Source organism: Sporosarcina sp. Y352 (genome assembly GCF_056786535.1).
On the sequence record NZ_JBXCJE010000016.1, the window covers coordinates 1 to 57,671 of the forward strand.

Here is a 57,671-nt window from a genome sequence, read left to right on the forward strand (position 1 = left end):
ACTTGCATGTATTAGGCATGCCGCCAGCGTTCGTCCTGAGCCAGGATCAAACTCTCCATAATAGAAGAAAATGAATAGCTCATTTCTTGCTGACTCGAATCCGAAGATTCTTGTGTGTGTTTCTTTTCGTTCGACCGAAACCGACTTACTTCGAAACGTTTTGCTCAAGTGCGTTCACACTCTCGCTGTATCTCATTGATGTTTTGCTGTTCAGTTTTCAAGGTTCATTTGTTGTGATTCGCTGTCGGTATTTGTCGTTTGCTCCCGACTGCTTAATAAATATAACATCCATATAAACGTATGTCAACAGTTTTATATTCTTTCTGTAAAGTTTGTTGCGTTTTCATTAATATCTATCATTCCAACATTTAAAACCAATTGAAGATATGGGATCCAAAGACGGCGATCTAAGATGAGGTCTTCATGTTACAAAGCCTGATACTGTAGGGCTAGACTACTCTAATTAAACCTCTTAGGCGGCCCATAGTTTATTCATAATATATGTTAGATAGGAATTATCCAAGGTGCTGAATTATATCATTAGAGGGCCTCCTTATTAAACAGGAGGCCCTCTAATTCACTTCAGTTACTTTATGAATATGAAATACAAAACAAAAACAAACCATAAACCATACATGATTGGATGAACTTCTTTTCCTCTTCCACTCACTATCATCGTGATGGGATAAAAAATGAAACCAATCGCAATACCTGTTGCGATACTATAACTAAGTGGCATCGTGATAATTGTAAAGAATGCCGGCACAGCGACTTCAAAGCGTGTCCATTCAATATTACCCAATGATGAGGCCATCAGTACACCTACAATAATTAAAGCTGGCGCAGTTACTTCAGACGTAATAACGAACAGCAACGGCGAAAAGAACAAGGCTAGTAGAAACAGGACGCCCGTTACTATAGAAGCAAACCCAGTTCTCGCTCCCGCTGAAACACCTGCAGACGATTCAATGTAGGAAGTTGTCGTCGATGTCCCTAAAACCGCACCGGTGACTGTAGCCATTGAATCCGCAAGAAGCGCATTACCTGCTCGAGGAAGTTTATCATCTTTCATTAAACCTGCTTGATTCGCAACCGCGACCAGCGTACCTGCAGTATCGAAGAAATCCACGAATAGAAAAGTAATAACAATAACTAGGAATTGAGTTGTAAGTAAAGAAGTCGGATCCTGGAATATCGCATCGAATGCAGCGCCAAATGTCGGTGCTACGCTCGGTATAGCGGAAACGATTTTATTGGGCAAATGGATTAACCCAAAAACCATCCCTACTATAGTAGTAATTATCATTCCGTAAAAGATTGCACCATTCAACTTACGAACCATCATGATCACAGTAATAACAAGACCAAAAATCGCCAATAGGGTCGGACCTTGGGATAAATCACCCAACGCGACTAGTGTATTTGGATCCGCGACGATAATATTGGCATTTTGAAAACCTAGGAAAGTAATAAAAAGACCTATACCCGCAGCAACTGCATATTTAAGTTGCGCAGGGATCGCGTTTATAATCGTTTCTCGTAAACCCGATAGTGATAAAACAATAAATATAAGACCTGAGAACAGTACCCCAGTTAGTGCAGTTTGCCAAGGAATCCCCATCCCCAATACAACACTGAATGCAAAGAATGCGTTTAAGCCCATTCCAGGTGCAAGTCCAATCGGATATCTCGCAATAATCCCCATGAATAGTGAACCGACCGCCGCGGCAATTGCTGTCGCAACGAAGACAGCACCTTTATCCATACGCATTTCGTCCGGGATACCAGTTATACCGTCCAGGGACAGCATTAAAGGATTTACAATCAAAATATAGGCCATTGCTAGAAATGTTGTTAGCCCACCGATAACTTCACGGCGGTAGGTCGTTCCAAGCTTGTCGAACTCAAAATATTTTTTCAAACGTATCTTCCTTTTATGATATATTTTCAATAAAAAGAAGCGTGCAAAATTAGCTTGCACGCTCCTTAAAAACAAATTCTAATGGAAGGGTTATTCCCTTCCACCCGAATCTTAGTCGGAACATTTAAGGTGTTCCGTAGAAACTTCTAGGCCATATTCCCAGTATTATACGATAATCTATATTTTATTCCCACTCAATCGTTGCAGGTGGCTTGCTCGTTATATCATAGAGGACCCGGTTAATCTCAGGTACTTCTGTCGTAATCCGTGCACTGATTTTCTGTAGAATATCCCATGGGATTTTCGCCCAATCAGCAGACATTCCATCAATTGAATTAACAGCGCGGATACCAATTGCATAGTCATACGTACGCTTACCGCTCTTCATACCTACACTTTTGATATCAGGCAAAACAGTGAAGTATTGCCAAATTGCACCTTCAAGACCGGCGTTTTTGATCTCTTCACGTAAAATCCAATCAGATTCACGTACAATTTTTAGTTTTTCTTCCGTTATTTCACCAAGTACCCGTACACCGAGTCCAGGTCCTGGGAATGGCTGGCGCCTAACGATTTCTTCAGGAAGACCTAGCGCAGCACCTAAGGCACGAACCTCATCTTTGAAAAGAGCAGTTAACGGCTCAATCAATTCAAAGTCCATATCTTCCGGTAGCCCACCAACATTATGGTGTGATTTAATGACTTCTGTAGTCGCTGTACCACTTTCGATAATATCAGCGTAAATTGTTCCTTGTGCAAGGAATTCCATTCCGTCAAGCTTAGCCGACTCGTCATCGAATACATAGATGAATTCGTTGCCGATTATTTTCCGCTTCTGTTCTGGATCAGCAATTCCTTTTAATTTAGTTAAGAAACGCTCACGTGCATCGATTTTAATGAAGTTCATATTAAAATCGTTGCTGAAGGTTTCCACTACGCTATCCGCTTCACCTTTTCGTAGAAGACCGTGATCAACGAACATACATGTCAATTGATTTCCGATTGCGCGGTGTATCAATGCAGCTACTACAGATGAATCGACGCCACCACTAAGGGCACAAAGAACTTTTTTGTCTCCGACTGTGCTGCGTATTTTCTCAACTTCTATATCTATAAAACTTTCCATCGTCCAATTAGCTTTTACATCACATACATCGAGGACGAAGTTACGTAGAAATTCATTTCCGTGTGTGGATTGTGTTACTTCAGGATGATATTGAACGCCATAGATGTTGGACTCATCATTTCCAATCGCTACGATTTCATTTCCCGCACCACTTGCAAGTGCTGTTAAACTTTCGGGTAATGTAACGATACGACCGCCACGACTCACGAATACATCTTGTTGCTCCACTTGCGAAGTAAACAGTTTCGATGCACTATTCACAGTGATTGAATTTACACCGTCAATACGATCAGCCACTTTTTCTATTTCACCGCCAAAATGCTTAACGATTAGTTGCGCACCATAGGAAACACCAAGGATCGGGATACCCGCAGCAAAGATTTCAGGATCAATATCAAATGCTTCTTCATCTCCCAGAAAAGCAGGGCCGCCTGATAATATGATTCCTACAGCATTCATCTTCTTGATAGCTTCCGCGGTAGTCGTGTGTGCATGAAGTTCGCTATATACACCGAATTCACGAATTGTACGTGTAATTAGTTGATTGTACTTACTGCCATAATCAAGTACCACGATTTTTTCTTGTTCGACTAATAAAGGAGCTGTTGCCAATCGGTCCACCTCTTCCATTTGCTCCAAGGTCCTATTAAATAGAGAAAGACGCGCAAGAAATTCCTTCTCCACGCGTCCCATCATCTATTTAAAAGCGAAAACAGCTCAAACTTGAGCTGAATCCACCTTCATAGTCAAGTTATTATCGGTAACTTGTAGAAACATCCGAACCATATTATCGGATATATATGAGGGCACCTTGTGCTTATTCTGTTTTTATCTTACTTCTATTTACATCAAAAATCAACTCGAAGTCCTATTGATTAAATCTTCCCATATCTCACGCAAATTCACCCATTCGTGATCAGTTCTATTCCCGCCATACAAACCTTTTTCATACGCATTTGTAAGTTTCCGCATTCTTTCACCGCCAAAGTAATTGTCAACATCCACCGCGTAATCAGACAATGTCATTCCATTTGCACGATGCAAACCACGACGTTCAAGTTGTCTCAATAAACTCGTATAGCTTTTTTCGAATGTTACCCAGTCGCTGCTCCCCGATTTGTATAGTTGAACAAGAACTTTGGGTAACCATTTTGCCCGAACAGCATATAATCGCCAGACAATTAGAACCACGGCGAGTCCAGCCAAGATCACTATCCATTTATGAGTTTGAATCCATGAACCAAAAGATTTGAAAAACGCTATTAATTCATTATCTTTTAAGGTCTTAACAGGTTTCTCAACTCTCTCCGACTTAGGCTTCTCCGGCTCTTTTATTTCTGGCGCTTCAGGATCGTTCAAGTCCAACTCAATATCATAGGAGATGTCCGTCAAGTTGCTAAAACCAATTGTGGGTTCATAAGGCATCCAGCCGATTCCTGGCATATATGCTTCAACCCATGAATGCGCTTCGTTATTCGTTACCTGATAAACCCGTTCACCGGCATCGTTATTTGTATATTCTCCCGGGGCAAAACCTTTTACCCATCTTGCAGGAATATCGATTGCACGCAACATAACAACCATTGCTGTGGAGAAGTTATCACAGTATCCTTTTTTGGTATCGAAAAGAAACTGATCGACATAGTCATCTCCAGCTTTCGGAATAGCTACACCCTGTTGTGAATAGACAAAACCATTTCTGCCAAAATACCTTTCAATTGCTTTCGTTTTTTCATAGACACTTTCTTCGTTAGCAGTAATCGTTTCTGCAAGTTCTTTTACTCTCTCAGGCAATTGATCCGGAAGTTGCAGGTATTGTGCAAAGTCTTCCGTTTCCCCTGTGAAATCTTCCATCATTATAGATCTTAACTTTTTTAAGCTATAATCTGAGTCCTCAAATTCAATTTCGTATGAGTCTAGAGAGCTCTCAGTTCCATTAATTATAGTGCTAAACTTTCCAGAAGCCTCTGAATGTAGAAAAACAACGTCATCAGCCGCGTGGACTATACTTATCCCATATGGATAAACAATGAACGGAAAATCCTCCGTGACTTGCAATTCTGCACGCTGTCGGGATTGCTCCGCTTCTTGTCCTAAGTTATCTATAGCACTCATCTTCATGCCTGGTGTGTAGGTAACCTGGTTAGTATCCTCTGATACCTGCTCCCAACCTTTTGAAGTATAGGTATTTTTCGTTTCGATTTTCCAATATTGTTTACTAGGAACTTTCGCTTCAATAACGAGCGTGTCGTCTTGAACAAATGAACCGCCAAGGGTCGAATCATCCGTATCATATCCGCTTGTAGATACTCCCGAACCGCCGCCTTCACCAGGGCCTTGTACCATCATTTTAAAATAAGGAATTGGATCCGGCCAGGCAGGTTCCTGTTTCGGCAAGAAATTCGCAAAAGTAGCGCTTATTACAACTGCAATTAGGAGCGGGACAGTAATTGAGATGAATGTACCTGTTGATATGGCAGTATTATACTTTTCCGCGAGTCTGAAAATAGCCAGCACACCTAGTAGTAATAATCCCGCCATCATAATTCTAAAAATAGCTCCATCCGCAGAATAAGGTCCAAAAGTATCGATAAATGCAATAAAGATGATAGTCATAATATAAAAAAGTAATATACTCTTTCTCACTTCAATCCAATATCGGATTAAATAACACGTCATCCAAAGCAATGCGTAAAACAGAATAGTCCTTAATGGATTGGTTATACTCTCCCAATCTCCGCTTGCAATAATAGCGAAATTTGAAAATATATCTTTTATTAAATATACGATTGAGTCTTTTGATATAAATACCTTACCGGTAAACACATAATAAATTGCCCACGAGATATATAGAACCTTAAGGGAAACAGCGATCCACCACTTAACTCTGACTAATGCCAGTAAAAAGGCCAAAACAACAAACAAAAGAAATAATGTCAAATGCTCTGAATCTGTTATTTCAATAACTGGAATGAGCCATTCTCTTAACAAAATAAATGCAAGTATATATAGAAGTACGAGAAGTTTTCTGTCTATCCTCGTTCCTATCATGTCCGCGCCACCTCTTTAAAAACTTCCTTAAACTGTTCTCTTCTAACCAAATGCACGATAACCCCTTTTGACCTTGCCAAACGAATATCTTCCTCAATTGTTTTCAACATCTGATTATCTCGTTTTACCACTGCAAAGCAAACGATGGAACCCGTATTTTTCGAACTACGCAATACCGACTGTAGTAAATGCCAATCCGGATTTCCTGTTATCAATACAGTTGTGCCACCATGCTGAGAAACTGTTCCAAAGTCTGCTGCAATTTCAGCCTCTTTACTTACATCCGGCTTAATTTTTGCCAAGTGAATAAGCGCACTATGAAGTTGCTCTTCGGACTGGATAAAGGGAAATAACGCGGGTTCGGAGCCAGTCGTCATCAATGCCAAGCCCGCTTGGTGATTTGAAGCCTCATTCATTATAGATGCAGTAAGTTCCACCAGTTCCTCAAACACAATCGTCTCTCTGCCATCCATTATTAAGGATAATTCTTGCGATCTTTTATCCTCAAACTCCTTTGTCATAAGCGTCTGCGTTCGGGCGAATGATTTCCAATGAATCCACGTCACCCGGTCTCCTGACTGGTAATTCCGGACCCCTGTCGCCATTGTCGTATCTTTGACGATATTCAAAGGTGAAGCGATTGTTCCACGGTCAAACTGTGTATCGAAAGGAACATAATGAATGTCAGTCATTTTGGGATACACAAGAATCGTATTTTTCGATTCAATAAACTTCGTCTTACGTAACCATCCAAAAAAATCAGAGATCTCGACGGTAACCCCTTGAAGAATGTGCTCACCTCTTGGCATATGTTCGATTTCATAGTCCCATTGAATCTCTTTGCGAAACCCAAAGATATGGAGGCGTTTTAATTTAGCGTTTGCCAGTCGGGTTATTTCATGTTCAGTCCATTTTTCTGCCACAACTGTATAGAGTAAGGGAAAGCGACTTTTGCGTTTCACAGTTAATGATACAATTAACTTCTCTCCATTTTGCACATGAGGTGTTCGAATTATCCGTTCAACGGTCATATCTGACATTGGATATATAAATAACAGGATGGAATAAATCACAAAAGGTAATATAAAATAAAATATTGCCCAGCTTACCGTACCGCCCTGAAACATGGCAAATACAAAAGTTCCTACTATAACAGATAGTAGAAACAGGAACCGGCTTGACACATCGAGCAGTCTTCTTATTTTCTTCATTTTACCCGAATCCTATCTACTGGCACATACACTTTCGCTAATATCCTTTCCACAATTTCATCTGTGGAAATCCCCTCGTATTTCGCTTCAGGTCGCAAAATCATACGGTGGCCAAATACAAATGGGGACAAATACTGGACATCATCCGGTGTAACATACGTTCTCCCTTTTAGCATTGCATAAGCCTGACATGCTTTCATAAGTGCAAGTGAACCGCGCGGACTCACCCCTAGATACACATATGGATTATTACGCGTCTGCGATGTACACTCCACGATATATGACTTAATCGTATCGTCGACTTTGACTTCAGTTACTGCACTTTGCAAATTGATTAAATCACCAAGAGAAATGACTGTTTCCAAACTTTCAATTGGGACAGCCTTTTCAGCACGATTTAGCACTTCAATCTCTTCTGCTTTCGTTGGGTAACCCATTTTTAATTTAAAAAGAAAACGGTCCAATTGCGCTTCAGGGAGTGGATACGTTCCTTCATACTCAATTGGATTCTGTGTAGCCATGACAAAAAATGGTTGCGGAATCCGCATGGTTTCTCCATCAATTGTCACTGAGGATTCTTCCATTCCTTCAAGAAGTGAAGATTGGGTTTTTGGTGAAGTTCTATTAATTTCATCAGCAAGAACAATATTCCCCATGATTGGACCTGGCCTAAACTCGAATTCCATCTCTTTTGGGTTATAAATTGAAACACCTAGGACATCAGAAGGCAACAAATCCGGAGTAAACTGAATGCGTTTAAAATCTGCACCTATTGATTTAGCCAATGCTTTTACCATCATTGTTTTCCCAACGCCTGGTACATCTTCAAGCAAGACATGTCCCCTAGCAAGAAGTGCTGTGATACTTAACTCAGCTATATTCCGTTTCCCAATCATCACTTTATCAATATTGGTTAAAACCTTCTCAATTATCTCTTGATGCGTCATTTCATTTCCCCCAATTGTATATAGTGGTCATTTGTCCGAAAATTAACAAAACATACTTCCATAATACAGGATATTCCTTTTTCGAACAACTTAAGCAACGTAGTCATTAGCACAAACTGTCGCTTAATCTAATATGTTAGAGCGTATCCACGATGTCTATTTTTAACGCTTCAAATTGCATAAAAAAAGACCCCTAATAGGAGTCCTCTAATCACTTCCAAAAATCATCAAATATCGTAATCGGCATATGCCGTTTATGTTTTGAACGCAGGTAGTGGTTCTCGATTGCTATGCGCGGTTCATCGGGTAACTCTTTGCCTTCTAGGTAATCATCGATATCATCATACGATACTCCAAGAGCCACTTCGTCAGGTATGGCCGGTTTGTCTTCTTCAAGATCCGCTGTCGGCACTTTCATGTAAAGGTGTTCCGGACAGTTAAGCTCTTTAAGTAATTGTTTACCTTGCCGTTTGTTCAACCTAAATAGCGGCATTAGATCTGCGCCGCCGTCACCAAATTTAGTGTAAAATCCGGTGATTGCTTCTGCTGCATGATCACTCCCAAGAACAATACAATCGTGCATCGCTGCAATTGAGTATTGGACTTTCATGCGTTCCCGGGCTTTTTCATTGCCTTTCGCAAAATCGGATAATGTTACACCCGCCGCTGTCAATGTACGAACACTCGCATCGACTGATTCTTTTATATTTACTGTGTAAATCAGCGATGGTTCAATAAATTCAAGTGCATCCTGACAATCATCTTCGTCAAACTGAGAACCGTACGGAAGTCTGATTGCAATAAACTTGTAACGATCCGTTCCTTCTTTTTCATTCAATTCATCAACTGCCAGTTGAGCAAGTTTCCCAACAAGCGTCGAATCCTGGCCCCCAGAAACTCCTAGGACGAAGCCATTTAAAAATGCATATTTCGTGGCGTATTGTTTCATAAAGTCAATCGATTTCCTGATTTCCGCTTTCGGATCAATAACAGGTTGCACTTTCAACGCGTCAATGATTCTGTCTTGCAGTGTCATGATCGAAATTCCTCCTTATTGATCAACGAAGTCTTCCACCATTTCCTGGACTTCCTGTATATTGCGCATTTTGTTATCCCAACACTTCTGACTTAAGTCAACGGGATATTCTTCGGGATTTAGAGAGCGTTTATATTCAGTCCACAATAAATCTAAGTTTGCTATCGCATAATCCCTCATTTGTTCAAGCTTTGGATTATCGTATATAATAGCGCCGTTTTCCACGACTAACACATGCATATTTCTTGCTTCGAAATTCGTAACAAACTTTGAAATGAACGTGTGGACGGGGTGGAACATTTTGATGCGTTCTTCGGAAGCCGGATCCTCATCATGCATTGTAATATAATCGCCTTCTGCCTTTCCGTTTTCCCGGTCAATAATTCGATAGAGTTTTTTTCTTCCCGGCGTAGTTACTTTTTCCGTTGTAGATGAAATCTTTATTGTATCTTCCATTACACCTGTTTCATTTTCAATAGCAACAATTTTATAGACAGCTCCCAGTGCCGGCTGGTCATAAGCTGTTATCAATTTCGTACCAATCCCCCACACATCTACTTTGGCGCCTTGTGCTTTTAAGTTAAGGATTGTGTATTCATCTAAATCATTGGAGACAACGACTTGCGCTTTAGGGAATCCTGCTTCATCGAGCATACGACGCGCTTCTTTCGACAGGAATGAAATATCTCCACTATCAAGACGAATACCGATGAAATTAATTTTATCACCAAGTTCTTTTGCAACTTGAATTGCCGTCGGGATGCCTATTTTCAACGTATTATACGTATCCACTAGGAAAACACAGTCCTTATGACGCGCCGCATAAGAATGAAATGCTTCATATTCACTTTTATATGCCTGTATCATTGAATGGGCATGGGTTCCCGTAACAGGAATATTAAATCTTTTTCCAGCACGTACATTACTAGTCGCTTCGACGCCTCCAATGAAAGTGGCCCGCGCTCCCCAAATCGCTGCATCCATTTCATGCGCACGGCGTGTTCCAAACTCCATCACAATTTCATCTTTAACGACTTGTTTAATCCGACTTGCCTTTGTTGCAATCAGTGTTTGGTAGTTGACGATATTAAGTAAAGCAGTCTCAACCAACTGCGCTTCGATAAGCGTCGCTTCCACGCGAATAATTGGTTCGTTTGCAAAAACAAGCTCCCCTTCAACCATGGAATAGACATCTCCCGTAAAACGAAGATCTTTTAAATAAGAAATGAAATCGTCCTTATAACCGAGATCATCCCTCAGATATGCCAAATCACTTTCACTGAAATGAAAATCCCTTAAATAGTCGAGAATACGTTCAAGCCCAGCAAAAATTGCATAGCCATTACCGAATGGCAACCTTCTGAAGAATAGTTCAAAAACCGCTTTCCGTTCGTGTATACCATCCGCCCAGTAGGATTCTGCCATATTGATTTGATATAAATCTGTATGTAATGCTAAACTGTCATCTGCATATTTCGAACTCACGTTAATCTCCTTCTTCCACATTCTAATGGTACAAGTATACACTATTTACCCTAAATCTGACTTAATATAACGTGATTTAACAAATCATTTTAATGATTCTTACAGTTTTCGAATCATTTACTATATGATTCATTCATACTTGTGCCATGAAAAAAGGTCCATCTCAACAATCCGAGATGCACCTTTTTGTGTTATTCATCTGTATAAATCTACAACTACGTCTGCTGTTTCTAATAAACCTAATTCGATCAAAGCATCCAGAATTCCATTCTCAGAACATGATGTCGTTACATAATCAGCGATAGCCTTCAACTCCGGAACTGCATTGCCCATCGCGATACCTGTTCCAACAAAGTCAATCATTTCAAAGTCGTTCGTTCCATCTCCAAACGCATAACTATTCTCTTTCTGTATACCAAGTTTCTCAAGCACTTTCTGAACCCCTACTGCCTTGGATGATCCCTTTGGAAGCACGTCGGACGCATAATCCCCCCAATTAATGAAGGTATGATCCGAATAGCGCTCTACATACAATTTTGCATATTTTCGTTCACAATACAGTTGAACTTGATGCACCGGGAAATGCTTATAAAATTCTGGTTCTACAAGCGGATAAACTTGTTTCAAGCTTTCATAACTAGGAATAATATGCGGATGATTATCTTCATTTACTTTACTCATTTGGTTGTTGGAGTAAGCAAGGCCATGACCTTTACTTTTCACTAAACTTGCAAGGTTATGCAACATTTCAGGGTCCATCGGATTCGAATAGATTTCTTCCCCTTCAAACACAACGTGCTGGCCATTCATTGATACATAGGAGTTTATATTAAGTTCATCTAAAAGCCAGTTAAACATTTGAGGCGAACGTCCTGTAGATATCACTGTATAAATGCCTTTTTCCTGCAGCGTATGCACTGCCCTTTTCGTCGACTCCAATACAACCTTATCTTCATTTAAAAGTGTTCCGTCCAAATCAAAAAACACAGCTTTTTTCTCCAAATTAAATTCCTCCGATATGGATATATTTTTTCAATAATAGACAGTTTTTAGATCTATTACTTTACTGCCGCGTCCATTAGGTATCGTTTTTTCAATTGTGTCGATAACAGTTCGAGCCCAATCGCAACAATCAAAATCGCATACGTGATAAAACCGACTTCTCGTAGGTCGAAATAGAAACCGGAAGCCATAAACAATTCAAAACCAATGCCACCCGCCCCAGCAGCCGCCCCCATCGCAACCGCTACAGTGAAATTCGTTTCAAAACGCAAAAACGTCCATGACAATAAGGAAGCTGCAGTTGAAGGGATTACTGCATTTGTTACGATATGCCACCAATTAGCTCCACTTGCCCGTAACGCTTCTAAAATGCCATCGTCTAATTCCTCAAATGACTCTGAGTACGCTTTTACTAAAAACGCGACTGTGTGAAGAGTCATACCGATAATTGCCGCTTCACTTCCGAGTCCCGCAGCAATCGCGAAGATTAATACCCATAATACAGTGGGGACTGCTCTAACAAACGCGACTACAATAATAATGGCGTTTGACACAACCTTCGTCGATAAATTCTTTGCAGCAAATAATGCGATAAATAAAGATAGGACAGCTCCTAATACCGTCGACAATAATGCAAGCCCCATTGTTAGGCCTACTTGATAGACAGCCTCCCAAAAAGTGAAATGACTGAGTACGGGTTCTAAAAACATGACTTTTAAATTATGAAGGGTTGCTGCTCCCGCTTCTATTAAAGAGATTTCTTTATAATCGAACGTTAGAAACCCGTAGATTGTTAAAAAAAGAAGTGCCACGAACGTACCCATCGTTACAACCTGCGATTTGTTCCAAACTTTTAATTTAATTTTCCCCGAACTGCTTCTCTTCACATCATAAGCCATATTGCTTTGAACGATGGTCATTACAAAATAACCCTCCTTACATAGTTGGAAACAAGCTCGATACCGATGACAACAACGACAATACTAATAGTAATTAAGCTGACTACGTTATAGTTCATACTCTTGTAATAGAGATCGAATGCGAAACCAATCCCTGTTCCAGTCAAAATACCAACTAGTGTTGAACTTCTAATATTCGTTTCAATCATGTACAACACCCAACTAATCATTTGCGGAAAACACTCCGGAATGACCGCTTTAGCTACGACTTGAAAATAAGTAGCTCCAGTTGCCCGCAAAGCTTCCACTGAACTGCTACTTGTTTCGTCAATTGTTTCAATAAACGCACGCGTTAAAAATCCGAACGTTGCAAGAAACAATGCAAAGTAACCAGTCAATGCATTTTGTCCAAATGACAACAGCAAGATGAGCGCCCAAGCGACAATCGGGATATTTCTATAAATCGAAGCAATTATTCTGCTTAATGACCCGAAAAAGTTATTAACCTTCGTCGTATGCGATCCCATCAACGCTAATAATAGAGCCAAAACACTGGCCGTGGTTGTAGCTGTAATGGATAGAAAAATGGTCTCTATTAATTTGTCCATAATGGATGGCATCTTTTCCAGTGATTCTGCAGTAATATACAGATTAGAAAACATCCAACTAAAAGCTTTTGGCAGAGTCTGCATTCCATGCAGAAAATTGAAATCCGTAATTTTTGCCGATAGCAATGTAATGCCTATTAGAATGATCCAGAATATCGTCACTCGATTATTCTTTCTCTTGAAAACCTCAATATCCATAGCAGTACCCCCTATTCCATTATGAGATCTCCAGCTTCAGAACCATAGATCGAATGAATGTATTCTGATGTCAGTTTTTTAGAAGTGCCATCGTACACAACCTGACCACTGTTTAATCCAATAATCCGATCGGAGTATCTTTTTGCTACATCGACCTGGTGCAAGTTAACGATACAAGTGATATTCAGTTCTTTGGAAATACGCTGCAAGTGATCCATGATAACTTTAGAAGCGTTAGGGTCCAACGAAGCGATTGGCTCATCGCAAAGTAGTAGTTTCGGCGATTGAATCAATGCACGTGCAATTCCTACACGCTGTTTTTGCCCTCCGCTTAATTGGTCACATCTTTTATAGGCGTGTTCTTCCATCCCAAGCTTTTTGAGAAGACTAAATGCCTGTAATTTCTCTTCCTCCGTGAACCGTCCTAGAATACCTTGAAGCGTTGTTTTATGGCCAAACCTGCCGTGCAATACATTTTCAATAACCGTTAAACGGGATACTAAATTATAATGTTGGAAAATCATCCCGATTTTTGTTCTATGTTTACGCAACTCTTTTTTGGATAACGACATTACGTTGACATCATCAAAAAAAATTTCCCCATCGGTTGTATCAATCATTCGATTGATACAACGTAAAAACGTTGATTTTCCGGCTCCTGATGGTCCAATAATAGAGACAAACTCACCCGTATTCACTTCCATATTAATCTTCGATAGTACCTCTCTGTCTTTTCCATATCGTTTGGAGAGGTTTTTGATATGTAACAAAGCCATTAGAAAAACTCCTTGCACCATTTTTTGAAGTTCTTTGTAAAAAAAGCATGTACCTGAATGAATACATCTTCGGCACATGCTATCTTCAATCAATTACGCCTCGGCGTAATTGCGTCCAGATTTTGAATCGAGCTTGCTCGATTGACTCCTTTCAAAATCTGTGACATCCGCCGGAGGCTTTACCTTTGTTCAGCGCGCCTTTGGACACCCACTGAACAGGAAAACAAAACCGCATTCATCTCATACCTAGTGGAGGTGTGAGTCTTCTGCTGAATAAAGGTAAAAACCAATGTCCGTTCGTAACCGTCTATACCTCTTACTTGGACAATTCACGAATTGGATCAAACCAAGAATCTTCTGCTACAACAAACCTCTCATCTGCTGTTTTCTTGAATAGACCTGCAGCTTCAGAACTTTCCGGAACAAAAATCTTTTCGTTGTTTGAAATTTCATCTGAAGTTAAAATTTCTTGGATCTTCTTGAAATCTTCTTCGCTTAAGCTATCAGTGTTTGCTGCGAAAGGAGCATTTAGCACTGGTGTTACATTTATCAATGTAAATTCTTCACCTGGAACTGTATTGAATGGTTCAGCAGCATCCGCTTTTACTTTATAGACCGTTCCTTTTGTGTTTGCTTCGCCTTCAGCAATTTCAATGTAATTTCCGACGCATGTATCACAAAATGCAGCTACATCTGCGCGACCATTTAGTAGGTTAACTGCGGATCCTTGGTGAGAATCACCGTATAAAACTTCTTTAAAGAACGTACCGCCTTCCATTAAGTCCTCCGGCGTTAAGTCTTTCCATTTATCTTCCTTAGAGAAGTAAGAAACGATATCACTTGATGGAACTTTAAAACCTGAAGTTGAACTGCTTGATACGAACGAGAATTTAGAATCGACGATGTTATCAATCGCAAACTCACCATCTTTTTTGTAGTCTTCTGCATCTGCCTTGTTCACAGCCAACCAACTATAGTAAACTGCATCATCGATTGTCCCTGATTTTCCACTTGGTACAACGAGAGGCTCAATTTTCCCATTTTTGTTTTTCGCTTCGATATACCCTTGTGCACCCATGAATGCAAGCTGAGCATTACCATTAGCGATTGTTTCAATAGCAATGGCGTAATCAGTCGTCAATTTATGCTCCACCTTTTTACCAGTTACATCTTCAATCACTTTTCCAATTTCATCACGCGCTGTTTTTAAATCATTGCCTGATTCGTTCGGATACCAAACCATTGTTAACGTATCACTAGAATTAGCAGCACTTCCTGAAGAACAAGCTGTAAGGATTGATGCAAGCAAAAGAATAGTTAAAAATGATAAAAGATTTTTTTTCATGATTTTCTCCTTTTATTGTTTAGTTTGGTTTGCAATCTTCTTAGTAACTGTGCCTGGTTCAAAAGCCGGATTATCATTTCAACTGCTACCCGTTCCTCCTTTATTTAGTCACTATCATTTCAACACATAAATAGATGTAAATGGTCTTTTTTACAATATCTTCATACAATCTTTATACTAATTGCTTCAAGAATTGCGTTGGGCTCAAAATATCTCCAATTTCAACGGGAGTACCATAATCACCATGAAAATCACTACCACCTGTCTTAAACAGCGAGTACTCAAATGCATAGCGATCTACTCTATATCTGTCTTCCTTTGAATGGTCCAAATGATCTCGTTCAATTCCGTCGAGTCCATTTTTCACAAGCTCCGGAATTAAAGCAAATGAATCCAGCTGTCCAGGGTGTGCCAACACTGCATAGCCATTGTCCGCCTTGATGGCCTTGACTGCTTCCACAGCATCCACGTATTCGATATCCCTGGCACAAATGCCATCGCCTTTAAAAAGAGTTTGATAAAGTTCTTGATAGAGCGGTGTTTCAATATGGTGATCTAGTAAACAATGCATAATATGCTGCTTATAAATAACGCCTGACATCAATGCTTTTTTCGCTACATCTTCAACCCGAATATCATAATTATTCTTTTGCAACTGTTCAATTTGCCACAAGGAGTTTTCATGTCTTCTCTTTAACAAGGGTTTGCAAAGTTCTTGAATGTGTGTTGCTTTCTCATCAAACATGTAACCAAGAATATGTACTTTTCGATTTTCCACAAAATCATATGCTGATATTTCAATACCTGGCAGTACTGAAATGCCATGGTTTTTTCCCGCAATTTTTGCAGACTCAATACCCTTGATTGTATCGTGGTCAACTATGCTAATATGAGTTATCCCTTTTGTTGAAGCCAAATGCATCACTTCCTCCACCGAAGAGGACCCATCTGAGTAATTTGAATGGACATGTAAGTCAGCTTTCATGAGTAGTTCCTCCATTTCAGACCACAGTTTTTTTCTGTAAATCATAAACTTTGTCGCATAAACCATCCATAAATTCTAAGTCATGAAAGATCCCAATCAATGTCGTTCCATCGTTTTTCAATCGTTCAATCACTTCACGCACTTTCAATTTAGAGGCATTATCCAAGCTTGCTGTCGGTTCATCCAGCAGTAGCAATCGTGGTTTTTTCACAATGGCGCATGCAATATTCAATCGTAATTTCTGCCCTCCTGAAAACGTGTTCGGATAACTATCCCAGAGCTCGGGGTCCAGTTCGAAATGAGAGAGAGCTTCCTCTGCCGTCCTCCTGGCTTCCTCTTGCGACTTCCCCATTTCAATTACAGCCTGCTCCACAAGTTCACGTGCAGTCGTTCGCGGCATGACATTTAAAAACTGTGACACATAGCCAATCTCATGCTTTCGCAAATATAATACTTCTCTTTCCGATAGCTGCGACAAATCGACCATTCCGAACTTTTCAGAACTGTATAATACAGCACCTTTTTCTGGGAGATACGTTCGGTAAATACTTTTTAAAATGGTTGATTTACCACTACCACTCTTTCCGACGATGCCAATAAATTGACCTTCTTTAAGGGAAAAATTGATATTATCTACTGCGCTCATCTTTTTATCCAGATGGTGAATCGTAAAGGACTTACTCAATTCTTTTACTTCAATTAACTGCGGCACAAAATCCTACCTCCCATCATATTTTGCAACGAACTTTTCAATATCTATATGAAAATCATCCATTCGCTCTTTGATGGTTTCATAGGACCAATCCCACCATTTGATGCGCTGCAAAGCCGCAATCGTTTCTTCAGAAAATCGATATTTAATAACCTTTGCGGGCACACCAACGACAATTGCGTATGGAGGTACATCCTTCGTTACAATTGCGCCACTTCCAACAATCGCACCATCGCCAACTATTACTCCTGGCTGAATGATGGCTCCGTGACCAATCCACGTGTCATGGCCGACATATGCTGTCCGGCTCACACGTTGTTCAAAAAATGGTTCATCATCTCTATCACCAAAGCCGTACATATGCGGGCGATAGGTAAAATGATGAAGTGACGGCCGTTCATACGGATGATCTGTAGGACCAATCCGAACCATTGCCGCAATGTTGGAGAACTTTCCAATCTGCGCATTTTGGATAAAGCAGAATTGCCCTGTATACGAATAATCATCCAGTACTGTATTTTCGATAAAATTGTACAATCCAACTTCGGTAAATATGCCTAGACGCGTGTTTTTCAGCTCCGAATGGTCATGAATAAATGGCGTTTCTGATAATTGAACCTCAGTTGTCCTCATCGATACATCGTCCTTGTGATCAATTTCCCATCCACAATTGAAGCCGTGACCATCGGAAACCCATCATCCATTTTCTCAATAATGATAATATCCGCTTTTTTCCCTATCTTTATAGACCCAATTTCATCATCGATTCCGACTGCTTTTGCAGGATTCAGTGTAACTAGTTGAAACATTTCATGTAGATTTTGCCCGTATTCATCACTTAATTTGAAAAGCGAGTGAAGTAAAGCCGCTGGGTAATAATCGCTGCACAAAATATCAATCGTTTGTTCTTGAATTGCCTCCGCAGCCGATAAATTTCCAGAATGAGAACCCCCGAGCAAAACATTCGGTGCCCCTGCGATTGTCCACAAGCCGAGTTCTTTTGCTTTTCGCGCAACCTCTATCGTCGTCGGAAACTCACTAATCGTAGTCCCATAGCTTTTTACTAATGAGAGCTTCTCTAGTTCGTCGTCATCATGCGAAGCGATGGCTATATTATTGTCCAAAGCGATTTGAGCAATTTCTTTGATTTGTTCTAGTGTGATTTTCTCTTTGGTGATGCTGTCGGCAATAAGCACGTCCGCCTCTGCATTCGACATATTACGGAATCCTTTTAATGTATCTCGGTAAATTTCTAAGTTTCTATATTGTCCTTGTCCTGGCGTATGATCCATGAAGGATATGAGATGGACTTTCTTTTCTTCAATATTTTGGATGAAGCGATCTACAGCCTCAATATTGTCTATTTCAAAACGTGCATGCATACGATTTCGGATTAAGTGTTGGCTCGTATGTGTATCATTGATGGCATCGATGAGTCGATTCACATTTTGTGGATTGCGAATCGGTTTATGTGAAAATCCGTCATCCTTATAAATTGATAGGGAATGATACATCGTTGTAATTCCGTGACTGACCAGTATTCTTTCCGCTTCCCGGATGCCCAAATTAAAGTCCATTAAACATGTTGGCCGTGGAGAAACAATTCCTTCTATATAGTCGGAATGGATGTCTACAAATCCTGGTGAAATGTAACCACCTTGTGCATCAATTAGTGTGTACTCACTGAACCCCGCAATGTCTTCCTCAGGAATGATTGCTTTGATGAGATCCTTTTCTATAACTACTGCATGGTTTTGAAGGATTTGATTTTCTGTAATTATTTGGCCATTTGTTAGTACGTACACAGAATCACTCCATTTAGATTAATGAATAGACGAGTTGTTGCGTAAAAGCATGTTGTGGATCTTCTAAAACTTGATCGGTTAATCCTTGCTCGATTATTTCCCCATTAAGCATTACGATTGTTCGGTTTGCCAGCATACGAATGACGGCTAAATCGTGAGATACAACAATCATGCTGATACCAAGTTCCCGTTGAATCTTTTTTATCAAGTCGAGAACACTTGCCTGGACTGACAAATCAAGACCTGTCGTGACTTCATCCAATAATAGAATTGGAGGATTGTTGGACAGTGCTTTTGCAATTTGTACACGTTGCTGCATTCCACCTGAAAACTTCTTCGGTTCGTCTTTCATTCGCGCCAGCGGAATATGAACATGTTCTAGCAACTCTTTACTTCTTTGTTCCATTCGATCCACTCTACGATTACCGGCTGCAATTTGCTTTTCAGCAATATTTCCGACTGATGAAAAGTCCATCTTCAGTCCAAGAATCGGATTTTGGTACACCATGCCAAGAATGGTATTTCGGATGTGACGTTGTTGTTGAGAAGATTCTTCAAAAATATTTACCTTTCCCTCCTGATGTAGTGTTATGTAGCCTTCACCATCCGTAACAGCCTCGTCGAAATATAGACATTGCATCAGCGTAGACTTTCCGCTTCCGCTCTCGCCTACGATACCAAGGATTTCACCTTTGTAGAGATCGAACGAGATGTCACGGCACGCATAGACTGTTTTACAATGAGGACAATAGTTTTTTTCCAATACCCCATCGTTGGCGTTTGTACAAACTGGACATCCGTGCCCAAACTGTTTCTGCAGGTTTTTCACTTGTAAAATGGGCTTATCTTGCATGTAGTAATTCCACCTCCGAAACCACTTCGTTTTCGTTTAACACGGAAAGACAAAAACTAGTATCATTGCATTGGTAATGAGTTTCCCCTGTATCTTGGTCAACCAATTCATCCATAAAGACGTTCGTGGAATGACATAAGCGACAATTCTTTCCTTCAAACGATTCCACTTCAAATGGATAATCTTCAAATGCAAGTGAAGCTACATTCGTGTAAGGTGGTACCGCGTGAATTTTCTTTTCTCGTCCAGCACCTAGTAAAATCAGCGCTTCCGACTGGTGCATTTTAGCATTATCAAAACGTGGAATCGGGCTTGGTGCCATAACATAACGGTCATGAACGAGCACAGGATGATCCGCATTCGTAGCAGTTTTTCCGTATTTCATAATTTGTTCAAACAACTGCAACCATGCACCGCTATAATCATTCTCGGCATGCAGTTTTTTCGTTTTAAACTCGCTTGGTTCCACCCACCTCAAAGGTTCAGGTATCGGAACTTGTAAAACCATAATCTGTTTTTCCGTTAATGGTACTTCCGGAATCCTGTGCCGCGATTGAATAATCGTCGCTTCACTCGTTTGTATTGTTGTTTCGACACCTGTCGTTTTGTTGACGAGTTTCTTAATGTTAACGGCATTGACCGACTCGTCAGCGCCTTGGTCAATCACTTTTAGTACATCTTGTTTTCCGATGATCGACAAAGTAATTTGAAGACCGCCCGTTCCCCATCCCCGTGCAATCGGCATCTCTCTTGAAGCGAATGGAACTTGATACCCTGGAATTGCGACTGCTTTCAGAATGGCTCTGCGTATTTCTTTTTTGGAACCTTCATCAAATAAAGCGAAATGTGTTTTTAGCTGCATTATTTTTCAGACTCCTTTTTAATTTTCCGTATGCTATCTAGCTTTGATTGGAACGTAACGTAATGAGGCAGTTTCAAATGGGAGATAAAGCCACTCGACTCTACCGAATCAATGTGCATCAGAACAAATTCTTCATCCTGCGTCGGGTAACCTTGGTTTCCTAATTCTAAGCTCTGATCTAAAATGCTCATGGCAATTGCCTTTGTTTCATTCTGTCCGAAACAAATTCCATAACCTATCTCAAAATCAATTTCTTCCCTATCATTATCTTTTTGGCTTGAAACCGGAACGAACGCTTCTACTTCCGTCACTTTAATTTCACCGATATAAAAATCATTTTCTTCGTCATCTGTCTTATCTGTTGGATACCCAATCGTCAATGGCAACTTACCGACACGCAGTTCTCCAACTGTCGGATGTACTGGACCGTATCCGCGAATTGCTGCATATCCAAGAGAAGTGACAGTTCCCGTTTGTCCTCTCGTTAACACTTGCAATCTTTCACTGCGTGTTGTCGGGAACTGGATACTTTGTTTTGTCACATCAATCGGTTCCGTGTTGTCGTCTTCTACTTCGGAAAGTAATTTTTCCTTTCGAAGGTAATCAACTACCTTTGGCAACGAAGTTAAACTTGCTTTATCTATCATTGTATTTTCTTCATTCAAAAATTGGTCAAGCCATTCTTTCATCGTATTTTTCGATTCATCAATCAAATCAAAGTCCATTAAACGATGTGTATAATCATAGGACGCCCCTAATATCTGACCGCCTGGAATATCCTTGAAACTCGCGGATATTCTTCGTTCTACTGCCATTAAGTCCGTTTCAACAACACGCGTATAATAAGTCCTTGGCAATGTAGAACGGTGAGCACGTAACAGGAACACAGCTTCTTCCATATTCCCTTCCGACTGTTTAATGGCAAGTGCCGCCAAATATTCCGAGTACAGACTGCTTTCGGACATCACCTGGTCAACCATGCCGCGCATCGTCGCCATAATCGTTTTCACTTCTAATAGTTCCTGTGATTGGACCCGTTCAAAGGTGAGGCGTTTTATCGATTCTTCAATCGCTTCTGTTCCACCTTTAACCGCTACATAAGCCATTAAGACACCCCTCGATCGTGAATAATCGTTGTTCTTGGCAGACACATCAGATTGGATTGCCTATCGATTAATATCATATCCACTCCGAGCGGGTATTCTTTATTGGCCTCAGCCCTTGCACCCATCCAATATTCACTACCCGGAATTTCTACGTTTTCTTTATTCGCAATTCCTGGTCCTTCTAAAACGAGATATAGCTCATTTGCTAGCGATTCCGTTTCCATGATAATCGTTGCGGATTTTTGAGGATCCACAAGCGTCCCTTTTTTCGCTTTCGTAAATACATCATGTAAGAATTGTTGCTGATCATCTTGCATAATGAATATGTAATCCGCTTTATGTAAATCCGTCACTTTTGACAATGTATGGGCAGAGAAAAGTGCTTCGATTGAGGCTGCATTTTCACCTATGACATGATAACGAACTTCTGCATCCAGCAATGTAATCGCACTCAGAAGAATTGAATGCGAGCAAAATTCTCGGTGCTCCTCCTGTTCACTGCCTTCACCAATACTTTTAATCGTTCCTGGTCTCGACATACAATGAAGGATTGTCCGAAAAACTTCTTGTGTATCGTGCACTACGTCAATGGTCATCGTTTCACTCCTAAACATGATTTAATAAATCAATTACACCTTGGCGTAATTGTGCCCAGATTTTGAAATGAAGTTAAACGTCCATCATTTCAAAATTAACTTTTGTTTTTAATATGGATGCTTCTTTTAATAGTCTGTTTTCATGAATTCGTTTTTCTTCATCTTCGAAAAGCAATGTCCACTTTTCAGTCTCAACCAAGTTTGCTTCATATGCTGCATCGATTACGGCTAACTGGTAGGAGAATTCTTCTTCATCGCCCACTATAATTCCGATGCCTAATGTATTATTAATCTGAACCTTTGTTTCGGTCACAAGTACTTCTCCAAGGTAAAATAGTGATTTTTGGGCCGTCTCTCTCAACTTGACCATCGCTAACGCTTGTTGTGGGGTAGCTAAAACATGAATATCGTAGTTACGTTCAATTTCATTTACCAATTCTCTTGTAAAATTACGTGAGCCATCGATTAGTATTTTCGTTCGTTTGCGTCGATTCATCATCTCACTCCTTCACAACCTCATCTTATCTTGTTGCCAAGTGGCGTGATGTTAAGTAATTATTAAGGAATGTAAATGCAAATTAACAAAAAAAAGCCCCTGTCAAATTGACAAGGGCTTGTTCTTCATTCATTCGCAATAACGTATGTAAACAAGTCACTGCGGTATATGATTTTTGTATATTCTAGCACGTTTTTTTGAATGGCATCTACACAATCACTTTGAATTATTAATAGAGGAACTAGCGAAGTACACTCGAGAAGAGTTCGCTCGACACTCGTCGGAAACGAAATAGTTACGTAACTTTTACTACTGACAAATTCAGTGAATCCTTGATCTTCGTAATAAGAAAACATTGACTGAATGTGGCCGCCCTCTACTTCTATTCGAGGTAAAACAGATTTTGCAACGTATGAAATATGGAGCGCTAACGGCTGTCCGTCTATGATCCGAAGTCTTGAAACCTTAAATACTTCATCCTCCTGCTGCACTTGCAACTTAGCAAAAATACTCGGATCATAGGCGATTTTTTCACACCCCAAGTTTTGGGTTACCAGTTCATATCCAGCACGTTTCATTTTTTCACTAAAGCTAGAACTTCCCGACAAATGCAATTCAATTTGCTGCAGCTTAGGTTTTAAAAACCTACCTTTTCCTTGTTGCGAAAAAATATAACCCATATCTTCTAATTTCAAATAGGCATTCCTGACTTTGATCCGCGGTACTTGGTAGTGGTCTGCAAGTTCATTTTCCGATGGAAATTGGTCATTCGCTTTATATTTTCCTAAAACAATATCTTGAATGATGTCATCGATTATGATTGACTCAACACTTTGCATCAATTTATTTCCCCTTTATAAAAGTAGTAATAAGATGGTACAAGTATACACTATTCGTTCTAAATTCAACTTAAATTAAAAGGACATGACTTAACCTATTGATCATTCCATTTATTCTCATAAACCGCCGGCAAGAAGGGCTGGAAGCCACACTTTTCACCGGACTATTTCCGGCCCGCTTTCGGCGATTTAATCACGACAGTCTTACCGTGAGTCATGTGTGGCTAGAAGTGACTACGTCACTTCTAGCCACACTCTTTTCGGTTACCCTATTGTGATGAATCGCCTGTCGCGTTCTTGCAATATTCAAGTGAAAAATGCATTTACTTTAAAAGAATAGAATAGATGACTTTATATAGAGACTGTAAGTGACCGAAGATGTAATTTCGTGCACTCTAGCACGTTGTACATTATATTCTCTGCTTAATTTCAGCTAAGATTATGTGATGCTTTATAAGATAGTGACACTTCCTTAAATTAAAAATAGGGATTCGATAAAAGTAGCTTCGAGTGGCCAAAATTGTATCTTTGGCCGCTTCTCTCTAGGTAAGTAGCGAGCTATTCTTTCGTCCTGAAAGGTTTTGGTACTACTTGTAGCTGTGTTTTTGGAGAGCGGCGAATGAAAAACCGCCATACGATTACCGAAAAAAATAAGGAGGGATGCGACAAAGTCGCATCCCTCCTTATTTAAGACATTTCGATACTGGTATAGAAGTTGTTCAATTCAAAGCGATCAAAACCAACTATATACATAGTGCCCATTTTCTAATCAAGTTGTTTCTGGTTAATCAACAGATGTGATTAATTATAAATTATATCCTACATGAATCAATCGCTTCTGAGCCATATTAATAAGTATCAATTAGTAAAGGAGGTATCGGCATGAAAAAAGATGATAGTAATAAATTGAATAAGGGTAAAACGTTGTCCGAAAAAATTAGAACAGGAACCATTAATGAAAATGGCATTCATGAAGAGTTATCTCTTGATTTTGCTACTCTTGGTGATCGAAAAAAGGCAATGGTTGATTTATATCGTTCTACGAAAAAGTAATTGTTGGCAGAGCATAGTAAAACCATCCTTGTTAGATATGCAAGGATGGTTTTCTGTTATTCAATGAAGGTAAAAGAGGTATAATGCAGTTGCAACATTCTGAGCTTATTGAGTAGCCATTTCCACTCATTAAAACATGCCCCAAAATTTCATTTATTGCTCGATGTATCATATAATTAATCAAACACTAAAGGGAGGTAACCCAATTGGTTTAGATCTCCTGCGACTATATAATACATATTCTTTTACGAGTAAATAGTAAACTCTATTATTTATGGCAATACTTATATGAATGATAGGAAGATTTATCACTTCAAACTAATAATGAAGGAGCTACAGTTCAGATGAATGGATTATTTGATATTTTCGAGAAAAAGGGACCCCGTCGTCTTATTATCTTTGCTTTAATAATTTTAATTCTTTTCAGCGTCAGAAGTATGATGAATATCATCTTACTAACCTTTATTTTCGCATTCCTTATGAATCGACTAGTTGAATTTACGGTCAAACGAGTGCGCCTAAATCGGAAGGTGTTGGTGATTCTACTCTATTCAGTAATCGTGAGTTTATTAATGTTTGGTATTGTAAAGTATCTGCCTTTAATCACAATGGAAATCAGTCAAATTATTAAGCGCATTACCAACTTCTATGCTGAGCCTCATGACAATGTTTTGCTTAACTATTTAGAATCCATCATTTCTACCAATCAAATCGCTGCCTATTTGGAAAACGGTTTTTCGTTTCTGGTAAAATATTTTTCCGATATTAGCAAAACGAGTATTCAAGTGTTGCTTGCTTTAATTTTGAGTTTGTTTTTCTTATTGGAAAAACCACGCTTAATAGAATTCACCAGCAAATTTAAAGACAGCAAAATAGCTCCTTTTTATTATGAAATCGAATTCTTCGGAAAAAAGTTTGCACGCACATTCGGTAAAGTAATTGAAGCTCAATTCATTATCGCAATTGTTAATACGTTTTTAACGGTAATTATATTAATTGTACTTGGATTCCCACAAATAGTTGGTTTGACAATTATGGTTTTCTTCTTAGGCCTTATACCGGTAGCAGGCGTAATCATTTCACTGGTGCCTTTAACTTTAATTGCCTTTACTATCGGGGGAATACTTAAAGTTGTTTATGTCCTTATCGCGATTATGATTATTCATGGAATTGAAGCGTATATATTAAATCCAAAACTGATGTCCTCCAAAACCGACTTACCTGTTTTTTACACGTTCGTTGTACTTATTTTTTCTCAACACTTCTTCGGTGTCTGGGGTCTGATTATCGGTATACCAGTGTTTGTATTCCTGCTTGACGTACTCGATGTAACGAATAAAGAAACGGTGATAAAGAGATAATACAATCTCTTTATCATTCGTCTTTCTTCCACTACCATTGCAAATGATTTTCCAGTCGAAGTAATTGCTCTTTCATCTCTAAACCAGCACGGAAACCGCCCAATTTCCCATTTTTAGCAATGACACGATGACAAGGTACGGTCATTAATACCGGATTTGCGCCAATCGCAGTTCCGACTGCACGGACCGAACTTGGCTTTTGTATACGTTCAGCAATATCTGAATATGACACTGTCTGGCCGTATGGGATTTCTTGCAATGCGTTCCAGACTGATAATTGAAAAGGCGTACCGTGAAGATCCATCGGCAATGAAAATTCTTTTCGCCACCCCTCCAAATAATCAATCAGTTCAACTGCATACGGCTGCAAAACGTCGGCGTCTTCAATCAGAATATGGCCTGAAATCCGTTTCTTCACCCATACAGCTAATTCCGCGGATGATGCATTTAAAGAACCCACATAACAAAGCCCTTTTGTTGTCGCAGCGATATACATGTTCCATTGTGCGTGACTCAGAAGTGCCCAATACACTGCAGTTTCAGTCTTGCTCTCCATCATTGCACCTCCATACGATTAAACCAACCGAGTATCTCATATTTGAAAAAACGGGGTCCAAACACAAAACGTTTGGACCCCTCTCTTTTTTAAAAAAGTCGTCTTGTTCAATACATATACGTTTTAAACCAGCATTAAGTTTCATTGGTTAAAAGTCTACTTTACACTTCAAGGAATAGTAGAAGCCACAATATAGTCGTCACTATAGCACAAAATGCTATATGAATAGTACTAAACATTTATTGAATTATCAGAGCTTGAATCAATGTTCCTTGCATGAATACAGCCCTTAGATTAGAATCATTATTAATAAGTAGATCTAGGAGCGATTAGCATGTCCAATTTATATGAACCTGCATTACATTTTTATAACGTTGACTATTCCATAGGGGATATACATATTTTAAAAAACGTGACTGGCTCCTTTCCAAAAGGCAAAATTACGACACTCGTCGGTCCTTCGGGAGCGGGAAAGACAACGTTGCTCAAATTGTGTAATGGATTGATATCCCCCACTTCCGGGGAAATTTATATTCATGACAAACCCATTTCCGCCTATGAACCTGTTGAACTACGGCGGCATGTCGGCATTGCACTTCAGAGTGCACCGATGATTAAGGGGACTATTTATCATAACTTAGCACTGCCCCTAGAACTACAAGGTAAAAAACTGCCAGAACAAGATGCTGTTGAAATTCTAGATGATGTCGGCCTCAACAAACTATTTCTGCACCGAAAAATCGACGAATTATCAGGTGGACAGCGTCAAAAAGTATCAATTGCCCGTACATTGATCAATAAATCGGAAATCTTGTTACTCGATGAAATCACCTCATCTTTAGACCGATCGTCGTTAACTGAAATCGAGGAGTTAATCGTCAAAATCAATCGGAAATACGGTACTACAATCATCTGGATTACACATAATCTGGAACAAGCCTTATCAATTGGTGATTACACATGGGTTGTTATGGAAGGGCAAATCATCGAAACCTGTGAAAGTAACTTATTAAAATCATCGACGAATGAGTTAGTGAGGCAGTTTGTTGAAGGAGGGGTATCCTCCGTATGACTTATTTAACATTAGCCATCACCCTTATATTCGTTATCATTCCCCTTGTATTATCAAAGACGCTCCGTTTAGGATTAGAAAAGGACACGATCATTGCAACAATCCGGTCGATTATACAGCTTCTCGCAGTCGGATACATTCTTAAATTTGTCTTCGACTCAGAAAATATTTTGTATATCGTGTTAATGGTTACTTTGATGATTGTAGCTGCGACACAAAATGCCAGAAAAAAAGGGACAGCCATCAAGGGAATTACATGGAAAATTGCAGTCACCTTGATTTTCGTTGAAGTGCTGACCCAAAGTATTTTACTAGGCTTCCAGATTGTACCCGCAACTGCGCAATATATCATTTCAATCAGCGGCATGATTATCGGTAATTCGATGGTATTGTCAATCCTTTTCCTTAACCGATTTACGGCAGAGGTTGAAACGCATCGCGACGAAACGGAACTTATCCTGTCACTTGGGGGAACGCCAAAACAAGCCATTCATAGACAACTGATCAATTCAATCAAAGCCAGTATGATTCCGACAATCGAGAGTCAGAAAACGATGGGATTGGTTCAACTGCCTGGTATGATGAGTGGTCAAATCATTGCGGGAGCCGACCCAATTCAAGCTGTTCAGTTTCAATTGCTGATCATTTTCCTCTTATTAACGACCGCATCAGTAACCAGTGTCTTACTCGGATTTCTATCTTATCCTAGTTTGTTCAATCAACGAATGCAGCTGCTTCGGGAAAAACATTAGGAATCTGGTTCTTGTTTTATTATTCAAGCCATGGTAGAGTTATCTAAATTGTATATTCAAACAACTTCATATTTTATTCTTATCACGAGAGACAGAGGGATTGGCCCTAAGACGTCTCAGCAACCAACCTGTATAGGTACGGTGCTAATTCCAATAGGTATCTATTTACCTAGAAGATAAGGAGATTGACTTCGACATTTCGAGGACCCTCTCCTTATAGAGGGTCCTCTTTTTGATTTTAAAAGAAGAGAGTGAATCCAATGACAAGACGAAGTTTGGAAACAATACTAGTACAACTAGGTAATAACAGTGATCCGAAAACTGGTTCAGTGAACCCACCAATCTATTTATCGACTGCCTATAAACACGAAGGCTTAGGCCAGTCAACTGGCTATGACTACACGCGGACGAAAAATCCGACCCGTTCCATTTTGGAAGAAGGCATTGCAGATTTAGAGAGCGGTGACGCTGGTTTTGCATGTAGTTCAGGGATGGCTGCGATTCAGCTTGTTTTATCACTTTTCCGTCCCGGGGATGAATTGATTGTTCCAGAAGATATTTACGGGGGTACCTATCGTCTACTAAAGCAGTATTCCGATGTCTATTCAATCGGAACAACATATACGGATTTTACTGATGTCCATGAAACTGAGAAATTGATAACTGCGAAGACAAAAGCTCTATTTATCGAAACACCAACAAATCCACTTATGCAGGAGTTTGATATACGTCAATACGCGAAACTCGCGCGAAAGCATAATTTATTACTGATTGTCGACAACACATTTTTAACGCCTTATTTCCAAAGACCGATTGAGCTAGGCGCAGACATTGTTATACACAGTGCAACGAAATACATCGGAGGACATAACGATGTCCTTTCCGGCCTTGTAGTCTCAAAAGGAGCGGAGCTCTGTGAAGTATTGGCAACCAGTCATAATGCTATCGGCGCAGTTCTGTCACCTTCTGATTCATGGTTAATCATTAGAGGACTAAAAACACTGCACTTACGAATGAAGCAACATGATGCAAATGCAAAGATAATCGTAAATTACTTGAAGAGCGAACCACATGTTGCGGACGTTCTCTATCCCGGGAAAGGCGGTATGCTATCTTTCCGCTTACAAAATAGTGAATGGGTTGGACCTTTCTTAGCAAATTTAAAACTAATTACATTTGCCGAAAGTCTCGGAGGCGTAGAGAGTTTTATTACTTACCCAGCAACACAGACACATGCGGACATACCACGTGAAGAACGGATACGACGGGGCGTTGACGATAGTCTTTTACGTTTCTCAGTTGGAGTGGAAGAGGTAGAAGATTTGGTTGCCGATTTAAAGCAAGTGTTTTCAACATTAAAAAGCGAGGTGCTTCAACAATGAGTCTCAATAATGAACGATTACAAACGACACTTATACACGCATCGACTCGTGGTGATTCCGAACAGAAAACGGGTGCAGTGAATGTACCTATTTACTTATCTTCAACATTTCATCAAGAAAGCTTTGACGAATTTGGTCCCTATGATTACAGCCGTTCTGGTAATCCAACGAGAGATGCATTAGAAAAGACAATAGCCTCATTGGAAGGCGGTAAACGCGGATTAGCATTTGCTTCTGGGATGGCTGCCATCTCCTCCGCTTTCATGCTCCTTTCTTCAGGTGACCATATCGTTGTTACTGAAGATGTCTATGGCGGTACATTCCGATTTGTAACACAAGTCCTACCAAAGTTCGGTATCGACCATACATTTGTTAATCTGGCTAATTTAGAAGAAACCGCTAGTGCAATCCGGCCGAATACAAAAGTAATTTATGTAGAAACACCTTCCAATCCTCGATTGGGTATTACGGATATTGCAGCCATTGTCGAACTCGCAAAAGCGAATGACTGTCTGACGTTCCTCGACAACACATTCATGTCGCCACTATACCAACGCCCCCTTGATCTTGGCGTTGATATAGTTGTCCATAGCGCTACGAAGTTTCTATCTGGACATAGCGATATCATTGCCGGTTTGGCAGTGACGAAGGATGAGGAGCTTGGAAATCGATTGGCGTTTATCCAGAACTCTTTCGGCTCTATATTGGGTGCTCAAGATTCCTATTCGTTAATTCAAGGGATTAAAACGCTTGGAGCTCGTCTAACTCAGTCATCCTTATCTGCTCAAAAAATCGCCGTATATTTGAATGAACACTCTTTAGTGGAAGAGGTATTTTATCCGGGGTTGGTAAGTCACCCAGGTTACGAAGTCCATGCGAAACAATCAACTAGTCCAGGAGCGGTTCTGACATTCCGTTTGCCAGATAGAGCTACAGCAAAAGCATTTGTTGACAATGTCCGTATACCTGTTTTCGCTGTGAGTCTAGGCGGGGTTGAATCAATCCTTTCTTATCCTGCTACGATGTCCCATGCTGCTATGCCGAAAGAAGAACGGGAGAAACGTGGGATTACGGATGGCCTACTACGTTTTTCTGTAGGCCTTGAACATGTGGACGACTTGATTGAAGATTTTGAGCAAGCACTGAAAAAAGCATCTACCCTAGTTGCAGTACGTAATTAAGTACTCGTAAACAAAATACTAGTTAATGAGAAAGAGGGAATATAAATTGACAAAAACAGTAGAAGAACGAAATGAAATAGTTGCACCATTCAAAGCGGATCACGTCGGGAGCTTCTTACGCCCGGAGCGTCTAAAAAAAGCACGCCTTCAAAAAGATAACGGTGAAATCACTGCCGAAGAATTACAGACAATCGAAGACGAGGAAATCACAAAGCTAGTAGAAAATCAAAAAAAGGCCGGACTGAAGACAGTGACAGACGGAGAATTCCGTCGTAAATGGTGGCATTTCGATTTCCTTTCCGGCTTCGATGGCGTTGAATTTTACGAAACTGATAAAGGTCTTCAATTCAATGGCGTTCAAACGAGAGCACACGGCATCAAAGTGACAGGGAAAATCGGTTTCAGCAATCATTATATGATCGAACATTTCAAGTTCCTGAAAAGTGTTGCGGGAGATGCGGTTGCTAAATTCACGATTCCAAGCCCGAATATGCTGCTCCACAGAGCGACATTCGAAGAAGGGATCTATTCAAGTGACGAAGAATTATTTGATGACTTGGTAACTGCCTATCAAGACGTAATTCAGGCGCTTTACGATGAAGGATGCCGTTATCTTCAAATCGATGACACGTCATGGGCTTCCCTTTTGTCGGAAGAAGGAAGAGAGACATTGAAAGCGAAAGGTCAAGATCCTGATGACATCGCTCAACTTTCAGCTCGGGCAATTAATGAATCCATCGCAAAAAGACCAGCCGACTTGCTCATTACGATGCATATTTGCCGTGGCAACTTCCAATCAACCTATTTTTCAAGTGGTGGCTATGAGAATGTATCCAAAACTATCTTCGGAAAATTGGATGTTGACGGTCTTTTCCTTGAGTTTGATGATGAACGTTCAGGCAGTTTTGAGCCGTTGCGCCACGTCAACCGTCCGGATCTTTACATCGTATTAGGATTAATCACTTCTAAATTCGGTGATTTGGAAGATCCAGAACAGATAAAAGTGAGAATATCGGAAGCTGCCAAACATGTTCCGTTGAATCAACTTTGTTTAAGCCCCCAATGTGGTTTTGCTTCAACAGAAGAAGGCAATCGTTTGACAGAAGAGCAACAGTGGGAAAAAGTTCGCCACGTTGTGTCTATCGCACAAGATGTTTGGAACTGATGAATAGGCGATAATCTATCGAATGCCTCTCTATCAAAAATAGAGAGGCATTTTTATATAAAGAACGGAATTGGAGGTGTGAGAAATGAAAAAAGAGGGTTTGCAAAGGTATCATACGATTTGGGGATTATTATTTTTGGGCTGGTTCGTTTCTTACGTTGACCGGGTAGCCACTGGTCCGATTGTTACATATATGATTGAAAATGAAGTTTCCTTTTTTGCAGACGTAGCAAATCCGCATGGTATCGGCGGATTGATCGGTAGTTTGTTTTTTGCTGGCTTCATGCTAATGCAGTTTCCTGGTGGTTACTTCGGAGACCGGTTCGGCTATCGTGCCATAATTATTTTGAGTATTGTTTGGGCAGGGATTGCCACCTTGCTAACCGGATTGGTCGGTGGCCTTATCGCCTTTATTCTTTTCAGGGTTCTATTAGGGCTTGGTGAAGGTGTATTCTATTCGAATGACCGCTCTTATATCGCATATCATACACCTACCGAAAAAGTCGGATTGGGAATGGGCGTGGCGCTTACCGGATTATCTGTCGGACTAACAGCCGGTACACTCGGGGTCCCCTATCTTTTAACAATTGCAGAACCATTTATGGGAGAGGAGGCTTGGCGTTTTCCCTTTTTTGTGACTGGGATCATTACGCTTGTCGTTGCATTCCTGCTATTTAAATTTATGAAGCCGAAACATAATCCAAATGTACCTGTAGATTTATCCTCGCCAGGCATTAAAACACAATTTAGCAAAGGGCTGCTGCACATGTCCATGTACTCCGCAGTCTTTCTAGTCATAGTGATGGGTATTTATTATTTTTCGGTTAAACTAGGTTTGTCTTCTATTGCAATCGCTATCATACTTGTGGCACTATGTCCGCTCTTAATACTTTATTTGTACATGACGAAGAAATCTGAAATAAAGCCGTTATTGGCAAATAAAAACCTATTCTTATTGTACTTATTTTTCATCCCAGTCATGTGGCATCTATGGTTTTACGGCTTTTGGTCCGTCTCCATCGTCAAAGATTTCGGCGGTGGAGCATTGATGGCCGCTGCACTGATTGCGTCATTTAATGGCTTGGCCGGTATCATCGGTTTCCCTCTCGGAGGGAAGATTTCCGACATGGTTGCGGATCGTCCAAATGGGCGACGTAATATTCTTGCTATACTTACCGCCGTGCTGACCATAACCATTTTTATATTTGCGGCTTATGTAATGTTGGGTAATAATAGTCCCGTCGTTATGTCTATCATTTTATTCGTTTCAGGACTATTCTTTTTTGCATTGCAGCCGGTTGCACATGCACTCGCTTCCGACTTAACGCCCGAAAAAAGCAGAGGATCCATGTTCGGGATGCTTAATTTGATTGGAGAAATCGGAGCGGTCCTCTCGCCTGTTGTCTCCGGCGTTCTTCGGGACAGCACAGGCGACTGGGGCATGCCGCTTCTGCTTGATGGTGTACTGATGGCGGCTGGCTTAGTGTTCGTGCTGGCCATCTCACGTAAAGGGGTCAGCAAGACTTCTGTTTCCTTGGCAAAATAAAAAAAAGGCCTGTCATCAACAAGTGATGACAGGCCTTTTCGAGCGGTGATTTATACGGATAGCCGTGGAAGTTCTAATAAATGTTACCTTCAAATACGCTTGGGCGCTTAGGTAGGCTTCCAGCGCTCAGACTATCAACAATATTCAATACTTCTACTTAGCTATAAAAGTCTTTAGGTATTGGACCGATAGTTCTGCGGTGATACAGAAGAGGTTCTTTACTTTCATTCTGAATATCCAATACTTCGCCGATAAAAATCGTATGATCCCCGGCTTCGATTTGTTGAACCGTTTTACATTGCAGAACGGACAGTGCCCCTGGGAGGACCGGCAGATTCAAATCCGATTCCTTCCAATCACATTGGCTAAATCGATCGGCTACTCTGCTGGAAAATAACGTACATAAATCGCTTTGATCTGACGCCAAAATATTCACCGAAAACTTTTCAGTCTTCAGAAAATCGTTATAAGTGGATACTCTTTTGTCAATTGACCATAATATGAGCAAAGGCTCTAAAGATACAGATGCAAATGAATTAACCGTTAGACCCATCGGTTTTTTATCCGCATCAAATGCTGTTACGACGGTTACTCCCGTCGGGTAATTCCCCATTGCCTCTTTAAAACTCGCTACATATTCCGCCTTTTTATCCATATCAGCAACTCCCATTTTCTTATTTCTACTAAAAGCATAGCAAATCTATTGGAATATTTCATACTTTATGATTCCGTATTACATTACTCGAATTTTCCTTCTCTATAATCCTTGTAAGCTTGCATGATTTCTTCTTCTGAATTCATCACAAATGGACCGCGCGCAACCACTTTTTCTCCGATAGGCTGACCTGCATATAAGATGATATGCATTTTCTCTAACGCGTGAATCTTTACTTCAGATTTCTCAGCCGTTAATCCGTGTTCTAGCCAAAGAACCTGCCCTTTTTCACCCACCGTGTCTTCGTTGCCAAATGTTCCTTTTCCACCTATAACATAAATGAATCCATTATAACTGCCCGGAAGATCTTGTATAATTGTAGCACCCGGCTCTAATATTATCTCAACCATCGTAACGGGTACATGATTTTTCGTATCAGCTATTACATCTGCCGAAGAACCTGAGAATACACGAATCGTTGCACCGTCTTGTTGACGGACAGGCATTTCTTCTGCACGCATGTTCTGATAACGTGGTTCCGTCATTTTTTTATCACTCGGGAGATTAACCCACAATTGCAGACAATTCACTATTTCTCCAATCGCCGGTTCTTCTGAATGAATAATCCCTTTTCCCGCTGTCATCCACTGGACATCCCCAGGGTGCAATTCCCCGCCGCCTGTCTTATTGTCATGGTGCTCAAGATTTCCATCGATGATATAGGTGACTGTTTCAATACCGCGATGCGGATGCGGTCCAAAAGTGCCTCATTCGAAAAAATCTTCAGCCATCAACAAAAATGGATCTGTTTCTTCCCAGTTACCCGGTTCTATGACTAATCCCACTTTATGAGTCGGTGAATTTTCCTGATAAACTACATTTCTGACGCTTCTGATACCCCTAGATAAAACGCTCATTTAAAAGTCCTCCCTTTATGTCCTTTATATGATATTATGAACCAAAGAGACCAACAAGAGAAGTACTTACTTAAATGTATCATAGTATCTAAAAGTATACTAATGGAGGTTATTAAGAGATGAAAGTTGAACAATGTAAAGTCGACGAAGCTTTAGGGATTTTGGTAGGTAAATGGAAACCGATTATTTTATTGCATTTATTCAACGAAGGCACTCAGCGATTCAGTGAGTTGAAACGGTTGATGCCCGATATTACACAAAAAATGTTAACCAAACAATTACGTGAATTGGAAGATGAGGATATTGTAAAAAGAGTCGTCTATGCCCAAGTTCCCCCGAAAGTCGAATACTCTATTTCAGAGTATGGTCAAAGTTTACAACCGGTTCTGGCAATTATGCACGAATGGGGCACACTTCATGCCGACCATATTGAAAAAGTTAAAAGTTATAATGAGGCCAGTAGCTACTGAAACTGATAATATATAAAAACAGACACTCTTTATTAAAGAGTGTCTGTTTTTGATTCTACGTAAACTTCGTTTCCTGGCGAAAGAACTGGTGCTAATGCAGGGTTAGATAGAATTTCTCTTAATTGAATTTGAGCACGAATACTGCCGAACGCTCTTGAATCATTTACTATAAACCACACACCTCCAAAAAGAGAGGTACACACTCTTTAATATCATAGTATACTAAAGGATACTATAGGGAGATCGTTCAATTCAAATGTTTTTAAACATACTATACACTCAGCGCTCTGTGTGTGATTAAATTGCTTACTAGTTATTTTAGTTCATCAACAGGTGTCCCTCCTGTATATACTATTGGGAAAGGACTAAGAACAAAGGAGAGAGATTGTGTATTTCATTAAACCTATACCATCCTTCGTAAAGGACGTTAATGGAATCGTTATGAAATGGTCGCCTCTAAAGAAAATGATTTTGACTGCATTGTTGGCGGCACTTGCAACAGTATTACAGTCGGCAGGGGGATTTTTACCGGGTATCGGTTATTTCTTTAGCCCCTTCGCATCTCTCCCTATTTTTCTAGCTACATTGATATCATTACGTTCAGGATTACTAGCGTATGCACTAACAGTTTTTTCATTATTATTGCTTCAGCCAAGTGAGTTAGTAATTTTCCCTTTCACAACAGGGCTACTTGGGTTGGGGCTTGGATGGACGGTTCTCACTTTTCATCATCGTTTGGCAATCTTAATAGTAAATGGTTCTCTATTATTTATAGGTATTTGCATCCCATTATACGGGTTGGGCTTTCCTGTTTTCGGTCCGGCGGTCACTTCCTCAATTGATATGCCCATTCTCCTAATTATTTTTGGTTTTTCACTTCTGTATAGTTGGTTCTGGATAGAATTCAGTCTGTTTTTTCTGCGTAAAATCAGGATTATTTTACGATTATTGTAAAATCTCTAAGGATAATTTCAAGTCCGAGGACGCGTATATACCAAACAGCTAGTTCTTCTCTATTAACTGGAGATTCAAAATCAAAGCTCTGCGTGTTTGGTTGAATAATGCCCATTGTGAATAGTAACTATTTCACTTCCATCCAACTATTAATCCCTGACCTCTCAATTGACAATTTCTAACAATTCTATAGACTTTATGATTTCCGTAGAGTAAACATGCCTTGATTCACAATACGGCCAATTAAAGGTCAAACATAAACATCCGCCAATTGGAAACCCAATTGGCGGATGTATTACAAATCCTTTAACTATTATTCATTTGGATCATCGCTACCACGATAACGATTATAGGGTAAGTGGTTCCAATTACGATACTTTAGATTATCTGAACGCAGTACCTTTGGAAGGTCTGCAAGAATCTTTTTAGCTACTTCAAGTTCTAGTTTAGACTCTTCCTTGTCTTGGTACATGAATTCATCGGAAGCAGCAATTGGAGCTTGTTCAACTTTCTCTTCCAGATCCTGAATTACCATTTGCTGTTGTAAGTGTAATGCATCACGAGCATCTGCTACCCATTCTGATTGTAAACTACGATTCGTGTCGCCAACACTACTATACTCTTCGTAAACTTCTCGATAAATTCGATCCGCATTGGCACGGACATCCAGGTTAACCTCTTCTAAATCCAGATTGGTCAATTCTCCTTCTGTTAAAGGGGCAACGCGTTTACGTCCACCAAGCCTTGTTCTATCTAAATAGAAAGGGAACATGCTTTTAATTGTTTTTCCTACGGGTGATATGGCATTTTCACTATCATCAAGTCCTTTAGGCTGAATTCCCTGCAAGGCAATTCGCGCAGATTCAGGTCTTACAATTTCTTTTGGCGGCATAATTCCATGACGGAGCATTTCTCTAATACCTGTGCCCGAGATGTTTATCCGATAGCGTTCGTCGTGTGGACAAGACTGGCCAGTGGCAGGACTATCACAACGTGTACAGTAAAAGACTTCATGATAAAGCCGAATATCTATTCCTAGCTCTGCTGGATCAAACTCATCAAATATACTATGGCTGGCATACTTGTCGTAATAATCACCTATTCCCGCATGATCCCGACCAATTAGTGCATGAGTACAACCATAATTCTTCATAATTAAAGCATGTAACACAGTTTCCCGTGGTCCTGCAAAAATGTAAGTCACTCTAAGGGGAGCTAGAATTGATCGACCTTTTGGATAATACGTATCTAGTACACTTCGATAAGACAGCATACGAAACTCATGGCGTGTATACTCTCGTTTAGCCATTTCAACTAACGGTTGAAGAAGCAAGCCATCTATTTCTTCTAAGGCGTTCTTATGAATATATTCATGGCCTCTGTGTAAAGGGTTGGCACCCGTGATAAATCCTGCTGCCGAACGAAATTTCTTTACTTCATAAAAATCATGCCATGTATCTTTTGGCTCCAAACGAAGTTTCTCAAATGGTCCCCAATCAGCACGGCGCAATAATCTGATGGGTCCCCCTAACGCGACGTCACCCATCCGCCTATAAATCGCATCCACACCTGGGTGATCACGGTCTGTCGTGCCAAAGAGATGAGAAGCACGATATTCTTTATCGTACTCAAAAATATCCTCTATTATGAGAATAGCAACAGGCTCTTTGTTTTCATCAGCAAGTGTTACTTCATCCCCAATCGAAAGTGACTGGACCACTTCTTTGTTACGATTACCAGTTGGAGCAAAACTCAAAGGTGCCGGCCAAATTAACCCATTATCTAACCGCCCTTTCGTAAGAACGGAATTATAGTCAATTTCTTTCATAAAACCCTCATTAGGAGACAAGACGCCCGTCGCAATCATTTCAAGCGTAATGACTGCTTCCATATCCACCATAATAGTTGGTAGCTGCTTTGCTTTAACCAAATCCTCTTCTAACGCTATACCAGTTACCACTTTGTCTACCAAACTTCCTCCATGGGGCTGCTGTGGATATCCGGAAAATTTGCTTTTCTCTGTAATATTCAACATCTCATTTCCTCCTCTTTAAAAATGTTTTAATTCAGCAAATTAATATAATGAAAAAATGTGCCTATTCTGAATATTATCATTCTATTTGGAATTAGAATAGTCAAATCTCCTAAATATTTAAATATTCTTTTACTTTTCTCATAAATGGAAAAAACAGCATAGGGAGTCTTAGGAAAGAGTTATAGTATTGAGACCATTAAATTCCACAAGAATAAAATACAAAAATGGCTTCTCAATAGTTTCAAATGCAGTTGTTTTGAATGAAAGAATAAATGAGCTTCTATAAGAGTGTAAGTGCCCGAAGATGTACAAGTTGAATTGCCGCCTTGTTTTCCATTAATAATCACTTGTCGACGACCTTGATGGACCGGACTCAATGGTTCATCTTATCCACCTTGGCGTCTCGACATTCCGTGTCATACACGATTTGGGCTGCACCTTCACCATTTAATGCCTTCTATCGACCAATCGGAATGATAATTAATTTTCATTTATGAATCGGTTCTCACTTATGACACTCATTAAAAAACTTTTGGATGAAGTATACGGACAACTAACTGATGTATTCGAAAAATGCCTCACAACAATTCAATGAATTGTTGTGAGGCATTAATATTCAGAGTGATTTTTAGCACCTATGATTAATTCAACGACTACCTATTGATGATGCATGGCTCTAACCTTTGATAATTCAAGGGTCTGGAGTTCCTATTACATTATGCCGACGGAGACATTGCCGCATCAGATGCATCGTTTTGTAGAACTGAACTTGTCGTAGAGTCGTTCATTCATATTTTTTATAGGTAGCAAACTTCTCAATATTTACGAATGTAATATTTAAAATTGAATAACGTTAGATCGTTTAGACCGTTCAAGATAGATGTCCAAAAAGTAACGTGATACGTTTGGACAGCACTTTGATATTGCATTTCCCAAAAGGAATAAACTGTATTAACACGGCGAATCTACTAGAATAGGCCCTCCTTTTAGTCATTTCCCAATTAAAAGTCGGGACTCTTGGTGTGTTTTTTAATTGTGACAAAGGTTAATATTTCCATGGAAACTTGTTACTCGACCGTTACACTCTTGTTATTTTCATTTGTTATTGTAGGTAACAAGCAGATGGGGCACTGCTTTATTATTCGATTGAAAAGCTACATAACGAATATGTAAAAAACTGACCCTGGTTTTAGGCTCTGCATGTTAAGGAGGTAGATGTACATAACGGCTTAATAGAATGAGTGTTATTTCAATTTCTTATTTAGTAGTCGAGATTAAAAAAATTCAAAAAAAGGGAGTTTGATGAGTCTTGGTTAAAGAAACTAATCAAAAAGAGAAGAACACGAACAAGAAGATTTTGCCGTTTGTAATGTCAACCTCAATGATAACAGCTGCTATTTTCGGAGCAGGTGGCTCAGCTTTTGCAGCTGAAAATGGTGAGGAAAAAGAGTTTAAAAATCACGGTGCAGAGGTTTCATCTTTTGCAACAAGCATTCCAGGATCACCTGAAAAAGGAAAAATAATGCGTACCATTGCAAATAAAAATTTGCAGGAAAAGGCACCGAATGAAGATGATTCGGATGATGCTTTGGATGATGACGAAGTAACGGATGTACCTGTTGATGAAGATGAAGCAACGAATGAGCCTGTAATTGAAGACGAAACTACCGATGTACCTGGGGATGAAGACGATGCAACAGATGCACCTGTAATTGAAGACGAACCTACGGATGTACCTGTGGATGAAGACGATGCTACTGATACACCTGTGATTGAAGACGAAACTACGGATGTACCTGTGGATGAAGACGATGCTACGGAGGAACCTGTAATTGAAGACGAAACTACCGATGTACCTGTGGTTGAAGACGATGCTACGGAGGAACCTGTAATTGAAGACGAAACTACCGATGTACCTGTTGATGAAGACGGTGTAACAGATACACCTGTAATTGAAGACGAAACTACCGATGTACCTGTTGATGAAGACGGTGCAACAGATACACCTGTAATTGAAGACGAAACTACGGATTTACCTGTGGTTGAAGACGATGCTACGGAGGAACCTGTAATTGAAGACGAAACTACCGATGTACCTGTGGTTGAAGACGATGCTACGGAGGAACCTGTAGTTCAAGACGAAACTACGGAGGTACCTGTGGTTGAAGACGATGCTACGGAGGAACCTAAAATTGAAGACGATGCTGCGGAGGAAACTGTGGTTGACGAAGAACCTGCAGAGGAGCCTGCTGGTGAAGATGAGTCTGCGAATGAAACTGATGAAACAGAAAAGCCAGCTGACGATAATATCAATGAAGATACTACGTCAACTGACCAATCTATCGATAGCAGTATTGTAACAGAAGAGCAAGTAAATGAATATAGATCTGTCATACAAAATTATGGAAGTTTAATTGATTACTACGATTTTCTGATCCAAGATCATCTTGGTATGATCTTACCAGATGAAGAAGGTACTGTAGCAGACATGCCTGCTGAGGATCTAACTGAAGTTCCTGTTGATGGCGACGATACTGCAGAAGTTCCTGCCGTTGGCAACGACACGGCGGATGTGCCTACTGAAGATGTAGTAGAAGTTCCCGCTGATAGCGATGACGCTACGGATGCACCTACTGAAGATGTAGTAGAAGTTCCTTCTGATAGCGACGACGCTACGGATGCGCCTACTGAAGATGTAGTAGAAGTTCCTTCTGATAGCGACGACGCTACGGATGCGCCTACTGAAGATGCAGTAGAAGTTCCTGCTGATAGCGATGACGCTACGGATGCGCCTGCTGAAGATGCAGCAGAAGAACTCGCTGTTGGCGACGATGCTCCAGAAGAACCTGTTAAAGAAGCAGTTCAAAAAACGGTTTGGGAGAACTTAGTCGGTTATTACCAACAAGTTGTTACAGCTTACAATTCATTATTTAGTTCACTAAATAAGTAAAATAGCAAATACATTATTTAGAGGGAAGTCATATGAATCCTCTCCTGAACCATATGATTTACGGTTGATCTTGAGAATTTAATATCGATAAAAATTTTGGCCCTTGGGAACTCTGTTAGGAGTTTTCAAGGGTTTTATTTGGTATAGGATATTTATAAATCTCTCACTAACACTCTACCATTAAATAAAGAAAGCCTAATTTTCCAAAAATGAGAAGAAGATATAAAACCGGAAAAATTCTCCTCCCAAGTTGCTACGAAGTAAATGATCTTCGTTCTGCTAAAGCTCTTTTGATATTTTTAAAAATACTGGAATCGACGTTGGCGTTCCTCAAACCCAAAATTTGCAGCTCGCTTCCTTCAGATTCTATGTAGACGCGGACTTCCTTGCGTTAAGCTACCCCTTATTTCTTCGGAACTTGCACGCTATAGCACACAAAAAAAGCGTCCTCCAAATGATTGGAGTGACGCTTTTTCCATTATCTATGACGAGGTTACATCATACCACCCATAGCCTCGCCACGTAATTTATAATGAATTAATTTCCTCGAAAGTTGTTAGAATGTCTATTTTTATGTCGAATACAAATCAGGTAGCGTCATTATTGAGGTTGAGTCTAAAGATACAGAATCACATTTCAATTGGAACTACTGGATAACGAACATGGATACCTTCCCTTATCACTACGTTTTGATAACCTTTCAATTTACCTTCAAAAATCAATTGGAAATTTGCCGAATGAGGCAATTCACTTGGTTCAATCAGAGAAAGATCTTTTTCAAAGTCAATGGCCTTACTTTCCTTTAGGACAGTAGCCACAAACTGAGAACAGAAGAAAGCATTCTTTCTTATTATCGGCTTTTTAAACATTACACCAAATAATCCAATAAAATTATAACGGTAGTGTTCCTTTTTGGCTGCAATTTCTTTGATATATTGAGACATCCTATGAAATTCATCATTTGTTACGGTTAAAGAATAGATTGCACAATTGGCTTGTTTGAATATGACGGAATGAATATCTTCTTTAACGAATCCTCCAATGAAAGGGTTTTTAGCTGTTTTTCTTCCAAAACTATATACCTCAATTAATTCCGCATCAAAGGCAATTGAAGCGTGATTATACGTTTTTTTAGTATAGGACTTAATCATCCTATTTAAAGTCGTCCCTGTATCAGTTAAAAGGATGTAAATCTGTTTTTTCCTGATTATAATCCTCACCTTTTATCTTTTTAAATAGGTGGTTTAGCACCCGTTTAATCAATGATCATCCTTGAGCGTCCTCGTTACTTTTGTATTCTAAAAGATCCCCAGGCTGACATTCTAAAGCCTTACAAATCGCCTCTAAAGTAGATAATCGAACCGCTTTTGCCTTACCATTTTTCAAGATCGAAATATTCGCCATCGTGATTCCGACCCTCTCCGAAAGTTCCGTCACACTCATTTTTCGTTTAGCAAGCATCACGTCAATATTGATTATAATTGCCATATTATTCACCTCAACTCAGACTATTAAATCATTTTCCTCTTTTATATCTATGGCTTCTTTTAAAAGCCTTTGAAGAACTGCAGCAAAGAAGGCAACCACCATGGAAGCAAAAATAGGGATCATTCCGACTATTATTAGACCTGGTGCGTCGTCCACCTCCGCCATGATATAAACGAAAGGCAGAGCTACCAAGTACAAGCCACTGATTATGATGGCACAGTTTTTGATTTTCTTTAGAGCTCCTACAGATAAATTCGAGAAAGCTTGGTTCTTGTCAATGTAGCTTAAAAGGTTAAAAGATTGGAACAAAGCGAAGTAAAATGGGATTGCTGAAACATACATAATCATTAAAAGACCATATACTACAAAAGCTAAATCCGAACCTCTTTCTGCTGCTTCATTTGCCTCACTCGCTATTTGGGGCAACAAAAACAGACATAAAGCAAGAACAGGAATTCCCATAAGAATAACAGCTAACTTCAAAAAAAGTGTTGATCCTCGTTTCATAAAAAGCACCTCACATATTTATTGTTACTTTTATATTAGCACATAATATATCGTTTTACAATAAACTTTTATTCAATCCCACTACTTTATTGTTGTTACGATTTTTATTTCCTAAAAATAAAAAAACATTTCCATTACAATGAAATGCTTCTAACTTTAAACTATTCAATTGTAAGCATATGCCCGACCTTTTCATATTTTCTGGAACAGGTGTTATTGCAGCAATAATTGTCGATATCGTATGTTGTTTACATTTCAAGAAAATGAATGAGTCATCCCCTAAGTTCCCTACCCTGGATTCCTCCGACGTTGGTTCGGAAATTATTGCTATGCCTTGTCAGATTCCCCGGCCCTAATTTGGTACTAACATAACAGTTCAAATCATATTCTTATAAAAGATAACAACTTGAAGGAGTGTATGTTTAGTTGATAAAAGTTAAGGTTCGTTTACGACCCATTGTAAATAATATCAATTTACCCACCGTTTTGAAAACAACTATACTTCCAGGTGAATCAATCGAAAGTTTATTTATTGCAACCCAGGTTGGAGAGATCTTTTACATAGGCAACGGAGTTATTAGAATTTTTTTAGATATTCGCTCTCGAATCATAAAACTAGGTGCTTCTGGTAGTGGATATGATGAACGGGGATTGCTGGGTCTAGCCTTTCATCCTGATTTTTATTATAATGGTCTGTTTTATCTTCATTATTCAGTAGCTGGAACACAAGGACCTGGCGCGCTTCCTGATTCTTTTGAGCCTAACCCGTGTGATCCAGAAACTTTAAACCTAAGGTGGATAAATAGAGAAACTCGCTATGATCATATTGACACGGTTGAAGAATGGATTTTACAATCGAATGGTCAACCTCAAAAACGACGAACATTACTAAACTTAAGAAGACCATTTTTAAATCATAATGGTGTCAATAGCTTAAACTTCTCACCTGAATCAGGAAAACTTGTTTTAACAACTGGAGATGGTGGATCAGGCTATGATCCATTTAATTTAAGTCAGAACGATATGGAGATAGCTGGGAAAATAATCGAAATTGATGTAGTTAAGAATACATTTATCTATAATCCACCCGTAGTCACACGTTTTAATGAATTGCCCGTCCCAATTCAGGAAACACTTACAGTAATCGCCAAAGGTGTTCGGAATATACCAGGTATATCATTTCAAAGGTTTTATAATCAGTATATCAAATACGTGGGTAATGTTGGACAGGATTTGGTAGAGTCGATTTTTTCATTCATTCACTATAAACCAATACCGGTTACTCAACTTATCCAAACTTCCTTAATGAGATCTGAACCTGACCATGAAGGATTTATTAACTTTGGCTGGCGAGGGTGGGAAGGTGCATTTCCTACTTCGATTATTAGGGGCTGCGCTGCAAATCCGACTTTGGATGAGAAAACAACCGCTTATTACAATGAAGCAGTAAAAACTTCATCGAGTCGTCTACAGCCTTTAACTAGTTATTTTCATAAAGACCCTCGAACCGATAAGTTTGGAGGAACTGCACTTACAGGTGTGCAAGCCTATATGGGGAATGGAATCCCTGATTTAACGGGAAGCGTTGTGTTTACCGATCTTGCCCGGGATGAGGAATCTCAATCTCCAGGTAGAGGGGTTTTAGCTTATTCTAGGGTAAGAACAGATAGTAAACCAAATGATTTTAGTGTGATTCAAACCGATTATAATTTCGGATCTGAATCATCTTATTATGTTAGTTTAGGATCGAATCTGGATCAAACTAGACTATATTTAGGTGTTTATGGCTCTATGAATGTGACTGATTTTAACAAAGGTACTGTTTTTGAAATTGTCCCATGATCCATAACTACGAAATTCGACTAAATACCCGATAAATCTCTTTCTTAGATTTAATTGAATTGAAATATAAATTAAACAAGGGAGCAATCAGGCTCCCTGTAAGATATGTTTTTCCAAGTATATAAAAAGCCAAACACCATGATCTCATCCCAAATATTTGTATAGTATAGGAAGGATAAAATCATGTATTTTGAGATTGAAGCAATCCCTTTTTTTTCACACAGTATTGTTTAAGAATGAAATTACCAAATCATATTTTTAGAGAGTAGGCATCTTTATTAATAGCCATAAGGACGGTTGTAGTATGGATAGCGATAGTAGGGTGGGTATGGTGGGTATGGTGGGTAGATTGGGTAGATTGGATAGATTGGATAAATTGGGTATTGAAATCGTGGACGTCGTCTTCTGCGGCGTCTCCCATAACCGTCATACTCGTAGTCATCATCGTCTCTGTCATGTCGATCGTAATCAAATCGTGTCATTATTTTTCCCCTCCTTTTGATCTCATTTTAGGTTATGCGAAGTAAGTAGTGACAGTCCGTACATACGCCTATACTAAACATTGCTAAACTTCAACGTTAATTCGTTTGGATTAAACCCTGTTAGTTGAAGATGAATTATCCGAATATCGTAGTACATAGAAAAACACCTAGATAAATTAAGTGTTCTTCCAAAGATGTATCTACTAATAGAAGATGGAATGTTTTTTTGTATATGTCGTAAATAAAACAACTGAAATGAGGGTAATTCCCCCTAAAGATTGTATATCTTGGGTGCAGTTTCACACTGATATGATAAATCAAAAGGTGTGGCGTATTTTTACAAACAAACCTCTTTATCGACATAGTTTGAAACCTTTTTCCCTCCAATACATATAGTATTGAAAAAGCAAAAAGGAGTTATACTATTGGAAATACCAGTTTCCGGGTTCATGTATCATTCAGACGATTCTGACCCTATGCATTCCCATCAGCTTTTTATTACTCAATGGGATGGAAGACCCGTTCCTGCTCATGTCCACGAATTTAGAGGCGTCACTTCTTTTGATGTAGGACATAATCACAGATATGCCGGAACTACCGAACCAGCTCCAAGTGGTGTACCACACACTCATAGATACTTTACTTTTACATCAGTCGATGATCAACATCGACATGAGATTCGTGGAGTTACCAGTCCAGCTATTCCCCTTCCTAACGGCGGTCATTATCATGAGTTTAGCGGTTTTACTACTATAAATGGTGCTAATCCTCATAGACACGGTTATAGCGGAAGAACAAGTTTATAATGGCGTTTTTTGATTCACAATTTATATGAAATATTTAATTATAAAACTTACCCCTTGGTCCTCCAAGGGGTTATTACTTTTCAATGGGGTGCGTTTATTTTTTCATTTTCAGAGTAATTGCAATCCTCTTTAACATTGTATTAATAAAGGATATTTAATGAATTTTAAAGAATTATGTAAAGTGATAAATTAGTAATTGGTTTGATCAACCTCATTTACATGATCATGCTGTTGATCGGCAGTTCAATCAAATGTTAGTTGCACCCGAATTGTTTGCTGCAATTAAATAATCGCTCACTGAGCACTTATTTATTTGGCGTTTTCTAACCAAAAATCAAAATCCCTTATTTTCTACAATCATTATCTTATACATGTTTACCGCTCCTATCGTATAAATAACTCAATTTATATAATAAAAAAGCAACCCTATATAAAAGTCATAAAATCGCTTCCGCCGGATGTATGAACAAGCTCTTGAATATTATCTCCTATCTCGCTTCGCTAAGTAAAAAAATTACCCAAATCTGGAACCCCTTCTTTAAATATGGCGTGTTTCCATTTTCAACTTGTGTATGCATTATGAATTTATGCAGATAATATGCTTTATACAAGTTTTTTCTTTTAGAATAGATTTCAACCTCAGAGTATTGAATGAAGGGGTAAAGTAAATGAAAATCCGGTTCGGATATGTAGCAAATGCACTTGGCTTATGGGATGCAAGCCCATCAAAAACTTTAACTTTTACACGGTATTCAGCGCTTCCTAAAAACGAGAGAATGGAAAAACTGAAATCGGTAACCGCTCAAAATTTACAGCACACGAAAAGAATTTTGCATTATAATATCGCGCATGAAATAGAATTATACCGATTTTCAAGCTCACTTGTCCCTTTAGCAACCCATCCGGAAGTAATGTGGGATTTCTTAACTCCATTCAAAAAAGAATGGGAAGAAATCGGAAATTTAGTTCAACATTTTAAGCTCAGAGTAAGCTTTCACCCAAATCAATTTACACTTTTCACAAGCGAAAGAGAAGAAGTCACAACGAATGCAGTAAAAGACATGGAATATCATTATAAAATGCTCAATGCAATGAATGCTCTCGATACGGGATTAATTAATATTCATATTGGCGGAGCCTATGGGGATAAAGATCGCTCATTAAACCGTTTCCATCAAAATCTCAAAAAATTGCCAAAAAAGATTAAAAAGCTTATGACGCTAGAAAATGATGATAAAACGTATGACATTCGGGAAACACTCATTACTTGTGAAAAGGAAAACATTCCAATGGTACTTGATTATCATCACTTTATGGCAAATACCGGAGAGTGCGACCTCCTTCTTTACTTACACCGTATATTTAAGACTTGGAATAACACTACAATTGTACCCAAAGTCCACATTTCTTCACCAAAATCTGATCAAGCCTATCGTTCCCATGCTGATTTTGTTTCTATAGACTTTGCCCTACCCTTCTTAAAGATGGCAAAGGAGCTTAATCAGGACTTTGACATAATGATAGAAGCAAAACAAAAGAATCTTGCTATGCATAGACTTGTCGATGAAATAACTGCAATTCGGGGAGTCAAACGTATTACAGGTTCATCTGTGGAATGGTAACCGTGGAGAATAGAGTATATAAAACGGACGAGGTGGAATAATTGACGATTGTACGTCTTGGTTATGTCGCAATGAGTTCGGAACTTAAAAATGCATCCCCGTCGCAAACAATGACTTTTACCCAATTCCAAAAAATCGATGATAAAGAAGCTGCCATCCGTAAATTAGAACGTATTGCACTGTCGAATTTGCACAACACACTGAGATTGTTAAAACATAATGCAGCGTCTGATATTCATTTTTATCGGCTTACCTCTCGCCTTATTCCTTTAGCAAACCACGAGGAACTTCTTGACTGGAATTATATAAAGCCATTAAAAGAACCGCTCCGTGAGATTGGAGATTTCACAAAAAAACATAAGATCAGAGTTGATTTTCATCCAGATCACTTTGTTCTGATTAATTCTAAAGAAAAGCATATATTGAAAAATTCAATAAGTACTTTAAAGCTACATTACTTATTATTGAAGGCGATGGGGATTGACCCAACTCATCGCTGTGTCATGCATGTTGGAGGTAATTATAAGGATACCGAACTTTCGCTTGAACGTTTTGTTGATAATTGGATGGACGTCCCGAAAAGAATTCAAAATATGATCATGCTTGAAAATGATGATACTTCTTTTACGTTAGAAGATACACTTTACTTATGTGAAAAACTAGATATACCTCTAGTTTTCGATTATCATCATCATTTGGCCCATCATCAAGATGCAAATTGGGAAAACAGTTGGAATAGAGTTGTGCAGACATGGAGCCATTCTCCTCTCCCAATAAAAATGCATATATCAAGCCCAAAGAGTGATAAAGATTTTCGCCATCATTCAGATTATGTAGACATCGATATGTTTTTTAGATTCCTTAATATAATAAAGGGGAGTATTCCACAAATTGACTGCATGATTGAGGCTAAGAAGAAAGATGAGGCGCTTTTCAAATTAATGTATGAAGTAAAAGCAAGGAAAGACGTTGAAATTATTGATGGTTCTTCTTTCTCCTTAAAGTAAAAGAAAAGCCTCCAAAAGGATTGTACAACTAATGGATAACTTCTCAGGATTCACCTTGGGTTCAGCCCCCCAAGCTGTGGGTCCTGCGTTGCCGCCGGTGTCGAACAGTTGCACTTTGTAAGGACCAAGATACCAACCGCGTTCAGCCTACCCCGTAGTCATCGGATCCAGGGGCGGCAGGAGCACGGCAGAACTAAGTTTTCTATATCATTGGTACCACTTTGATCCAAAGGGATTTCATCATGGACTTGCCAACCGTCAGGAACTAGTCCGTGTTCCTTCATACTTTCAATAGAATAGCTGAAGTGAAAGCGTACTGGATTGTGACGATGTTATGATCTAGTACTCTTTTTTTGTATTAATGCAGTCGATCTGTCTGAGCTAATCTCTTGTCGTTTGCTAGTTTAGATAAGGAAGAAAGTGCAGATTCATTGAACCCCTTAACTAGGAGCCATACAGCTAATATCATTTCAAATGCTGCTATTGGAAGCGCTAAAATACCCCAAGCAGAAATTTGTTCAACTACTCCGAACAGGACTAACAAAGCATTAATGAATACCATCACTGCTCCTACCATACCCAAAATAGATAAAGGTCTGGGTACAAGCTTTGATTTATAAAATATATAACTATACATAATTGTGTTGATGCCTAACATGAATAGTGGTCCAAGCATAAACGTCCAGTCATGTATCGCTTTTAATAGTATTCCTGAAGCATGGTAAGTAGCAGGATTCGCGGCTCCCTCTGCTACAAAGTTCTGGCTTAAGGTCAATAGAGACAATACGCTAATTATACCTACAGTAATTATAACCGCTTCAAGAAATCTGAAGTAAACATGCCAAAGAGCTATAGTTTCATTGTACTTTCTTAAAATCGGAAACATTGTCGTAGCCGTCCCCACCACTGATACAACAAGAATTAACTCCAAAAGTGCTCCTAGTGTCACCTGATTGGCATGAGCAGAACCTTCAATCAAGTAATTGGAACCATTTAGGATTGGATCGTACAATAAAAGACCAATTACCGCCGAAAGTGCTGCTAATAAAAACAGGACCCCCACAATTTTTGCTACTTTCTGATTTGGATTCATACTTTATCCCCCTTTTCTAAAACTCATAATAAATGATTATTTTTTCTTCAAGCTTGGGACGTCCCCGTAAAAGAAAACCTCCTCCAATGGTAAGTTAAAGGCTAAGGAAATACGAAAGGCCAATTCTAGTGATGGCGAGTAGTTTCCTTTTTCGAGAGCCACGATAGTTTGTCTTGTAACACCTGCCTTGTCAGCTAATTGCTGCTGGGTCATTTCATCATGGTTAAACCGTAATTTTCGGATGTGATTGCCGACAAGACTTTTACCCATATTAGACACCTTTCCGATAGTAATATAGCTTCGATAAAGAGCCAACCACATCTGAGATGAATCCTGAAGCAATGAGAATAATAAACATCATCTGTGACCAAGGCTCAATAATTAACGATCCCATTGCAATTACAAAACCAATGATAAATACAAAGAAGGAGTTTCGGTTTGCTTTCAAGTCAATTAGTTTATCTAATTCATCTGAGAAAGCTGGTTCTTTTTCTCTTGTTGTAATTCTAAACAAAATGTTAAAAATAATACTGATTACGATGTGAGCTACTACAGAGACCACAGTTAAAATGAGTATGAATGAACCCCAATAGCGTAAGGTTTCGGAAGAGTCTAGCCCCCCTTCTGGATACTGTGGATACATATACAAGCAGAAGGTTATAAAAATGAAAATAGCGCTGATTAACGAGACGATGCTTTTCTTTTCTTGATAGGTCATGCTTACATACCCCCTTGTAAAATTGAGTAAGCGCTGTTGTACATATTGTATTGTATGTTAAACATTATGTAAGGTTGACTATACATGAGATGAAATTGATTAAATGAATAGTCAGTAAGTACAAATGAAGGTCCAACTGGTTAGGTAAACTTAAGAACGAACTCAGACATAAACGATTTTCTGACCTTCATAGCATCAAAAAAGCAATGCTAAGAGACAGCAATGCTTTTTTCAAAAAAATAAGTATAAAATTTTCTGTTTCATAATTCCAGTGTTCCAAGTAATTTGATGAATAGGTTCTGTCCTATAATACTACTGATTTCCGATACAGGAGCACGCGTTCCGCGGGGTGAGCGATAAGCCTTCTGAAAAACTTAAAAGTTGAGACCCTTTTGAGAAAGTAACTACATCGTATTGTCCTGCTCGTTCAATAGCTTTACAACTAATTTCGTTTTGTCTTATTCATTCCTTTTTTTAGTTCTTCTTCTCGTTCACGTTTCCTTACAATCGCTTGTTGTTGAGAAGATTTACCTTGCATTCCAAAGTTATATCCCATTTGATCACCTATCCCCACACTAATCATAGCGTGAATGGAAATGATTGTAACTGTCGTAATTCGATATAATAAAAGAGCGCCCATAATTAAATGAGCTTTCTAGCGGAAATTAATTGTCAATGGCTAACCAACCATAGTATGTTAAAAACAATAATGTTCCTATTAGAAGAATAGCATGATTCATGGTTACGAATACGTAATATTAGTGAAATATTTCGCAATGAATAATATCCCAATATACTTAACATTTAAATTACTAAAAAAGCACACTCCATATAAACCATATCCTGCCTTTTAATATTAATCCATATTAAACAGAAAACAAGTTCATTCAGGGAAAACTTCACTGGCACTTCCCCACTCATGCATAACTTTTACCGCATTTTCTATTTCTAATTGTTGTCTATTTTTAAAAATTATTATAATTGCTATGTTCGCCATCTCTTACGATGAGATCTGTTCCTTCTATTGAAGACCTTGCAACATAGCATAAATTTCGTTGAAACGTCTTTTATCGAATGCTTCTGTATTCAATTGTCTATCTAGCATTAAATTACTCTTTCACATTTCCTTTGTAATGCCTATTATTCCAGATATTAAGAGCGGTTTCATATAAATATGTAGACATGTGAACGACGAATAGTGCAATGATTGCATACACTCTATCGAACCTGAGCCACAATACGTTACTTGTTGGTTTAGACCCACACTCTAAATAATCAATATACAAAAGCACTTACTCTGAAATAGAGTAAGTGCTTTTGTATATCTTTTCAATCTCTAGATTTTTTAAATGTGTGAGATTGAAGCGAAACTAGACTTTTAAAAGACTCTTGACGACAATAATTTTTATAAACTAACGATTTTACGATTAATCAACAACCGCTAGTTTATAAAAAAGAAGGTCCATTTAACTAGTCTAATATTTCTTAATTACTACATTAAAATATAACTTTTATTTCTGCAATACGCTATTCAGTTCAGCAGTTTTAGCAGCAATTAAATCCATTAACTCAGGTGATAGGACATCATAGGTAGGTAATCCAAGATTATTTAACTCTTTTCTGATATCAGCCATTTTTGAAGCCGGTGTACCTGTTTCGATTACAGACGAAACAAATGCTGCGAATTGTGGTGCCGACCATCCTTTATCCTCTGATAATTCTGTATGAACAAAATCTAACCCGTAAAATGCATGGTCTTTGTTTTCTATACGACCAAATAAATGTGCGTTACATTCTTTACAGAAATGTCTTTGAATTGCAGCGGTTTCATCAACTATCCCTAACTTATCACCGTTACTAATGACGTTAACTTTTTCACGAGACACTACAGCTACTAAAGAAAAAGTTGCACCTTCTGGTTTCCAACACTTAGAACAACCACAAGCATGGTTGTGCATTGTTTGTGAATCTACCTTGACTTCTACTTTATTTGATTCACAAAGACACTTTAATGTACCTCCAGCAAAGTCTTTTACTTCTGGATAATCATAAATCCCGTTATCTAATCTTGAATGTAATTTAGTGGTAACCATATAAATTCCCCCTTGAGTATATTCATTATTTTTTAATCTCTAAATTTCAGCTAAACCAAATGCGCCTAACCTAAATACTGCAGTTACAGCTTCTTCTTCGACTTTCGCAGTGTTTTTAACAGCTCAGATACCAGTAGATATTCCACAACCAAGTAAACAATTTTGAGTGGTCCATTCGGTCCAAGTGTTACGCTGCTTTACTTTTCATATTTCCCCCTTCTTCCTTGTAAACCTATTGTACTGTATTTTGAATAATAAGTTAATACTGACAAATTTGTCACTATCTATTTTAAATTAAGTATTGAGAAAGAAATTGAATAATTTGATTGATCATAAAGGTATGGAACTTTATATGAATAACAAGCTTAGGTGCTTCCTTTGAGCCTGTTAGCAATGCATGCGCCTGTAACACAAGATGGATTTTCATATTGCGGATTCTTACTCATCCATAGCTAACCCCACATTTGGTAGTAAATACATTTCTATATAACGCACTTCTAGAACCGTACATTCAAAAGTTCTGCAGAAATACAGTATATTCTTGTATTTCACATTGCACTCTCACCATATCTGTTCAAACCAAGCACCATGATTTACACACCCCATCAAGTATGCTTTCATCAATCGAACTGTTACGGTAAATTCTCGTGCCTATTAGCCGAGCCTATAAAACAGGTTTCCCCTTACTGAATAGCGTGCTACTCGACGCATGGAGAGCCTTCCAGAGCGTTACCAACTCACCCGACTCCTCGACATAATCCCTCCGTTTTAGGAAACCTAAAAATGCCTGGCCTTTACCGAAATTGTGTAACCACATTTCATTTAAGCCAGGAACATTTCGCACCCACAACTGAGCCCGATTGCTGAAGATCAGTGTTTGGAATTGAATTATTTATTCATAAAAGCTTTGATTTCTTCTTCTGGCATTGATGAATCGCATTTCACGTTTATTTTGTCACCATTAGTAAAGATGAAGCCTGGAACTGTAGGTATGTCGTATTTTTTACGGAAGGCAGTAATACCTTCCATATTAGATTCTTCTACACTATTGATATAATAAATATGAGTATCAGTTTCCTCAGCAACTTTTCTAAGTTTTTTAACGAATATTTGACAATAAGGACATACAGCCTTGCCAATATAGATTACGGCTTCGGTTTCTCCTTTAACCAAGTCCTGTGCTTTTGCGGAATCAATTTTATCAAAACCTTCTACATTTTCTTCATAAGTAGTCATAATCGCTCAATCTCCTTTTTCTTATGTAATTATTATACCACAATTTGTGAATATTCAAATAAATTATGCTTACGTGTCTGAATATCGAGTTTTATAAAAATAGAGTTCACAGTTTAAAAAGGCTTACTGATTTCACAAGAATTTATTTCATTGGCCCGATACATGCACAGTGCTTCTTCCACAATTGCGAACGTTTGTTGCATTTAATGGTGCAATTTAGGATAGTGTTTGTATGTAATTATCGGAATTATTTGTGCAGTTTGTTAGTCAACTGATATTTTACCAGTGTTTCCTTCCAATTGTTCTGCAAAATCATCTCCCCAATCACAGATGGAGGTTACAACGGGTTCTAGTCGAAGACCGATTACGCTTAGTTGATACTCAACTTTAGGAGGTACAACAGGGTATACAGTTCTATTAATTATTTTATCATCTTCCAATTCCCTTAGTTGTCTAATTAACATGCGTTGATTGACTTGGGGGAGTTTTATTTGCATTTCGCTTAACCTTAATGGAGACTGTTGAAGCAAACACCATATAATTGCTATTTTCCAGCGTCCGCCTATAACTGATAACGCCAAGTCTTTTCCATTGAAAAAAGTTTTCTCTTTATAATGAATTGTCATACATTTTCACTTCCTATGTTAATCATACTACATACTGACAAATATGTCAGTATTGTATGATGTTCAATAATATGTAATCATGAACAATGTAGAGGTAGATAAAAAGAAAGAAGGTATTCATATGAAAAGTAGAGCAGCTGTTGCGTTTAAACCAGGAGAACCACTTACAATTGTAGAAATAGACGTAGAAGAACCAAAAGCAAAAGAGGTATTAGTAAAGATTTTGTACACTTCAGTCTGTCATACAGATGCTTACACATTATCAGGTGATGATCCGGAAGGCGTATTTCCAGCCGTACTAGGTCACGAAGGTGGGGGTGTTGTTATCTCTGTCGGTGATGGAGTTACTTCAGTAAAACCAGGGGACCATGTTATTCCACTATATACACCTGAGTGTGGGGAATGTAAATTCTGTCTTTCTGGTAAAACTAACTTATGTAGCGCCATACGAGAAACTCAAGGTAAAGGTTTAATGCCTGACGGAACGACTCGTTTCTCTTATAACGGAGAACCCATTTATCATTACATGGGAACAAGCACATTTAGCGAATATACAGTGGTTTCTGAAATCTCATTAGTGAAAGTTGAGCAAGACGTACCTCTTGATAAAGTTTGTCTATTTGGATGCGGTGTTACCACAGGGATTGGTGCTGTACACAACACTGCAAAAGTTGAAGCAGGAGCTGTTGCAGCCGTATTTGGTTTAGGAGCTATTGGTTTAGCTGTTATTCAAGGATTGGTTCAAGCAAAAGCAAGTCGAATTATTGTGGTAGACTTAAATGAAGATAAGTTTGAATTAGCTAAAAAAATGGGGGCTACTGATTTTATTAATCCCTCTAAATTTGATAAACCAACCCAAGAAGTCATAGTTGAAATGACGGATGGAGGAGTAGATTATAGCTTCGAGTGTATTGGAAATGTAGAAGTAATGAGATCTGCTCTAGAATCTTGTCATAAAGGTTGGGGAGAAAGTATTATTATCGGTGTAGCTGCTGGAGGGAAAGTGATTCAGACTCGCCCATTCCAATTAGTTACGGGTCGAGTATGGAAAGGGTCAGCCTTTGGTGGAGTTAAAGGAAGAACTGAACTACCAGGAATGATAGAAGACTTTATGAATGGTAAAATCGATTTAGATTCGTTTATTACACATCAATTAGACTTTATAGATATCAATGAGGCATTTGATTTACTTAGTAAAGGCAAGTCAATTCGCACAATATTAACATATGGAGAGTGAAATAATGAGTCTTAAACTAATTGAACAACATTGTACTTTCAATGGAGAACAATATAAGTACAATCATTATTCTGAGTCCTTGCAATGTGATATGACATTTAGTATCTACTTACCATCAAATATAGAAAAGAAAAAGATCTCTCTAATTTGGTGGCTTTCTGGCTTAACTTGTACAGATGATAATTTCAGCCAAAAAAGTGGCTTTCAAAGATTAGCTGAAAGATATCAAGTCGCTGTCATTATTCCAGACACTTCACCACGTGGAGAAAATGTTGCTAATGATGAAGCATGGGACCTTGGACAAGGTGCAGGTTTTTATTTAAATGCTACACAAAATCCATGGGCAAAGAATTATAAAATGTATACGTATATTACAGATGAATTATCAGGTATCGCGTCCACTTTAGTCCCTCATTTTTCAGGAAAAGAAAGCATAATGGGCCACTCAATGGGAGGGCATGGTGCTTTAGTAATTGGGATGAAAAATGCTGCGAGATTCAAAGCAATTTCTGCTTTTTCTCCTATTTTAAGTCCTAGTCAAGTCCCATGGGGAATAAAAGCATTCTCCTCTTATTTAGGCGAAGATAAAACAGCTTGGAAAGATTGGGATGCTTCAGAACTCATCAAAGAAACTGGCATGCCACCTATTCTCATTTCACAAGGAACTGCAGATACGTTTTATCCAGAACAATTGGAAGAAACCACTTTCTTAGAAAATGCCCGAGAAAGTAACCAAGAAGTAGATTACAAGAAAATTGAAGGTTATGATCATAGCTATTTCTTCATTGCTACTTTCTTAGATGATCATTTCGCTTTTCATATGAAACACTTAAGCTAATTCCCCTTTCACAATAAAATATAGAATGGAAAATATCCCCATTGCAACTAAATGTGGGTATTTTCCATTACTGTATTTCGTCATATTTCACAGTTTACAATCTAAATAACAAGTAATAATTTTAAAAACAAGTGAATTGCGAGGTATCGCTAATATGGATATTAAAAA

At 39.0% G+C, this 57,671-nt stretch carries 54 protein-coding genes, 1 rRNA gene, 2 pseudogenes and 3 riboswitches (1 of these 60 running past the window's edge); of the genes and pseudogenes, 18 read left to right on the plus strand and 39 right to left on the minus strand.

The window, feature by feature from the left end:
• From AC1TO6_RS18610 to AC1TO6_RS18720, 23 genes are all read right to left on the minus strand, one after another.
• A 16S ribosomal RNA gene (locus tag AC1TO6_RS18610) occupies positions 1-62 on the minus strand; the annotation flags it as partial.
• Positions 63-586: 524 nt separating this feature from the next.
• Positions 587-1,921: an NCS2 family permease gene (locus AC1TO6_RS18615; RefSeq protein ID WP_482103124.1), complete on the minus strand. Its 1,335-nt coding sequence runs from the start codon at positions 1,919-1,921 to the stop codon at positions 587-589.
• Between the two features lie 92 nt (positions 1,922-2,013).
• Positions 2,014-2,114, minus strand: a riboswitch (purine riboswitch).
• Positions 2,106-3,677 (minus strand): glutamine-hydrolyzing GMP synthase, encoded by a 1,572-nt coding sequence (guaA, locus tag AC1TO6_RS18620; protein WP_482103185.1) that lies wholly within the window; start codon positions 3,675-3,677, stop codon positions 2,106-2,108. It overlaps the preceding riboswitch by 9 nt.
• A gap of 93 nt (positions 3,678-3,770) precedes the next feature.
• Positions 3,771-3,871: riboswitch (purine riboswitch) on the minus strand.
• Positions 3,872-3,902: 31 nt separating this feature from the next.
• On the minus strand, positions 3,903-6,098 hold the full coding sequence (locus AC1TO6_RS18625; RefSeq protein ID WP_482103125.1) for a DUF4129 domain-containing transglutaminase family protein: 2,196 nt from the start codon (positions 6,096-6,098) through the stop codon (positions 3,903-3,905).
• Positions 6,095-7,309 carry a DUF58 domain-containing protein gene (locus AC1TO6_RS18630; protein ID WP_482103126.1) on the minus strand — a complete coding sequence of 405 codons (1,215 nt, stop codon included), beginning with the start codon at positions 7,307-7,309 and terminating at the stop codon, positions 6,095-6,097. Before AC1TO6_RS18630 ends, AC1TO6_RS18625 begins: the two co-directional genes overlap by 4 nt.
• Entirely contained in the window at positions 7,306-8,256 is a 951-nt protein-coding gene (locus AC1TO6_RS18635; protein ID WP_482103127.1) for an AAA family ATPase, read from the minus strand. The genes AC1TO6_RS18630 and AC1TO6_RS18635 overlap by 4 nt, the downstream gene beginning before the upstream one ends.
• A 211-nt stretch (positions 8,257-8,467) precedes the next feature.
• Positions 8,468-9,292, minus strand: coding sequence for an ammonia-dependent NAD(+) synthetase (nadE, locus tag AC1TO6_RS18640; protein ID WP_482103128.1), 825 nt, complete (start codon positions 9,290-9,292; stop codon positions 8,468-8,470).
• 15 nt (positions 9,293-9,307) lie between these two features.
• Positions 9,308-10,777, minus strand: coding sequence for a nicotinate phosphoribosyltransferase (locus AC1TO6_RS18645; RefSeq protein ID WP_482103129.1), 1,470 nt, complete (start codon positions 10,775-10,777; stop codon positions 9,308-9,310).
• Positions 10,778-10,972: 195 nt separating this feature from the next.
• Entirely contained in the window at positions 10,973-11,779 is an 807-nt protein-coding gene (locus AC1TO6_RS18650) for a Cof-type HAD-IIB family hydrolase (RefSeq protein ID WP_482103130.1), read from the minus strand.
• Between the two features lie 56 nt (positions 11,780-11,835).
• Complete coding sequence (locus AC1TO6_RS18655) at positions 11,836-12,699, minus strand: ABC transporter permease subunit (protein WP_482103131.1); 864 nt, start codon at positions 12,697-12,699, stop codon at positions 11,836-11,838.
• Positions 12,699-13,484 carry a PhnE/PtxC family ABC transporter permease gene (locus AC1TO6_RS18660; protein ID WP_482103132.1) on the minus strand — a complete coding sequence of 262 codons (786 nt, stop codon included), beginning with the start codon at positions 13,482-13,484 and terminating at the stop codon, positions 12,699-12,701. The genes AC1TO6_RS18655 and AC1TO6_RS18660 overlap by 1 nt, the downstream gene beginning before the upstream one ends.
• 11 nt (positions 13,485-13,495) lie before the next feature.
• Positions 13,496-14,260, minus strand: a complete 765-nt coding sequence (gene phnC, locus AC1TO6_RS18665) for a phosphonate ABC transporter ATP-binding protein (protein ID WP_482103133.1) — start codon at positions 14,258-14,260, stop codon at positions 13,496-13,498.
• 316 nt (positions 14,261-14,576) lie between these two features.
• Complete coding sequence (locus AC1TO6_RS18670; RefSeq protein ID WP_482103134.1) at positions 14,577-15,605, minus strand: PhnD/SsuA/transferrin family substrate-binding protein; 1,029 nt, start codon at positions 15,603-15,605, stop codon at positions 14,577-14,579.
• Between the two features lie 172 nt (positions 15,606-15,777).
• On the minus strand, positions 15,778-16,590 hold the full coding sequence (locus AC1TO6_RS18675) for a PHP domain-containing protein (RefSeq protein ID WP_482103135.1): 813 nt from the start codon (positions 16,588-16,590) through the stop codon (positions 15,778-15,780).
• 16 nt (positions 16,591-16,606) lie between these two features.
• Positions 16,607-17,302 (minus strand): phosphonate C-P lyase system protein PhnL, encoded by a 696-nt coding sequence (locus AC1TO6_RS18680; protein ID WP_482103136.1) that lies wholly within the window; start codon positions 17,300-17,302, stop codon positions 16,607-16,609.
• 6 nt (positions 17,303-17,308) lie between these two features.
• A complete protein-coding gene (locus AC1TO6_RS18685; protein ID WP_482103137.1) occupies positions 17,309-17,935 on the minus strand; it encodes an LbetaH domain-containing protein in 627 nt (208 codons plus the stop codon).
• The gene (phnM, locus tag AC1TO6_RS18690; RefSeq protein WP_482103138.1) at positions 17,932-19,107 is read right to left on the minus strand and encodes a phosphonate metabolism protein PhnM; all 1,176 of its coding nucleotides are present in this window, start codon (positions 19,105-19,107) and stop codon (positions 17,932-17,934) included. Before phnM ends, AC1TO6_RS18685 begins: the two co-directional genes overlap by 4 nt.
• Before the next feature lie 13 nt (positions 19,108-19,120).
• The gene (locus AC1TO6_RS18695; protein WP_482103139.1) at positions 19,121-19,960 is read right to left on the minus strand and encodes an ATP-binding cassette domain-containing protein; all 840 of its coding nucleotides are present in this window, start codon (positions 19,958-19,960) and stop codon (positions 19,121-19,123) included.
• The gene (locus tag AC1TO6_RS18700) at positions 19,950-20,822 is read right to left on the minus strand and encodes an alpha-D-ribose 1-methylphosphonate 5-phosphate C-P-lyase PhnJ (protein ID WP_482103140.1); all 873 of its coding nucleotides are present in this window, start codon (positions 20,820-20,822) and stop codon (positions 19,950-19,952) included. The genes AC1TO6_RS18695 and AC1TO6_RS18700 overlap by 11 nt, the downstream gene beginning before the upstream one ends.
• Positions 20,822-21,928 carry a carbon-phosphorus lyase complex subunit PhnI gene (locus AC1TO6_RS18705; protein WP_482103141.1) on the minus strand — a complete coding sequence of 369 codons (1,107 nt, stop codon included), beginning with the start codon at positions 21,926-21,928 and terminating at the stop codon, positions 20,822-20,824. The genes AC1TO6_RS18700 and AC1TO6_RS18705 overlap by 1 nt, the downstream gene beginning before the upstream one ends.
• Positions 21,928-22,524, minus strand: coding sequence for a phosphonate C-P lyase system protein PhnH (gene phnH, locus AC1TO6_RS18710; protein ID WP_482103142.1), 597 nt, complete (start codon positions 22,522-22,524; stop codon positions 21,928-21,930). Before phnH ends, AC1TO6_RS18705 begins: the two co-directional genes overlap by 1 nt.
• 73 nt (positions 22,525-22,597) lie before the next feature.
• The gene (phnG, locus tag AC1TO6_RS18715; protein ID WP_482103143.1) at positions 22,598-23,020 is read right to left on the minus strand and encodes a phosphonate C-P lyase system protein PhnG; all 423 of its coding nucleotides are present in this window, start codon (positions 23,018-23,020) and stop codon (positions 22,598-22,600) included.
• Between the two features lie 125 nt (positions 23,021-23,145).
• Positions 23,146-23,859, minus strand: coding sequence for a GntR family transcriptional regulator (locus tag AC1TO6_RS18720; protein ID WP_482103186.1), 714 nt, complete (start codon positions 23,857-23,859; stop codon positions 23,146-23,148).
• A gap of 882 nt (positions 23,860-24,741) precedes the next feature.
• Between AC1TO6_RS18720 and AC1TO6_RS18725 the strand changes: the two genes are divergently transcribed.
• The gene (locus AC1TO6_RS18725; protein WP_482103144.1) at positions 24,742-24,912 is read left to right on the plus strand and encodes a hypothetical protein; all 171 of its coding nucleotides are present in this window, start codon (positions 24,742-24,744) and stop codon (positions 24,910-24,912) included.
• 344 nt (positions 24,913-25,256) lie between these two features.
• Positions 25,257-26,273 (plus strand): AI-2E family transporter, encoded by a 1,017-nt coding sequence (locus tag AC1TO6_RS18730; RefSeq protein WP_482103145.1) that lies wholly within the window; start codon positions 25,257-25,259, stop codon positions 26,271-26,273.
• Positions 26,274-26,304: 31 nt separating this feature from the next.
• Here the strand turns inward: AC1TO6_RS18730 and AC1TO6_RS18735 are convergent, their stop codons facing one another.
• Positions 26,305-26,829 carry a methylated-DNA--[protein]-cysteine S-methyltransferase gene (locus AC1TO6_RS18735; RefSeq protein ID WP_482103146.1) on the minus strand — a complete coding sequence of 175 codons (525 nt, stop codon included), beginning with the start codon at positions 26,827-26,829 and terminating at the stop codon, positions 26,305-26,307.
• Positions 26,830-27,163: 334 nt separating this feature from the next.
• Here AC1TO6_RS18735 and AC1TO6_RS18740 point away from each other — a divergent pair, with 334 nt between their 5' ends.
• The 6 genes from AC1TO6_RS18740 (at position 27,164) to AC1TO6_RS18765 (ending at position 33,927) form a co-directional block, all read left to right on the plus strand.
• A complete protein-coding gene (locus AC1TO6_RS18740) occupies positions 27,164-27,901 on the plus strand; it encodes an ABC transporter ATP-binding protein (RefSeq protein WP_482103147.1) in 738 nt (245 codons plus the stop codon).
• On the plus strand, positions 27,898-28,653 hold the full coding sequence (locus AC1TO6_RS18745) for an ABC transporter permease (protein ID WP_482103148.1): 756 nt from the start codon (positions 27,898-27,900) through the stop codon (positions 28,651-28,653). Before AC1TO6_RS18740 ends, AC1TO6_RS18745 begins: the two co-directional genes overlap by 4 nt.
• A gap of 76 nt (positions 28,654-28,729) precedes the next feature.
• Positions 28,730-28,836, plus strand: a riboswitch (SAM riboswitch).
• Positions 28,837-28,913: 77 nt separating this feature from the next.
• Positions 28,914-30,035: a methionine biosynthesis PLP-dependent protein gene (locus AC1TO6_RS18750; RefSeq protein ID WP_482103149.1), complete on the plus strand. Its 1,122-nt coding sequence runs from the start codon at positions 28,914-28,916 to the stop codon at positions 30,033-30,035.
• Positions 30,032-31,216 (plus strand): cystathionine beta-lyase, encoded by a 1,185-nt coding sequence (metC, locus tag AC1TO6_RS18755; RefSeq protein ID WP_482103150.1) that lies wholly within the window; start codon positions 30,032-30,034, stop codon positions 31,214-31,216. Before AC1TO6_RS18750 ends, metC begins: the two co-directional genes overlap by 4 nt.
• A 46-nt stretch (positions 31,217-31,262) precedes the next feature.
• Positions 31,263-32,381: a 5-methyltetrahydropteroyltriglutamate--homocysteine S-methyltransferase gene (locus AC1TO6_RS18760; protein ID WP_482103151.1), complete on the plus strand. Its 1,119-nt coding sequence runs from the start codon at positions 31,263-31,265 to the stop codon at positions 32,379-32,381.
• Positions 32,382-32,466: 85 nt separating this feature from the next.
• On the plus strand, positions 32,467-33,927 hold the full coding sequence (locus AC1TO6_RS18765; protein WP_482103152.1) for an MFS transporter: 1,461 nt from the start codon (positions 32,467-32,469) through the stop codon (positions 33,925-33,927).
• Between the two features lie 157 nt (positions 33,928-34,084).
• Here the strand turns inward: AC1TO6_RS18765 and AC1TO6_RS18770 are convergent, their stop codons facing one another.
• Both AC1TO6_RS18770 and AC1TO6_RS18775 read right to left on the minus strand, forming a co-directional pair.
• On the minus strand, positions 34,085-34,582 hold the full coding sequence (locus AC1TO6_RS18770) for a flavin reductase family protein (RefSeq protein WP_482103153.1): 498 nt from the start codon (positions 34,580-34,582) through the stop codon (positions 34,085-34,087).
• An 83-nt stretch (positions 34,583-34,665) separates the two neighbouring features.
• Positions 34,666-35,499 (minus strand): annotated as a pseudogene (locus tag AC1TO6_RS18775) (pirin family protein).
• A 119-nt stretch (positions 35,500-35,618) separates the two neighbouring features.
• Between AC1TO6_RS18775 and AC1TO6_RS18780 the strand changes: the two are divergent.
• Together AC1TO6_RS18780 and AC1TO6_RS18785 are read left to right on the plus strand one after the other, a co-directional pair.
• On the plus strand, positions 35,619-35,969 hold the full coding sequence (locus AC1TO6_RS18780) for a winged helix-turn-helix transcriptional regulator (protein WP_482103154.1): 351 nt from the start codon (positions 35,619-35,621) through the stop codon (positions 35,967-35,969).
• Between the two features lie 387 nt (positions 35,970-36,356).
• Positions 36,357-36,923, plus strand: coding sequence for a hypothetical protein (locus AC1TO6_RS18785; RefSeq protein ID WP_482103155.1), 567 nt, complete (start codon positions 36,357-36,359; stop codon positions 36,921-36,923).
• Positions 36,924-37,236: 313 nt separating this feature from the next.
• Here the strand turns inward: AC1TO6_RS18785 and AC1TO6_RS18790 are convergent, their stop codons facing one another.
• Positions 37,237-38,958, minus strand: coding sequence for a sulfate adenylyltransferase (locus tag AC1TO6_RS18790; RefSeq protein ID WP_482103156.1), 1,722 nt, complete (start codon positions 38,956-38,958; stop codon positions 37,237-37,239).
• 1,309 nt (positions 38,959-40,267) lie between these two features.
• On the opposite strand from AC1TO6_RS18790, the gene AC1TO6_RS18795 reads away from it, so the two are divergent.
• Entirely contained in the window at positions 40,268-41,908 is a 1,641-nt protein-coding gene (locus AC1TO6_RS18795) for a hypothetical protein (RefSeq protein WP_482103157.1), read from the plus strand.
• Between the two features lie 629 nt (positions 41,909-42,537).
• Here AC1TO6_RS18795 and AC1TO6_RS18800 read toward each other — a convergent pair.
• The 3 genes from AC1TO6_RS18800 to AC1TO6_RS18810 form a co-directional block, all read right to left on the minus strand.
• Positions 42,538-43,059, minus strand: a complete 522-nt coding sequence (locus AC1TO6_RS18800; RefSeq protein WP_482103158.1) for a hypothetical protein — start codon at positions 43,057-43,059, stop codon at positions 42,538-42,540.
• 115 nt (positions 43,060-43,174) lie between these two features.
• Positions 43,175-43,396, minus strand: a complete 222-nt coding sequence (locus AC1TO6_RS18805; protein ID WP_482103159.1) for a helix-turn-helix domain-containing protein — start codon at positions 43,394-43,396, stop codon at positions 43,175-43,177.
• 15 nt (positions 43,397-43,411) lie between these two features.
• On the minus strand, positions 43,412-43,903 hold the full coding sequence (locus AC1TO6_RS18810) for a DUF2975 domain-containing protein (RefSeq protein ID WP_482103160.1): 492 nt from the start codon (positions 43,901-43,903) through the stop codon (positions 43,412-43,414).
• 426 nt (positions 43,904-44,329) lie between these two features.
• Between AC1TO6_RS18810 and AC1TO6_RS18815 the strand changes: the two genes are divergently transcribed.
• Complete coding sequence (locus AC1TO6_RS18815; RefSeq protein ID WP_482103161.1) at positions 44,330-45,745, plus strand: PQQ-dependent sugar dehydrogenase; 1,416 nt, start codon at positions 44,330-44,332, stop codon at positions 45,743-45,745.
• 278 nt (positions 45,746-46,023) lie between these two features.
• Here AC1TO6_RS18815 and AC1TO6_RS18820 read toward each other — a convergent pair whose 3' ends face one another.
• Positions 46,024-46,227 (minus strand): hypothetical protein, encoded by a 204-nt coding sequence (locus AC1TO6_RS18820; protein ID WP_482103162.1) that lies wholly within the window; start codon positions 46,225-46,227, stop codon positions 46,024-46,026.
• 425 nt (positions 46,228-46,652) lie between these two features.
• Between AC1TO6_RS18820 and AC1TO6_RS18825 the strand changes: the two genes are divergently transcribed.
• The 3 genes from AC1TO6_RS18825 to uvsE (AC1TO6_RS18835) all read left to right on the plus strand — a co-directional run bounded on the left by AC1TO6_RS18825 (position 46,653) and on the right by uvsE (AC1TO6_RS18835) (position 49,662).
• The gene (locus AC1TO6_RS18825) at positions 46,653-47,033 is read left to right on the plus strand and encodes a YmaF family protein (RefSeq protein WP_482103163.1); all 381 of its coding nucleotides are present in this window, start codon (positions 46,653-46,655) and stop codon (positions 47,031-47,033) included.
• Between the two features lie 668 nt (positions 47,034-47,701).
• Positions 47,702-48,655, plus strand: a complete 954-nt coding sequence (gene uvsE, locus AC1TO6_RS18830) for a UV DNA damage repair endonuclease UvsE (RefSeq protein WP_482103164.1) — start codon at positions 47,702-47,704, stop codon at positions 48,653-48,655.
• Positions 48,656-48,696: 41 nt separating this feature from the next.
• The gene (gene uvsE / locus AC1TO6_RS18835) at positions 48,697-49,662 is read left to right on the plus strand and encodes a UV DNA damage repair endonuclease UvsE (RefSeq protein ID WP_482103165.1); all 966 of its coding nucleotides are present in this window, start codon (positions 48,697-48,699) and stop codon (positions 49,660-49,662) included.
• Positions 49,663-50,020: 358 nt separating this feature from the next.
• Here the strand turns inward: uvsE (AC1TO6_RS18835) and AC1TO6_RS18840 are convergent, their stop codons facing one another.
• The 8 genes and pseudogenes from AC1TO6_RS18840 to AC1TO6_RS18875 form a co-directional block, all read right to left on the minus strand.
• Complete coding sequence (locus tag AC1TO6_RS18840) at positions 50,021-50,755, minus strand: DUF4386 domain-containing protein (protein ID WP_482103166.1); 735 nt, start codon at positions 50,753-50,755, stop codon at positions 50,021-50,023.
• Positions 50,756-50,791: 36 nt separating this feature from the next.
• Positions 50,792-51,025, minus strand: a complete 234-nt coding sequence (locus AC1TO6_RS18845; protein ID WP_482103167.1) for a helix-turn-helix transcriptional regulator — start codon at positions 51,023-51,025, stop codon at positions 50,792-50,794.
• Position 51,026: 1 nt separating this feature from the next.
• Complete coding sequence (locus AC1TO6_RS18850; protein WP_482103168.1) at positions 51,027-51,473, minus strand: hypothetical protein; 447 nt, start codon at positions 51,471-51,473, stop codon at positions 51,027-51,029.
• A gap of 442 nt (positions 51,474-51,915) precedes the next feature.
• Entirely contained in the window at positions 51,916-52,113 is a 198-nt protein-coding gene (locus AC1TO6_RS18855) for a hypothetical protein (RefSeq protein ID WP_482103169.1), read from the minus strand.
• 871 nt (positions 52,114-52,984) lie between these two features.
• Positions 52,985-53,566 (minus strand): S-(hydroxymethyl)glutathione synthase, encoded by a 582-nt coding sequence (gfa, locus tag AC1TO6_RS18860; protein ID WP_482103170.1) that lies wholly within the window; start codon positions 53,564-53,566, stop codon positions 52,985-52,987.
• 42 nt (positions 53,567-53,608) lie between these two features.
• Positions 53,609-53,722 (minus strand): annotated as a pseudogene (locus tag AC1TO6_RS18865) (zinc-binding dehydrogenase); the annotation flags it as partial.
• 732 nt (positions 53,723-54,454) lie between these two features.
• Positions 54,455-54,802, minus strand: a complete 348-nt coding sequence (locus AC1TO6_RS18870; RefSeq protein WP_482103171.1) for a DUF6568 family protein — start codon at positions 54,800-54,802, stop codon at positions 54,455-54,457.
• Positions 54,803-55,065: 263 nt separating this feature from the next.
• On the minus strand, positions 55,066-55,428 hold the full coding sequence (locus AC1TO6_RS18875) for a winged helix-turn-helix transcriptional regulator (protein ID WP_482103172.1): 363 nt from the start codon (positions 55,426-55,428) through the stop codon (positions 55,066-55,068).
• Positions 55,429-55,549: 121 nt separating this feature from the next.
• On the opposite strand from AC1TO6_RS18875, the gene AC1TO6_RS18880 reads away from it, so the two are divergent.
• The 3 genes from AC1TO6_RS18880 to gshAB all read left to right on the plus strand — a co-directional run.
• Complete coding sequence (locus tag AC1TO6_RS18880; RefSeq protein ID WP_482103173.1) at positions 55,550-56,665, plus strand: S-(hydroxymethyl)glutathione dehydrogenase/class III alcohol dehydrogenase; 1,116 nt, start codon at positions 55,550-55,552, stop codon at positions 56,663-56,665.
• Between the two features lie 4 nt (positions 56,666-56,669).
• Complete coding sequence (gene fghA / locus AC1TO6_RS18885; RefSeq protein WP_482103174.1) at positions 56,670-57,503, plus strand: S-formylglutathione hydrolase; 834 nt, start codon at positions 56,670-56,672, stop codon at positions 57,501-57,503.
• 154 nt (positions 57,504-57,657) lie between these two features.
• Positions 57,658-57,671, plus strand: the beginning of a protein-coding gene (gshAB, locus tag AC1TO6_RS18890) for a bifunctional glutamate--cysteine ligase GshA/glutathione synthetase GshB (RefSeq protein ID WP_482103175.1). The gene runs 2,257 nt beyond the window's last position; 14 of the gene's 2,271 nt are visible here — the first part of the coding sequence; its start codon is at positions 57,658-57,660; its stop codon lies beyond the right edge, outside the window.

Coding starts and splice junctions, on each gene's coding strand:
- AC1TO6_RS18670 (WP_482103134.1), bottom strand. CDS start 15,605: ATGAAAAAAAATCTTTTATCATTTTTAACTATTCTTTTGCTTGCATCA.
- AC1TO6_RS18635 (WP_482103127.1), bottom strand. CDS start 8,256: ATGACGCATCAAGAGATAATTGAGAAGGTTTTAACCAATATTGATAAA.
- AC1TO6_RS18685 (WP_482103137.1), bottom strand. CDS start 17,935: ATGAGGACAACTGAGGTTCAATTATCAGAAACGCCATTTATTCATGAC.
- uvsE (WP_482103164.1), top strand. CDS start 47,702: ATGAAAATCCGGTTCGGATATGTAGCAAATGCACTTGGCTTATGGGAT.
- metC (WP_482103150.1), top strand. CDS start 30,032: ATGAGTCTCAATAATGAACGATTACAAACGACACTTATACACGCATCG.
- AC1TO6_RS18730 (WP_482103145.1), top strand. CDS start 25,257: ATGAATGGATTATTTGATATTTTCGAGAAAAAGGGACCCCGTCGTCTT.
- AC1TO6_RS18840 (WP_482103166.1), bottom strand. CDS start 50,755: ATGAATCCAAATCAGAAAGTAGCAAAAATTGTGGGGGTCCTGTTTTTA.
- phnH (WP_482103142.1), bottom strand. CDS start 22,524: ATGACCATTGACGTAGTGCACGATACACAAGAAGTTTTTCGGACAATC.
- AC1TO6_RS18845 (WP_482103167.1), bottom strand. CDS start 51,025: ATGGGTAAAAGTCTTGTCGGCAATCACATCCGAAAATTACGGTTTAAC.
- gfa (WP_482103170.1), bottom strand. CDS start 53,566: ATGGTTACCACTAAATTACATTCAAGATTAGATAACGGGATTTATGAT.
- AC1TO6_RS18725 (WP_482103144.1), top strand. CDS start 24,742: ATGAAAAAAGATGATAGTAATAAATTGAATAAGGGTAAAACGTTGTCC.
- AC1TO6_RS18750 (WP_482103149.1), top strand. CDS start 28,914: ATGACAAGACGAAGTTTGGAAACAATACTAGTACAACTAGGTAATAAC.
- fghA (WP_482103174.1), top strand. CDS start 56,670: ATGAGTCTTAAACTAATTGAACAACATTGTACTTTCAATGGAGAACAA.
- AC1TO6_RS18745 (WP_482103148.1), top strand. CDS start 27,898: ATGACTTATTTAACATTAGCCATCACCCTTATATTCGTTATCATTCCC.
- AC1TO6_RS18820 (WP_482103162.1), bottom strand. CDS start 46,227: ATGACACGATTTGATTACGATCGACATGACAGAGACGATGATGACTAC.
- AC1TO6_RS18850 (WP_482103168.1), bottom strand. CDS start 51,473: ATGACCTATCAAGAAAAGAAAAGCATCGTCTCGTTAATCAGCGCTATT.
- AC1TO6_RS18870 (WP_482103171.1), bottom strand. CDS start 54,802: ATGACTACTTATGAAGAAAATGTAGAAGGTTTTGATAAAATTGATTCC.
- AC1TO6_RS18810 (WP_482103160.1), bottom strand. CDS start 43,903: ATGAAACGAGGATCAACACTTTTTTTGAAGTTAGCTGTTATTCTTATG.
- AC1TO6_RS18655 (WP_482103131.1), bottom strand. CDS start 12,699: ATGACCATCGTTCAAAGCAATATGGCTTATGATGTGAAGAGAAGCAGT.
- AC1TO6_RS18630 (WP_482103126.1), bottom strand. CDS start 7,309: ATGAAGAAAATAAGAAGACTGCTCGATGTGTCAAGCCGGTTCCTGTTT.
- phnG (WP_482103143.1), bottom strand. CDS start 23,020: ATGAATCGACGCAAACGAACGAAAATACTAATCGATGGCTCACGTAAT.
- AC1TO6_RS18780 (WP_482103154.1), top strand. CDS start 35,619: ATGAAAGTTGAACAATGTAAAGTCGACGAAGCTTTAGGGATTTTGGTA.
- phnC (WP_482103133.1), bottom strand. CDS start 14,260: ATGGCTTTGTTACATATCAAAAACCTCTCCAAACGATATGGAAAAGAC.
- AC1TO6_RS18735 (WP_482103146.1), bottom strand. CDS start 26,829: ATGGAGAGCAAGACTGAAACTGCAGTGTATTGGGCACTTCTGAGTCAC.
- AC1TO6_RS18855 (WP_482103169.1), bottom strand. CDS start 52,113: ATGGGCGCTCTTTTATTATATCGAATTACGACAGTTACAATCATTTCC.
- AC1TO6_RS18705 (WP_482103141.1), bottom strand. CDS start 21,928: ATGGCTTATGTAGCGGTTAAAGGTGGAACAGAAGCGATTGAAGAATCG.
- AC1TO6_RS18800 (WP_482103158.1), bottom strand. CDS start 43,059: ATGATTAAGTCCTATACTAAAAAAACGTATAATCACGCTTCAATTGCC.
- AC1TO6_RS18770 (WP_482103153.1), bottom strand. CDS start 34,582: ATGGATAAAAAGGCGGAATATGTAGCGAGTTTTAAAGAGGCAATGGGG.
- AC1TO6_RS18805 (WP_482103159.1), bottom strand. CDS start 43,396: ATGGCAATTATAATCAATATTGACGTGATGCTTGCTAAACGAAAAATG.
- AC1TO6_RS18720 (WP_482103186.1), bottom strand. CDS start 23,859: ATGCAAAGTGTTGAGTCAATCATAATCGATGACATCATTCAAGATATT.
- AC1TO6_RS18740 (WP_482103147.1), top strand. CDS start 27,164: ATGTCCAATTTATATGAACCTGCATTACATTTTTATAACGTTGACTAT.
- AC1TO6_RS18880 (WP_482103173.1), top strand. CDS start 55,550: ATGAAAAGTAGAGCAGCTGTTGCGTTTAAACCAGGAGAACCACTTACA.
- guaA (WP_482103185.1), bottom strand. CDS start 3,677: ATGGAAGAGGTGGACCGATTGGCAACAGCTCCTTTATTAGTCGAACAA.
- AC1TO6_RS18660 (WP_482103132.1), bottom strand. CDS start 13,484: ATGGATATTGAGGTTTTCAAGAGAAAGAATAATCGAGTGACGATATTC.
- AC1TO6_RS18695 (WP_482103139.1), bottom strand. CDS start 19,960: ATGCAAGATAAGCCCATTTTACAAGTGAAAAACCTGCAGAAACAGTTT.
- nadE (WP_482103128.1), bottom strand. CDS start 9,292: ATGACACTGCAAGACAGAATCATTGACGCGTTGAAAGTGCAACCTGTT.
- AC1TO6_RS18675 (WP_482103135.1), bottom strand. CDS start 16,590: ATGAAAGCTGACTTACATGTCCATTCAAATTACTCAGATGGGTCCTCT.
- AC1TO6_RS18700 (WP_482103140.1), bottom strand. CDS start 20,822: ATGCAGCTAAAAACACATTTCGCTTTATTTGATGAAGGTTCCAAAAAA.
- AC1TO6_RS18765 (WP_482103152.1), top strand. CDS start 32,467: ATGAAAAAAGAGGGTTTGCAAAGGTATCATACGATTTGGGGATTATTA.
- AC1TO6_RS18790 (WP_482103156.1), bottom strand. CDS start 38,958: ATGTTGAATATTACAGAGAAAAGCAAATTTTCCGGATATCCACAGCAG.
- AC1TO6_RS18625 (WP_482103125.1), bottom strand. CDS start 6,098: ATGATAGGAACGAGGATAGACAGAAAACTTCTCGTACTTCTATATATA.
- AC1TO6_RS18875 (WP_482103172.1), bottom strand. CDS start 55,428: ATGACAATTCATTATAAAGAGAAAACTTTTTTCAATGGAAAAGACTTG.